Here is a 54,595-nt window from a genome sequence, read left to right as displayed (position 1 = left end):
GTGAGGCTCGCCCATGCCCGCCGGCCGGAATCCGCGGTGATGTAGCGGCTGACCAGCCATTACGGCGGTTGCGAGGGCGCCGACCGGTTTGCCAGAGTGACGAGAATGCGGCAAACGCCAGAACCAGGGGGGAGGCCACCGTCCTCTGCCAGGTTCATCACGATCACCGACGTGCTGCGGTTGCCGGTCCTCGTCGCGGGGCTTCCCGAGGTCGTGTCCGGGGAAGGGCACCTGTCGAGCCCGGTGCGCTGGGTCCACGTCACCGAGCTCCTGGACCCGGCGTCGTTTCTCGAGGGCGGAGAGCTCATCCTCACCACCGGGATGCCGCATCCGGAGGATCCGACGCTGCTGCGCGCCTACGTCGACCAGCTCGCCGACATCGGCGCCGCCGGGCTCGTCATCGAACTCGGCCGCCGCTACCAGCAGGTACCGGCCGACCTCGTGCACGCCTGCCGGAGCCGGGACCTCCCGCTCATCGTCCTGCACCGCGAGGTCCGGTTCATCGACGTCACCCAGACCGTGCACGCCCTGCTCCTCGACGCCCAGGGCGAACTGCTCCGCCGGGCCCAGCGCGTCCAGGACACCTTCCGGGCGCTGACGCTGCGCCGCGCCGAGCCCGGAGAGATCGTCGAAGCGGCGGCCGAGCTCACCGGCTGCCCCGTCATCCTGGAGAACCTCGTCCATCACGCCGTGCACTGCGCACCTGCCGGCCGGCCGATCGGGCAGGTGCTCTCCGCGTGGCCACGGCGCTCGTACGGGACGCCGACGCCCGACCACACCGCGCCGAGCGGGCCGGAGGAATGGCTCGTCGCGCCGCTGGAGCACGGCGGCAGCCGTTGGGGCCGGCTCGTGATGCTGCCCGACGAGAACGATCCGGTGATCGGCCCTGAGCACGTCATGGTGCTGGAGCACGCCGCGACGGCGCTCACCCTCACGCGGCTGTCCGGGCGCACACGGTGGGACCGCGCCGCTCACGAGACGGCGCTCCGGGACCTGATCGAGCGGCGGCACCGGACGGCGACCGAGGCGCGCACGCGGGCCGAGTCCCTCGGCCTGCCGGTCACCGGGCACCGGCTCATCGCGCTGCTGATCCGGGCCGGTTCCTCCGCGCCCCGGGAAGGCTTCGGCGATGCCCTGGCGGCCCGGCTCGCCGGCGCCGGCATCCGCGCCCTGGTCGGCGGGCTGCGTCCCGGAGTGGTCGGCGTGCTGATCGCGCTGGCCCGGGCGAGCGCATGGCAGCCGACCGCCGAACGTGTCGGCCGGTTCGCCCGGGAGGAACTCGGCGAGGACGCGGTCGTCGCGGTCGGGCCCGGTGTGACCGACCTCGACCAGGTCGCGCGTTCATTCGCGGACGCGGAGCAGGTCCTGGAGGCGGTCCGGCCCGGCCGCTCCGACCGGCCGTTCCACGTGACGTCCGACATCGGGCTTCCGGAGCTGCTGTACGCGATCCGCGCCGACGTTCGTGTCCAGCGGTACGTCGACCGTCGGCTCGGCCGCCTGATCGAGCACGACGAACGGCACGACGGCGATCTCGTCGCCACCCTCCGCCACTACCTCGCCGAAGCCGGCAACAAGTCGGCGGCCGCCAAGCGCAGCGGCCTGTCGCGCCAGGCGTTCTACCACCGGCTCCGGACGATCGAGCGCCTGCTGGGCCACGACCTGGAATCCGGTCCGCAGCGTACGGAGCTGCACGTGGCCATCATGGCGCTGGAGGCCGTGACCGAGCGGAGCACGGCTGACGGTGATGGACGGGCGGCTCCCGCCTCATGATCCGAGCCCGGATGGGGCGGTACCTTTTCAGCATGCGGCGCGCGGACGTCGGGCGCCTCTCATTCGGGTGATGGTGGGGAGCGATGGCCGTGGGCGTCGAGGTGGTGACCTCCTCGGCATCGGCGGCGGTCGCGCTGCGCGGGGCGCCGCCGGCCCGGACACCGCACGAGCTGGCGAGTCTCCTGCGGGCGGCGGGGATGCCGGAGGCGGGGCTGCGGGCGACCGCCCTGTGGCTGGTGTCCGGCAGACGCGAGTCACCGCATACACGCGCCGCCTATGTCCGCGACGTGAGCTGGTGGGTGTCGTGGTGCACCGCGCACCGCTGTGTGCCGGCGGCGGCGACCACCGCGGCGGCGGACCTGTACATCGCGACGTTGAAGGAATCGGGGCTGGCCCGGGCCACGATCGGCCGGCGGATCGCGGCCGTCTCCTCGTGGTACACCTACCTGCTCCGGGAGCAGTGCGCGGCGATCAACCCGTTCGAGGGCGCCGAGCGGCCACGGCTGGACGCCGATGCCTCCCGTACGCGGGGGCTCTCGCGCGAGCAGGTCGCCGCGATCCTCGGCCATGCCGCCGACCATGAGTCGGCCCGGACGTACGCGCTGTTGTGGCTGATGTTCGCCACGGCGGGGCGGATCAGTTCGATCCTGGACGCCCGGATCGAGCAGCTGGGCCAGGACCGCGGCCATCAGGTCCTGGACCTGACCGTCAAGGGCGACCGGGTCAAACGGTTCGCGATCCCGCCCGCGGCGCTGGCCGCGGTGCAGCGCCACCTGGAGGAGCGGGGGGATCCCCGGGAGGGGTTGCTCTTCGTGTCGCGCACCGGCCGTCGGCTGACGCAGTCGTACGCGTGGAAGCTGGTCAACCGGGTCGCCGGTGCGGCCGGAGTCCCGCACGCGATCTCGCCGCACTCGTTCCGGCATTCGGCGATCACCATCGCGCTGGGGGACGGGCGGCCGCTGCACGTGGTCCAGGACTTCGCCGGGCACGCCGACCCGCGTACGACCCGGCGCTATGACCGGGCCCGCGATTCCCTGGACCGCTCACCCGCCTACGAGCTGGCCGCGTCGGTGACCCCGGAGCGGAACGAAGACTAGCCCGCCGGTCAGGAGCGGTGAGATCCGGAGTTCGCTCAATGATCCGCCATACGGGGCTTTGCATGACCATGCATCATCGTGCATACTTGTACTCGTGTCCAAGGTGCTCACTTCTCTGCCCGTCGGTGAACGTGTCGGGATCGCCTTCTCCGGCGGCCTCGACACCTCGGTAGCGGTCGCGTGGATGCGCGAGAAGGGTGCCGTGCCGTGCACCTACACCGCTGAAATCGGCCAATATGACGAACCCGACATCGCGTCGGTGCCCGGACGCGCCACGGCGTACGGCGCGGAGGTCGCCCGGCTGGTCGACTGCCGGGCGGCTCTGGTGGAGGAAGGGCTCGCGGCATTGGCCTGCGGCGCCTTCCACATCCGCTCCGGTGGCCGTACCTACTTCAACACCACGCCGCTCGGCCGGGCCGTCACCGGCACCCTGCTCGTGCGCGCGATGCTCGACGACGGCGTGCAGATCTGGGGCGACGGCTCCACCTTCAAGGGCAACGACATCGAGCGGTTCTACCGCTACGGCCTGCTCGCCAACCCCTCTCTGCGGATCTACAAGCCGTGGCTGGACGCCGACTTCGTCAGCGAGCTGGGCGGCCGCAAGGAGATGTCGGAGTGGCTGCTCGCCCGTGACCTGCCGTACCGGGACAGCACCGAGAAGGCCTACTCCACCGACGCGAACATCTGGGGCGCCACCCACGAGGCCAAGGCGCTCGAGCACCTCGACGCGGGCATCGAGATCGTCGAGCCGATCATGGGCGTGCGGTTCTGGGACCCGAGCGTCGAGATAGCCGCCGAGGACGTCACGATCGGCTTCGAGCAGGGACGGCCGGTCACCATCAACGGCAAGGAGTTCCCCTCGGCCGTCGACCTGGTGCTGGAGGCCAACGCCATCGGCGGCCGGCACGGCCTGGGCATGTCCGACCAGATCGAGAACCGTGTCATCGAGGCCAAGAGCCGGGGCATCTACGAGGCGCCGGGAATGGCGCTGCTGCACGCGGCGTACGAGCGGCTGGTCAACGCGATCCACAACGAGGACACCCTCGCCACCTACCACGCCGAGGGACGGCGGCTGGGCCGGCTGCTGTACGAGGGCCGCTGGCTGGACCCGCAGGCGCTGATGCTGCGCGAGTCGCTGCAGCGCTGGGTCGGCACGGCGGTCACCGGCGAGGTGACCCTGCGGCTGCGGCGCGGCGAGGACTACTCCGTCCTGAACACCTCGGGACCGGCGTTCAGCTACCACCCGGACAAGCTCTCCATGGAGCGCACCGAGGACTCCGCGTTCGGGCCGGTCGACCGCATCGGTCAGCTGACCATGCGCAACCTCGACATCGCCGACTCTCGCGCCAAGCTCGAGCAGTACGCCGGGCTCGGCATGGTCGGCAGCGGGCACCCGACGTTGATCGGCGCCGCGCAGGCGGCCTCGACCGGACTGATCGGCGCGATGCCCCGGGGCGGCGCCGAGGCGATCGCCTCCCGTGGTGAGGTTCCGGCCGACGAGGAGCTGCTCGATCACGCGGCGATGGAGTCCGGCACCGACTGACCGGCGGGGATCCGGGCAGCGGATCCGTGCGAGGATCGGACCGCTATGGATCTTGAGACGACGATCGGTGAGGGTCTGGTCGACATCCCCGGCGGGACGGTCGTGCTGCGGGACGAAGGCACGGACCGGAGCTGGGAGGTCGCGGTGCCGGCCTTCCGGCTGGCCGCCTGCACCGTGACCCGGGAGCTGTACCGGCAGGTCGCCGGCGGGACACCCGTGGAGGGAGCCCGCCGGCGCATGCCGGTCACCGACGTCTCCTGGCGGGACGCCGTCCGGTTCTGCGATCGGCTGTCGCGGGCGGCCGGGCTCCGGCCGTGCTACTCCGGAGGCGACGACGCCGACGCGCAGGACGTGGTCTGCGACTGGGACGCCGACGGTTACCGCCTGCCGTCCGAGGCGGAGTGGGAGTACGCGTGCCGGGCCGGGAGCTCGGGCGTCCGATACGGCGAGCTGGAGGAGATCGCCTGGTACCGGGCGAACTCCGGCGGCACGGTGCACGAGGTCGGGACCAGGAGACCGAACGCCTGGGGCCTGTACGACACGATCGGCAACGTGTGGGAATGGTGCTGGGACGTGTACGACCCCGCCGTCTACGGCCCTTACCGCGTCTTCCGCGGCGGAGGCGCGCACGACCGCTCCTGGGGATGCCGGGCCTCCTCCCGGCGGAAGAGTCACCCCGCCTTTCACATCGACGATCTCGGGTTCCGGCTCGCCCGCTCACGGTGACGATGACGCGGCGGTGTTCCGCTTCAGGCCCGCGCGCCGCCGTCGACTCGGAGGACCGTTCCGGTCACGTACGAGGAGCGGTCGCTGAGGAGCCAGGCGGCGGCTTGGGCGATCTCGTCGGGGTCGGCCGCGCGGCGCAGCGGAGTGCGTGCCGTGAGCCGCTCGACGAGACCGGGCGAGTCCGCCTCCCACGTGCGGATCATCTCGGTCAGCGTGTTGCCGGGGGCGATGGCGAGCCGACAAGCTCGGTCGTTCACGGCCGAGAAGCTGACCTGGGTCTCCGTCCGGGCCGCGATGTGCCCTGGGTGGCACGGCGACGCGTGATCACGGCGAGCGGATATCGCGTGGCGGCGTGTCTCAGGGCCGGTTCCGCCCGAGTTCGGCGAGGCGGGTGAGGGCGGGCAGCGCGCCGGCGAGCGCCTTTCGCTGCTCGGCGGTCAGCTGGGCGATGAGCGGGGACAGGTGGCGTGTCCGATCGTCGCGGCGGGACCGGCAGATCCGCCGGCCGGCTTCGGTGATGTGGACGAGGACGGCGCGGCCGTCGCTCGGGTCGGGGCGGCGCTGGACCAGTCCGTCGCGCTCGAGCCGGGTGACCAGTTGGGTGATGGCGGGTTGGGTGATCTGCTCGGTCCGGGTGAGGTCGGTCAGCCGCATCGGCCGGTCGCTGAACGCCAGGGTGTCGAGGACCGACAGCGTCGTGAACGACAGCTTCTCCAGCGTGGGCAGCCGGATGTAGAAGCGGTTGAAGCTCTCGACCGCCGCGGTGAAGGCGTCCAGGTCCAGGTCGTCGTTCACGGTGTCGTCCACGGTGTCGTCCACACCACGAACCTATCGGGAACACCTCCGGGCCACGGCCGCCCGGTCACGAGGCACGGGACGCGGCGGTGCTGCGCAGTCCGTAGGCGACGGCTCCGGCGGCCAGGACGCCCGCCCCGGTGATCACCGAGGAGACGGGCAGCGCGAAGGCGAGGACGAGACAGCCGGCCAGGCCGACGGCGGGGATGAGACGGGGCGGCCGGCCCTCGGCCCGGGTCAGGGTCGCTGCGGAAGCGTTCGCGATGGCGTAGTACACCAGCACGCCGAAGGAGGAGAACCCGATCGCGCCCCGTACGTCGGCCGTGCCCGCCACCACGGCCACGACCGCGCCGACCACGAGTTCGGCGCGGTGCGGGACGCCGAACCGGGGATGGACGGCGGCCAGAGCGTGGGGCAGGTGGTGGTCGCGGGCCATGGCCAAGGTGGTGCGCGAGACCCCGAGGATCAACGCCAGCAGGGAGCCGGTCGCCGCGAGCGCGGCGCCCACGCGTACGAGCGGCGCGAGGCCGGGCAGCCCGGCGGCGCGGACGGCGTCGGCCAGCGGGGCGGCCGCCGCGGCCAGCCCGCGGTTGCCGAGTACGCTCAGCGCCGAGACCGCGACCGCCGCGTAGACCACGAGCGTCAGGCCCAGCGCCAGCGGGACGGCGCGCGGGATCGTCCGCGCGGGGTCGCGCACCTCCTCGCCCAGGGTGGCGATCCGCGCGTAGCCGGCGAAGGCGAAGAACAGCAGGCCCGCCGCTTGGAGCACCCCGCCGAACGTGGCGTCCGAGCCGACGTCCAGCCGTGCGGCGTCCGCGGCGGCGGAGGTCAGCGTGGCGACCACCACGACGGCGAGCACCAAAAGGACGACGGCGACGATGGCGCGGGTGAGCCAGGCGGACTTGCGCACCCCGACGTAGTTCACGGCGGTCAGGGCCACCACGGCGGCCACCGCCACCAGGTGCGCCCGGCCGGGCCACACATAGGTGCCGACGGTCAGCGCCATCGCCGCGCAGGAGGCGGTCTTGCCGATCACGAATCCCCAGCCCGCGAGGTAGCCCCAGAAGTCGCCGAGCCGCTCACGGCCGTAGACGTAGGTGCCGCCGGAGGCCGGGTAGCGGGCCGCGAGCCGGGCCGAGGAGGTGGCGTTGCAGTAGGCGACCACCGCGGCCAGGGCCAGGCCGGGGAGCAGCCCGGATCCGGCCGCGCGCGCCGCCGGGGCGAGCGCCGCGAAGATCCCCGCGCCGATCATCGATCCCAGGCCGATCACGACGGCGTCGAAGACGCCCAGCCGGCGCCGCAGCTCGTCCGGGACCCCGGTGGTGGTCGTCACGGTGTCTCAGGCTACGCGGCGCAGAACTCGTTGCCCTCCGGGTCCCGCATGATCCACCAGTGCCCGGCCGGTCCCTTGTCCACCTCCTGTACGGGCGTGGCGCCCAGGGTCTCCAGCCGGGCCACCAGCGCCTCGAGCCCTCCGGGCCCGGCGTGGACGTCGATGTGCAGGCGGTTCTTGCCGTCCTTTCGCTCGGGCACGTCCTGGAACAGCAGGCGGCGCCCCTGGCCGATCCCGCTGGTCGCGTCGAAGGGGTCCTCCGGATGGCGGATCGCGGCGAACCCGCGGAACATCCGCCGGCCACGGTGCTCGATCACCGCGTCCTCGCCGAGGTGGCCGGCCGCCAGCAGGTGGTCGATGAGCGCCCCGGGGTCCTCCACCTCGTATCCGAGCGCGGCGGCCCAGAAGTCCGCCAGCGCGGGAGCGTCGTTGCTGTCGATGACCAGCTTCCAGTGCAAAGCCATGTAACCACTTATATTGGTTACATGGATTCGTCGGCAACCCCCGGACTCGTCCTGCGCTCCCATTCCGGGGTCGTCTTCCGGTTCGACCCCGGAGCGCTGTGCCTGGAGCTGCTGACCACCGGTGGACCTGGTGAGTTCCGCAGATACGAGGTGCTGCACGAGCCCGCCGACCTGGCCGCCTGGGCGGCCCGGTCACGGCTGACTCCGACGCCCGCCCTGGAGATCACCCCGGAGGAGGTCACGGACGCGCGGCTGCTGCGCGACGCGCTGTTCCGGATCGCCATCGCCCGCACGCGCGGCGAACCGCCCGCGCCGGAGGATCTGGACACCGTCAACGAGGCCGCCGCCCGCCCGCCGCTGGCGCCCGCCGTCGGACCGGACGGTGAGCGCCGCTGGGCAGGGCCCGCCGACGGCGCGCGGCTGATCGCCACGGTCGCCCGCGACGCCGTGGAGCTGCTGACCGGCCCGTTCGCCGAGCGCATCCGGACGTGCGCCTCGGACAACTGCTCGCTGATCTACGTCGACACCTCACGCCCGGGCCGCCGCCGATGGTGTTCCATGGAGCACTGCGGCAACCGCCAGAAGGTGCGGGCGCTGCGGGCACGGCGCTCCACCGAGCACCGGCCCGACGTCTCGAGAGAGAGTGAATGATCGCATTGGCCGACCGGACCATCCGCCCGTACCGCATCGACATCCCGCAGGCCGACCTGGACGACCTGCACGCGCGCCTGGACCGCACCCGGTGGCCGGACGAGCTGCCCGGAGTGGGCTGGGCGTACGGCGTCCCGCGTGACTACCTGCGGGAGCTCGTACGGTACTGGCGGCACGAGTACGACTGGCGGGCCGCTGAGGCCCGGCTGAACACCTGGCCGCAGTTCACCACCACGATCGACGGAGCCGACCTCCACTTCGCCCACATCCGCTCCCCGGAGCCGGACGCGGTCCCGCTGATCATCACCCATGGCTGGCCGGGCTCGATCGTGGAGTTCACCGAGGTCGCCGGCCCGTTGTCGGACCCGCGAGCCCACGGCGGCGATCCGGCCGACGCGTTCCACCTGGTGATCCCCAGCATCCCCGGCTTCGGCCTGTCCGGGCCGACACGCCGGACCGGCTGGGAGTACCAGCGGATCGCGGCCGCCTTCGCCGAACTGATGGAACGCCTCGGCTACCAGCGCTACGGCGCGCAGGGCGGCGACTGGGGCGCGGCCATCTCCCGCGAACTCGGCCGGATCCGCCCCGACCACATCATCGGCGTCCACCTGAACCTGATCCCGGACTCGGGCGCGACCAGCGAACCGGACGCGGCCGAGCTGGCGGCGCTGAGCCCGGCCGAACGCGAACGCACGCTCGCCTCCTGGCAGCGGTACCGCGACTGGGCGCGCGACGGAGCCGGCTACGCCGCGATCCAGTCCACGCGCCCCCAGACCCTCGCCTACGCGCTGACCGACTCCCCGGTCGGGCAGCTGGCCTGGATCGTGGAGAAGTTCAAGGAGTGGACCGACTCCCGGGACCGCCCGGAGGACGCCGTGGACCGGGACCTGCTGCTCACCAACGTGATGCTGTACTGGCTGACCGGGACCGCCGGCTCCTCGGCCCGCGTCTACTACGAGCGGGCGCACGCCGACTACTGGGGCGACCCGCCCGAGCCGTCGGGCGCGCCGACCGCCCTGGCGGTGTTCCCCGAGGAGAACTTCATCTTCCTGCGGCACATCGCGGAGCGGACGAACGCCATCGTGCGCTGGACGGAGTACGACCGCGGCGGGCACTTCCCCGCCATGGAGGAGCCCGACCTGCTGGTCGCCGACGTCCGGGCGTTCTTCCGGGCGCTTCGCCAGGACTCCGGCGCCGCCGGATGAGGCCGGGTCAGCCGACGCGCTTGTAGAAGAAGCTGCAGTCGCGGAGCGCGCCGGCCGGGTCGGCGGCGTAGTCGGGGACGATCCCGTACCGGATCCAGCCGGTGGCGTGGTAGAGATCCTCGGCGGCGCTGCCGGTCTCGGTGTCCAGGAGCAGGAGGGTCGCACCGGCCTGCGCGGCCGCCCGTTCGGCGGTGGTGAGCAGTGCCCGGCCCAGGCCCCGGCCGCGCGCGTCCCGGCGGACCATCAGTTTGACGACCTCGGCGCGGTGCCGGCCGTTGGGTTTCGGTTCCAGGGCGAGGCCGACCGTCCCGTCGACGCCGCGCGGGCCGCGCGAGACCCAGACGAGGAGGCTGCCGTCGGCCACGGCGGGGCCTCGCGCCTCCCACCAGGCGACCGCCTCGCTCCGGTCGAACGGGGTGAGGAAGCCGAGGGAGTGGCCGTCGGAGACGACGTCGGCGAGCAGTTCCGCCAGATCCGTCACGGCGGCGGCGAACGCGGCGGGGGACAGTCGGGTGATCACGGCAGCACCACCACCAGGGCGTAGCGGACCGGGCCGGGGCCGGCGCAGCGGAACCGCGAGCGGCCCCACAGCCGGAACCGCAGGCAGTCGCCCGCGCGGACCTCGTGGCTGTGGCCGTTCGCGTCCACCCGCAGGGCTCCGTCGAGCACCCAGATGTGCTGCTCCAGCCCGGGCACGGACGGCCCGTCATAGGAGATGTCCGCGCCCGGGCGCAGGACGCCCTCGACGACCTCCCCGCGCAGGCCCGCGTGCGGGGGCGACACCGAGCGCCGCAGGAAGCCCGACGCCTCGTCGCGCCACAGGGCCTGGTCGCCGGCGCGGACGAGCTGCGGGGGCTCGGACTCGACCTCGGCCAGCAGGCGCGACATGGTGCGCTCGTAGGCGGCGCACAGCTTGTTCAGGAGGGCGGCGGTCGGGCTGATCTCGCCGTGTTCCAGGCGCGACAGCGTGGAGCGGCTCACCCCGGTGCGCCGCGCCAGTTCGTCCAGTGACCAGCCGCGCTCGGCCCGCAGCTCCGCGAGACGGGCCGCCAGCCGAGCGTCCACTTCTTCGGGTGTGACTGTCGACGAGGGAATTCCCATATCCGGGAGAATATCCCACATTCAGGAACTGGTCGCCCGCCTCAGCCGTCCAGCACCGTGACGTCGAGCCGGGCCAGGCGCTCGGGGTCGGCGAGGATGTCGATCGCGGCGATCACGCCATTGGCGATCGTGAAGCTCAGGACCGACGTCGGCCGCCCGTCGGCGAGGGCGACGACACCCGCGGCGCCGTTGATCAGGGCCGGCCGCGTGGCGTACGAACTGGCGGCCCGGTGGAAGGTGGCCATCTGCCCGGAGACGTCCCGTACACCGCGCAGCTCCGCCCGTCCGCCCGGGACGGCGCCGCGGTCGGTGCGCAGCACCACGTCGGGGTGCAGCACGGCGACCAGCGCGTCGAAGTCGCCGTCGCGCGCGGCGGCGAGGAAGGCGTCGACGACCTCGCGCTGGCGCGTCAGGTCGGGATCGGGGACGGGGGCCGCGCCCTGGACCCGGCGGCGGGCACGGCTGGCCAGCTGCCGGGCCGCGGCGGGGGAGCGGCCCACGATCGGGGCGATCTCCTCGAACGGCACCCCGAACATGTCGTGCAACACGAACGCCAGGCGCTCGGCGGGCCCGAGCGACTGCAGCACCACCAGCAGCGCGAGCCCGACCGAGTCGGCCACCAGCGCCTCCTGCTCGGGGTCGACCCCGGCGGCGGGGCTGACCACCGGGTCGGGCAGGCGCGCCTCGAGAGGCTCCTCACGCCGGGCACCGCGCGTCCGGAGCATGTCGAGACAGACCCGCCCGACGACCGTGGTCAGCCAGCCGCCCAGGTTCTCCACGTCGCCGACGTCGGCGCGGCTCAGCTTCAGCCACGCCTCCTGAACGGCGTCGTCGGCCTCGGCCAGGGAGCCGAGCATCCGGTAGGCGACCGCCCTCAAATGGGTACGGTGCGCCTCGAACCGGCCGGCCAGGAACTCGCGTTCGTCCATCCGCTCACGTCCTCATGTCGCGTCTCGTCGTAGCGATGACGGATCGGATCGCGCCCATGTGACAGGACGGCCGCGACACGCCCGTATGACAGGGCGGTCGTGGGAACGCCGCTCGAAACGCGGCCGCACGACCGGCCGTCGGAGGGCCGGGCCGTCCTCGCGCGTCGTGCCGGGCGAGGTCGGCAGGAAGTCCGGCCGTGCCGTGCGCGCTGATCTCGGCGACCATCGCATCACCCCCGGCCGCGGAGCAGGCCGCGCAGGGTGTCGCCGAGAACCGCCACGCCCTCGGCGATGTCGGCCGGCCTGCTCGCGGCATAGCCCAGCACGAGACCCGGCCGGCCCGGGCGCATGCGGTGCCAGGACAGCGGCTGGACCTTCACCCCGCGCGCGAGCGCCTCGGCGGCGAGCTCGGTGTCGGCGAACCCGGCCGCGAAGGTGATCAACAGGTGCAGGCCCGCGGCGGCGCCGTGCACGGTCGCGCCCGGCAGGTGCGTCCCGATCGCCTCGATCATCGTGTCGCGGCGGTGCCGGTGGTGCCTGCGGGCCAGGCGCAGGTGGCGGTCCATCGCGCCCGATTCCATGAGGCGGGCCAGCACCAGCTGGGGCAGCAGGGCGTTGCCGAGATCGGCGTACCGCTTGGCCTCCACCAGCGCGTCCCGGTACGCCCGCGGGGCGAGGATCCAGCCGACGCGCAGCGCCGGGGCCAGAAGCTTGGAGACGCTCCCGGCGTAGCAGACGCGGTCGGGGAGCATCGACCGCAGTGCCGGCACCGGGGGCCGGTCGTAGCGGTGCTCGGCGTCGTAGTCGTCCTCGAGGACGAGCCCGCCGGCCTGCGCCCAGTCCGTGAGCCGGCGGCGTCGTTCCCCGCCGAGCACCACTCCGGTCGGGAACTGGTGGGCCGGGGTGACCAGGACGGCCGGGGCGGTCTGGGCGCGCAGGTCGTCGACGCGGATTCCGGCCGAGTCGACCGGGACCGGCGGCGTGTCGAGCCCCCAGTGACGCAGGTGCTGGCGCGCGCCCAGGGACCCGGGGTCCTCCACCGCCACCGCGCCGATCCCGTCGTCCCGCAGCACCTGCGCGAACAGGCCGAGCGCCTGGGCGGTGCCCGACACGATGGTCACCTCGTCCGGGTCCGTCCTGATCCCGCGCGTACGGGCGAGCCGGTCGGCGACGGCGCGGCGGAGCGCGGGCGTTCCTCGCGGGTCGCCGTATCCCAGGTCGGCCGTCGGCAGGTCGGCGAGTGCGGCGCGCTCGGCACGCAGCCAGGCGGTGCGCGGGAACGCGGCCAGGTCCGGGACACCGGGCGACAGGTCGATCCGGGCGGGCGCGGCGCGTACGGCGTCGAAGACGTCCCCGCGCGGCGGGGTCGCGAACACCGCGCCCGCCGGCTCCGGGCGGGCGGGCACCGGGATCCGCGCCGGTGCCGGGGGCGGAGCGGCGACGACGACGGTGCCGGCGCGGCCCCGTCCGGCGAGGCGGCCCTCCTCGATCAGACGCTGGTAGGCCTCGGTGACCACCCCGCGCGAGACGCCGAGGTCGGCGGCCAGCGACCGCGTGGCCGGGAGCCTGCCGCCCACCGGCAACCGGCCGTCCGCGATCGCGTGCCGTAGCCGTTCGGCGAGCCAGTCGGAGCGGCCGCCCGCGGGGGCCTCCTCGATGCGCAGCTGGAGGAAGTCCGACCCGGGTGTCTTGGACCCGTCCGCCTTGCCCGTACTGGAGTCGGCCATCAGGCCATTGTGGGGTGGCCGCTCAGCGCTCGCGCGCGGCGGTGGCCGCCTCGTCGGCCTCCGCGAAGACCACCGGCACCTTGTTCGCGAACACGACGCGGCCGAGCAGCTCCGCGAGCGTCTCGCGGTCGGACTCCGGCAGTCCCGCCGGCAGCGCGTCCACCCGGCGGCAGGTCTCGGCGTAGAACTTCTCCACGACCTCACCGCCCTCGTCGGTCAGCGCGACGCGGACCGCGCGCCCGTCCTCCGGATCGGGCTCGCGCCGTACCAGGCCGCGCTGCATGGTCCGGTCCACCAGGCCGGTCAGGCTCGACTTGGCCAGCCCCAGCGTCCGGCCCAGCTCGGTCATGCCGTACGGCCCGGGCATCAGCACGCACAGCAGCTGCCCCTGCTGCGCGGTCAGCCCGTAATCCCGGGCCGCCTCGGCGTACACGGCATTCACGAGAAAAGAGGAACGCACCAATGCGGCGACGACACCCATGCGTTCACCATCGGGCTTTGCCACCCCGCCAGAATACGGCAGCCGCCACGGTCATGAACCCCGGGACGAGGCGGGCACGGTACCTCAGGTCACCCGGGTGGCCCGCCCGCGCCACCGCGGCGATGGGCTGAAATTCGCACAGCGAACCGACCCGCGAACAAAAGCCGCCCCTCATCGCGGAAAAACCATCACGCCGCCGGCGTGGAAGCACTAACAGCCGCTATTCGCCCGGGAAAAGGGACGCGCGTCACCAGTGGGCGGGGCGGGTGAGCGCGGCCGGCAGCCTGGTCGCGGCGTCGCCGCGGGCGGCATTGACCTGCGCCTGGGTGAGGAAGATGGCGCCGGTCAGGTCCGCTCCGCGCAGGTCGGCGTCGCGCAGGTCCGCGCCGATCAGGTCGGCCGCGCGCAGGTCGGCGTTCCTGAGGTCGGCCGCGATGAGGTAGGCCCCGCGCAGATCGGCTCCGCGCAGGTCCGCGCCCTTGAGCCGGGCGCCGATGAGGTCGGCGCCCCGGCGGTTCTTCGGGCGGCCCGGCACGCCGGCCCGTACGAGCTCGCCGACGCGCAGCAGGAGCGGGTTGACCCGGGCGCGGTGCGCGGCCACGTCCAGCTCGGCGAGTTCCCGGGCGCCGGCGCGGGTGAGGCGCCCGGTGTCCTCCAGAACCTCGCGCAGCTCGTCGTGGATCGGGCGGGCCTGGGGGAGGGTCAGCGCCTCGGTGAGGTACCACAGGATCTCGTGCAGCTGCCGCATGACGGCGAAGACCGCGAACATCTCCCGGGCGACGCCCGGCGTCTCCCGCCAGTCCCGGCCCGCGAAGGTGACCTGGGAGACCTGCTGCCCGGCGCCGAAGCAGTCGAAGACGGTGCAGCCGGAGAAGCCCTTCGCCCTCAGGTCGGTGTGGATGCCGCAGCGGAAGTCGCCGCGCAGGTTCGGGCAGGGCCGCCCGGCCTCCTTGTCGATCGCGAAGCCGGCCGACGCCGAGAAGGGCAGCGCCACGCAGCACAGCCCCTGGCACCGGCCGCAGTCGGCCCGCAGGTCCGCGCGGTCGACGCCATGCGTCTGGTGATCCTGCGGCAACGGCGTGGTCTCCTGCTCGAAGCGGCGCCGGCATCCCCGCGGCACCGGGTACGGACCCTTCATTGTCCAGGATCGGGGACACCGCCCGCGCACGCGGGGACGGTGTCCCTCCCGGAACGGGGTCCGTTCAGAGACGTTCGACGATGGTCGCGTTGGCGAGGCCGCCGGCCTCGCACATCGTCTGCAGGCCGTACCTGCCGCCGCGCTGTTCGAGGACCGACAGCAGGGTGGTCATCAGGCGGGCGCCGCTGGCGCCGAGGGGGTGCCCGATGGCGGTGGCGCCGCCGTTGACGTTGACCTTGGCCGGGTCGGCGCCGGTCTCGGCCAGCCAGGCGAGCACGACGCTGGTGAAGGCCTCGTTGACCTCGAACGCGTCGATGTCGCCCAGCGTCAGGCCCGCGCGGTCGAGGACCTTGCGCGTCGCCGGGATGATGCCGGTGAGCATGAGCAGGGGGTCGTCGCCGACCACGGCGAAGGTGTGCAGCCGCGCGCGGGGCCGCAGCCCGAGCCGTCGGGCGGTCTCGCCGCTGGTGATGAGCACGGCGGCGGCGCCGTCGTTGACCGGTGAGGAGTTGCCCGCGGTGATCCGCCAGTCGATCTGCGGGAAGCGATCCTCCCAGACGTCGGCGCGGAACGCCGGCCGCAGCCCGGCCAGGACCTGCGGCGACGTGCTCGGGCGCACCGATTCGTCCTGGGTGACGGTCACGAGGGCGCCGTCGGCCGACGGCGCCTTGACGGGGGAGACCTCGGCGGCGAACCGGCCGTCCGCCCAGGTCCGGGCGGCGCGGTGGTGGCTCTCGGCGGCGAAGTCGTCGAGCCGTTCGCGGGACAGCGCCCAGCGCTGGGCGATCAGCTCCGCGCTGATCCCCTGCGGCACGAGGCCGTCCGGGTAGCGCTCGGCGACGCCCGGGCCGAGGAAGTCGCGGCCGGCCGTCTGGCTGCCGATCGGAACCCGGCTCATCGACTCCACTCCGGAGGCGATGACGACGTCGTAGGCGCCGCTGATCACGCCCTGGGCGGCGAAGTGGATCGCCTGCTGGCTGCTGCCGCACTGGCGGTCCACCGTCACGGCGGGCACCGACTCCGGGAGGCCGGCCGCCAGCGCGGCCCACCGCGCGGTGTTGCCGCTCTGCTCGCCGATCTGGCCGACCGCCCCGCTGATCACGTCGTCCACGGCGGCCGGGTCGATGCCGGCCCGCTCGATGAGGGACCGGATCGCGTGGGCGTGCAGGTCGACGGGGTGCATCCCCGACAGGGCGCCGCCCGGCTTGCCCTTGCCGATCGGCGTCCGGACCGCATCGACGATCACAGCGTCGTTCATGGAGGTGTCCCCTCAGTCGCTTCAGAACCCTACTCACGGGTATATCGTGCAAAGTTGGATTTCACAACCCACTCGCGACGCGGCACGGTACGTTGGGACCCGCGAGATCGCGAGAGGTCCGCGACGGATCGAGGAGGGGAGCCCGGTGGCCGCACGCGGCCGTGTGTGTTCCATCGCCAACGCGCTGGCGGTGATCGGCGAGCGGTGGAGCCTGCTCGTCCTGCGCGAGATCCTGCTCGGCGAGCGGCGGTTCGACCAGATCGCCCGCAACACCGGGGCCAGCCGCGACATCCTCGCCGCGCGGCTCCGCACGCTGGTCGAGGCCGGCGTGCTGGAGAAACGGCGGTACGAGGAGCACCCGCCGCGCTATGAGTACGTGCCCACCGAGGCGGGCCGCGCACTCCAGCCCATCCTGCTCAACCTGATGGAGTGGGGCGACCGGTACGTCACCGATGGCCCGCCGCCCACCGTCTGGCGGCACTCCTGCGGCGCCGAGTTCCATCCCGCGACGGTCTGCGCGCACTGCGGGGGAGCCGCGACCGAGGAGGAGATGCGGGCGGTCCGCATCGGCCCCGTCCTCTGAGCGCCCAGCGCCGGGGAATCGACGACCGGGCCCGTACGTTGGCCGCTATAGTTGAACTTTCAATCACGAAGGGTGTGCCATGCAGTTCGGGATCTTCACCGTCGGTGACGTCACGCCCGATCCGACCACCGGCAGGACGCCGAGTGAGCATGAGCGGATCGAGGCGATGGTGGCGATCGCGCTGAAGGCCGAGGAGGTGGGCCTGGACGTGTTCGCCACCGGTGAGCACCACAACCCGCCGTTCGTCCCCTCCTCGCCCACGACGATGCTCGGGTACATCGCGGCGCGGACCGAGCGGCTGATCCTGTCGACCGCCACGACGCTGATCACCACGAACGACCCGGTGAAGATCGCCGAGGACTTCGCGATGCTGCAGCACCTGGCCGGCGGCCGCGTCGACCTGATGCTGGGCCGCGGCAACACCGGGCCGGTCTACCCGTGGTTCGGCCAGGACATCCGCAAGGGCATCCCCCTGGCCATCGAGAACTACGCGCTGCTGCACCGGCTCTGGCGTGAGGACGTGGTCGACTGGAAGGGCCGCTTCCGCACCCCGCTGCAGGGCTTCACCTCCGCGCCTCGGCCGCTGGACGGCGTCCCGCCGTTCGTGTGGCACGGCTCGATCCGCAGCCCGGAGATCGCCGAGCAGGCCGCCTACTACGGCGACGGGTTCTTCGCCAACAACATCTTCTGGCCCAAGGAGCACTTCCAGCGGCTGATCGGCGTGTACCGGGAGCGGTACGCCCACTACGGCCACGGCACGCCGGAGCAGGCGATCGTCGGCCTGGGCGGGCAGGTGTTCATGCGCAAGAACTCCCAGGACGCCGTACGGGAGTTCCGCCCGTACTTCGACAACGCCCCCGTCTACGGGCACGGCCCGTCGCTGGAGGAGTTCATGGACGAGACGCCGCTGACGGTCGGCAGCCCGCAGCAGGTCATCGACAAGACCCTGACCTTCCGCGAGCACTTCGGCGACTACCAGCGCCAGCTGTTCCTCATCGACCACGCCGGGCTCCCGCTCAAGACCGTGCTGGAGCAACTGGACCTGCTGGGCGAGGAGGTCATCCCGGTCCTTCGTCGCGAGTTCGCCGCGAACCGGCCCGCCGAGGTCCCCGACGCCCCCACCCACGCCTCGCTGCTCGCCGCGCGCGGCGCCGAGACCCTGGCGGCCAAGTGAGCCCGCTGAGCCTCGTGGCCGTCTCGGCCGGCCTGAGCACGCCCTCCTCCACCCGCCTGCTGGCCGACCGCCTGGCCGAGGCGGCCCGCGAGCACCTGGCCGAGGACACGCGCCCGGTGCAGGTCACCGTGCTCGAGCTGCGCGACCTGGCCACCGACATCGCCTCGAACCTGGTCACCGGGTTCCCCGGCGCCCGGCTGCGCGCCGCGATCGAGGCGGTCACCGCCGCGGACGGCCTGATCGCGGTCAGCCCGATCTTCTCGGCGTCCTACAGCGGCCTGTTCAAGTCCTTCTTCGACGTGCTCGACCCCGATGCCCTCGCGGGCACACCGGTCCTGATCGCCGCGACCGGCGGCACCGCCCGCCACTCGCTGGCCCTCGAGCACGCGCTGCGGCCGCTGTTCGCCTACCTGCGCGCGATCGTGGTCCCCACCGCGGTGTACGCGGCGTCGGAGGACTGGGGCTCGGCCGGCGACACCCGCACCGGCGACCTGGCGGCCCGGGTCACCCGCGCGGCGGGCGAGCTGGCCGCGCTGATGCGTGACCGCCCGGCCGCCGCACCCGCGGCCGAGTCCGTCGTGCCGTTCGAGGAGCAGCTGGCCGCCCTGCGCCCCGAAGGGAACTAGGATCCCGCCACGGGAGGCGAGGAGAACAGTGGAGACGTTCCGGCAGCACATCGAGCGGGCCGCCGCGCGCGCCCTGGCGGAGTTCCCGCCGGAGGCGGTGCCCGACATCTACACCGTCACGTTCCGGATCGACAGCGTCGATCAGGATCCCCGGTTCCCCTACCTGGCGATCGGCTACAACACCGACGGCGAGGTGCGGCGCCTGTCGGCGACAGCGAGCCCATCGGAGGCATGGGAGGTCCGCTGGAGCTACGCCTACTTCCCGCCGTCCGGGCTGGAGGGCGTCCGCGTCGTCGGTCACGACCCCGACCACGACCCGGCCGGCGCGCAGGCGCATCGGCGTGAGGCAGCGGCCCAGGGCCTGTGGTACGAAGACGACGAGCTGACCGACGAGGAGATCAACGAACGCGATGAGCTGCTCGGCCGGCGATTCCACGAGCTGTGCGTCGACGTGGCGCGGCACCTCCACACCGGCGGGCACATCGTCACGGCCCTCGGGCGACCGCTGCCGGTGATCCTCTACGACATGTTCGACCCCGACGCGATGTTCGCGCTCACCGCGGCGGCCAACCCGGCGGACCTGATCACGGAGTTCATGACCGAGGACCCGGCGTCCCAGACCTGAACGCCGGGCCCGCGGGCCGTCAGTGCGGCACGACCTGGTTCTTGCCCAGGACCCGGACGCCGCTCTCGGTGACGGTGAAGTGCGCCCGGTCGTAGTCCTCATCGACGCCGATCCGCGCGCCGTCGGGGATGACGACGTTCTTGTCGATGATGGCGTTCCGGACGACGGCGCCGCGCCCGACCCGTACGAAGTCCATCAGCACCGAGTCGTGGACGGCCGCGCCGGCGTCCAGTTGGACGCCGGGCGACAGGATGGAACGCTCGGCCATCCCGCCCGCGAGGATGGCGCCGGGGGAGACGATCGAGTCGGTCGCGTAGCCGCGCCGGCCCTCCTCGTTGAAGACGAACTTGGCCGGCGGCAGCGGGTCGTGGCCGGTGTAGATCGGCCAGTCGCGGTTGTAGAGGTTGAAGACCGGGTGGACCGAGATCAGGTCCATGTGGGCCTCGTAGAAGGCGTCCAGGGTCCCCACGTCGCGCCAGTAGCCGCGGTCGCGGTCGGTGGAGCCGGGCACCTCGTTGTCGGCGAAGTCGTACACCTGCGCGCGGCCGGCCTTGACGAGCCGGGGGATGATGTTGCCGCCGACGTCGTGCTTGCTGGACACGTCGGCCGCGTCCTCCTTCACCACGTCGATCAGCACCTGGGTGTCGAAGACGTAGTTGCCCATGGAGGCGTAGACCTGGTCGGGCGCGTCGGGCAGGCCGACCGCGTCCTTGGGCTTCTCCCGGAACGCCGAGATGGTGGCGCCGTCGGGCCCGGTCTCGATCACCCCGAACTGGTCGGCGAGCGCCAGCGGCTGGCGGATCGCGGCGACGGTGACCCCGGCGCCGGACGCGATGTGCTGGTCCACCATCTGCCGCGGGTCCATCCGGTAGATGTGGTCGGCGCCGAAGACGATGACGTGGTCGGGCCGCTCGTCCTCGATGAGGTTGAAGTTCTGCAGGATCGCGTCGGCCGAGCCGGCGAACCACCGCGGCCCCAGGCGCTGCTGGGCCGGGACGGGCGTCACGTAGTTGCCCAGGAGGGTCGACATCCGCCACGTGCGCGAGACGTGCCGGTCAAGGCTGTGGCTCTTGTACTGGGTGAGCACGACGATCTTGAGGTACCCGGCGTTCGCCAGGTTGGACAGGACGAAGTCGACCAGCCGGTACATTCCGCCGAAGGGGACGGCAGGCTTGGCCCGGTCCGCCGTCAGCGGCATCAGCCGCTTCCCCTCGCCGCCCGCCAGAACCATCGCCAGGACATGAGGTCTCGCCATGTCGAGGACCCTAGCCTCCTCACCAGCATTAAAACAGGACGAGCGGGCAGATTTCGCATACGCTGCCGGGCATGCGCGTCGATCTGCTCACCCGTGAATACCCGCCGGACGTCTACGGGGGAGCCGGCGTGCACGTCGAGCATCTGGCCCGCGAACTCCGCCGCCTGTGCGACCTGCGCGTCCACTGCTTCGGCGGCGAGCGGGCCGAGCCCGGCGTGACCGGCTACCGGATCCCCGGGGCACTCGAGCAGGCCAACGCGGCACTGCAGACCCTCGGCGTCGACCTGGAGATCGCCGCCGGAGCCGGGGGAGCGGACCTGGTGCACAGCCACACCTGGTACGCCAACCTCGCCGGTCACATCGCCAAGCTGCTGCACGGCATCCCGCACGTGGTCACCACCCACAGCCTCGAGCCGCTCCGGCCCTGGAAGGCCGAGCAGCTCGGCGGCGGCTACGCCATCTCCTCCTGGGCCGAGCGCACCGCCCTGCTGGCCGCCGACGCGATCGTCGCGGTGTCGGAGGGCATGCGCCGCGACGTGCTCACCTGCTATCCCGACATCGACCCCGGCCGGGTCACCGTCCTGCACAACGGCATCGACACCGACGAGTACGCCCCCGACCACGGCACCGACGTCCTCACCCGGCACGGCATCGACCCCGATCGCCCCTCCGTGGTGTTCGTCGGCCGCATCACCCGCCAGAAGGGGCTGCCCTACCTGCTGCGGGCCGCCCGGTCCTTCGACCCGGCCGCCCAGCTCGTGCTGTGCGCCGGCGCCCCCGACACCCCGGAGATCTCCGCGGAGGTCGAAGGGCTCGTCGACGCGCTGCGCGCCGAACGCGACGGGATCGTGTGGATCACCCGGATGCTGCCCCGCCCGGAGGTCGTGCAGATCCTCAGCCACGCGAGCGTGTTCGTCTGCCCGTCGGTGTACGAGCCGATGGGCATCGTCAACCTGGAGGCCATGGCCTGCGAGGCCGCGGTCGTCGCGACCGCCACCGGCGGCATCCCCGAGGTCGTCGCCGACGGCGAGACGGGGCTGCTCGTGCCGATCGAGCAGGCCGCCGACGGCACCGGCACCCCCGTCGAACCCGACCGCTTCGTCGCCGACCTCGCCGAACGCGTCGGCGCCCTCGTCGCCGACCCCGAACGCGCCGCGGCGATGGGCAAGGCGGGCCGCCGGCGGGCGATCGAGCACTTCTCCTGGTCCCACATCGCCCGCCGGACCCACGACCTGTACACGGCCCTCGTCTGACGGGCACCGCCGATCGGCCGGGTTCGGACGCCGTCGAGTACGGCGCCCGAACCCGGCCGAAGGGTCAGCCGAACGACGGCAGCTCGGCCGAGGGGGTGGGCTTGGCGTCGGTCCAGCCCGTCGAGCGATAGGCCTGGTACTCGATGACGAAGCCCGGCTTCATCTCCGAGTACGGGCCGCCGGGCTGGGTCAGCTCGTCCTGCCGGGACAGCACCGCGCCGGTGTGCTCATCGAAGACGATCACTACGCGCCAGCGGTAGGTCCCCTGCTCGGCCTTTGGCGCGCCGTACTCGCCGGTGGCCGTCGCGCCGCTGTCGTCCGAGGCCAGTGCGATGCCCCGGCGGCCCAGCGGATCGGTGTCGTGGCCGATGGCGTGGATGCCCGGCTGGGCGGCCAGCGCCCGCATCAGGCCGGCCCGTGCCTTGGGCTGGACCGGGCCGCTCAAGATCCCCGCCACCTTCTGGATCTTTAGTTTGGGCGCGGCCTGCCGGAGGCGTTGTTCCATTTCGGGCGACAGCTTCCTCCCCGGTCGGCGGCCCAGCGCCTTATCCATCTCCGTCTCGCTCAGGAACATCGCGGCGAGTTTGGCCGGGTCGGTCGGCAGGTTCTGCAGGTCCTTCACCGACTTGCCCATGTAATCCCCGCCGCCATGAGGGTCGATGCCGACGTTCGGACCGCTCGCGCTCCACTTCGTCGCCTTGGCGGGGTAGGTGTAGTAGTGGTCGTTGGACCAGACGCGGAAGCTCGACGGTGACCCGGCCTTGCGCCACAGCGCCGCATCCTGCTTGGTCAGCGGGTGGGCCGGCAGGTCGCGGCCGTAGTAGGCCTCTCCCATACCGGGTTTCGCGCCGGACCAGTTGAACGTCTCGTCCGCCGCAGCGGTGATCGCGTACGTCCCGGTGCTGGGGCGCATGATGTAGGACTGGCCCTGGACCACGTCGATGTGCCAGTAGTTGCCGGTCGGCTGCTGTTCGGCCTTCTCCGCCGCTGCCAGGACCGCCCTGGCGTCCAGGTTCACCCGGCCGGGCGGCGCGGGCGTGGTCCCCCCGCCGGTCGTGTTCCCTCCGGCGAGCGCGATCGCCACGGCCGTCGCCGCTCCGACCGCGACCAGGCCGCCGCCCAGCCCCCACCGCAGCCGGAGCAGCGTACGGCGCGGCGGCTCGCTCAGCAGTGCCTTCGCCCGGGCGATCTCCCGGGCGGTGGGCGGACCGGGCTCGGGGTAGAAGTCCCGGACCATCCGCACCTCATCCATGCTGTTCCTCCAAAGTGAGCATCGGATTGGTCCCGCCCAACGCCTTACGCAGCTTGGTTCGGGCACGGTTCAGCCGGGAGCCGACCGTGCCATAGGAGATCCCCAGCGCCGCCGCGACCTCCTCGTGGCTGAGGTCGGCCAGGGCGACGAGCAGCAGCACGTCGCGCTGCCCGCGCGGCAGCGCCGCGATCGCCCCGGCGAGCTCGCCGCGAAGTCCCTGGGCGCTGACCCGCGAATCGACCCGGTCGGTGTGCTCGTCGGCGCCCCGGCCCGGGCCTACCCGGGCGTGTGCCCGCAGCGCACGCGTCTCGGCCCGCTGGTGCTTGCCGGCCACCCTGGTCGCGATGCCGTACAGCCAGGTGCGCACGCTCGCCCGAATCGGGTCATAGCGCCGACGCTGCCGGAACGCCTCCAAGAACGTCTGCGCCGCGACGTCGGCGGCGGCGTCCGGGCCGAGCCGTTTGGCCGCGTATCGATGGATCTCGGCGAAATAGGCGTCGAAGACCTCATCGAACCGCTCGACCGGGTCGGGCGGGGGATCCCCTGTCATGTGGTGCCTTTCCATGGCGCGGATGGCGGTCACATCGGTATCACCCGCGAGCGGCATTCGCTTTCCCGTCCCTCGGAGCAGGACCGAATCCGGTTCGCGCCCGAGGTTCCCTCCCTGGGTACGGGCGCGCCGTGTGTCGGTGGCCCATGGCAGGATGCCGCGCGGTCGAGTATGAGGACGGGGGGCCGGTGGCGGAGGCATTGCCGCGCGCGGTGAAGGCGCTGGTCGGCGTCCGGATCCTCAACCAGCTGGGGGCCTATGCGCTGGCGTTCCTGGCCGTGCTGGCCGGCCCGCGGCTCGCGCCGGCGGCGCTGGCCGTCTTCGGGGCCGCCGCCCTGATCTCGCGGTGGAGCGGAGGGCTGCTGCTCGATCGGCTGAGTCCGCGCGCGACCGTGGCGCTGGGACTGTCGGCGACCGGGGCCGCGCTGCTGGTGCTGGCGGCCGCCCGCACGCCGGCGCAGACGCTGGCCGCGACCGCGCTGGTCGGGCTGGCGTTCGAGATCCACGAGCCCGCGAGCCAGGAGCTGCTGGCCCGGGTGACCGCGGACGGGCAGCGCCACAACGCCTACGCGCTGCTGGGCACCTCGCTCGCGGCGGCAGGGGCGGTGGGCGGCCTGCTGGCCGCGGTCCTGCTCCCCCTGGGCGTGCGGTGGCTCATGGTCGCCGACGCGGCGACCTGCCTGGCGGCCGCGGCGTCGACCGTCGCGCTCCCCGGCGGCGGGCCACCGCGCCCGGCCGCCACCGTACGGCACCGGAGGCCGCGTCGGCCGCCGCTGCTGCTGCTGCGCTCGACCGTCGCGGGCACGGCCTTCGCCTACGGCCACCTGGCGGTCGTGATGTTCCTGCCGCTGATCCTCCTGCAGCGCGGCGCGCCACACTGGCTTCCCGGCCTGGCCATGACGGGCGCGGCCCTGCCGGCCCCGCTCATCGCGCACCTGGCGCGTGGACGGCTGGAACGTCGCGCGCACACGGTGGTCCTGGGGGCGGGCTCGGCGCTGCTGGGCCTGCTCGCCCTGCTCATGGCGGTCGGCCACGGCCTCGCGGTGACCGTGGCGGCCTACCTCGCCTGGACGGCGACCGGCAGCCTGCTGCTGGGACGCTGGCCGGCGATGATCGCCGATGTCGCGCCGGAGGAGGACCGGCCCCGGTGGTTCGCGTTCTTCGGCTCCTCGTGGGGCATCGCCCGGCCCGTCGTGCCCGTGGTCGTCGCGGGAACGGCCGGGCGCACGACCGCGGCGGCGGCGCTCACCCCCGGACGCGGCGTTCTGGACGGTGCCCGTCGTGATGGCCGGACGACGCACCCGCCGCAGGCAGGGGCGTCGTTCGGCCGCGGCCGTAACCCGTCGCCCCGGCGGCCGTGAGCGCCCGGCCGCTCCGGCGACGCCGGTCACCCGGCCGCGACCGGACGACGCACCCGGGCGGCCGTAGGCGCCTGCCTGCCGTGGGCCGTCCCGCGCGCTCGGCAGCGCGGGCAGGGGCTCGGACGAGATGTCGGCTGCGGTGACCGCGAACGTCCACCCGCCGGTGGTGCGGGGAATACGCCGCTCCCGTGACGCCGCTCCCGTGACGCCGGTCAGCCGGCGGCGGGGCGGCTCCCCGCGGGGCAGGGGGCGGCGGCCGTCACCGGTGCCGCCGACCGGGCGGTCCGGGCGCGCGCGGCCCCGGACAGCGCGGCCGTCAGGGCCAGCGCGATGACGATCGCCCCGTACACGGTCGCGGTCGCGCGCAGGCCGAGGGAGGGGACGGCGAGGCCCGCCAGGACGGCGGGCACGCTGAAGGCGAGGTAGCTGACCACGTACACCGCGGCGAACAGTTCCGCCCGCTGGGCCGGGCCCGCCAGGGCGGCCAGGGAACGGAACGCCCCGAGGAAGGCGGCGCCGAACCCGCAGCCGGCGACGGCCGTGCCGAGGAAGAACAGCGGGGTGGAGGTGAGGGCCAGCGCCAGGAGGGTCAGGCCGGTCCCGGCGGCGAGCGCGGCCGATCCTGCGATCATGACCCGCTGCGGCGTCCGGTCGCGGAGCAGCGTCGAGGCCACGGCGCCCGCGCCGGTGAGGGCGCTGACGACCAGACCCCCGATCAGGTGGCTGCGCACGTGCAGGACCCCGGCGCTCAGGGAGCCGCCCAGGGACAGGTAGAGCCCGCCCATCGCCCAGGTCGCGATCAGGCAGGGCAGGGCTGCCAGGAACGGTGCGCGAGCCCCGGCCGGGATCGCCACCCGCGGGCGCAGCGAGGCCAGCGCGCCCGGGCGCGGCGAGACGAGTTCCGGCAGGAACGCCACCGCGGCGGCCAGCAGCAGGAACGCCGCCGTGAGCAGGGCGAACACCAGGGTGGTCGGCGCGGGGGCGTACTGGACCAGCGCCCCGCTGCCCAGGGCGCCGGCGGCCAGGCCCAGGGTGGGCGCCACGCTGTTGACCAGCGGCCCCAGCCGGGTGCCCGGCTGAAGGTCGACCAGCCCGGCGCTGATGGCGCCGGTCGCCGCGCCGGTCGCCAGACCCTGCAGGGTGCGGGCCGCCAGGAGCGTCCCGACGCCGCCGGCCGTCAGGAACAGGGTCATCGCCGCCGTCTCGGCCAGGAGCGCGAGGACCAGGACGGGCCGGCGGCCGACGAAGTCGGACAGGCCCCCGACGGTCAGCAACGCGATCAGCAGGGCGAGGGCGTACACGGCGAACACGGCCGTGAGCGTGGTCGCCGAGAACCGCCACTCATACTGGTACACGACGTAGAGGGGGGAGGGGGCGCTGGCGGCGGCCATGAAGGTGAGCAGGACGCCGCCGAGCAGCCAGAACCCGGCGGTGCGCGGCAGGCGGCGGCCGGTGGTGCGGCCCGTCGCCGGGGCGCGGTCGTGCACGGTGGCCATTCGGGTGCTCCTCAGAACCGTTCCATTAAGATCGAACTGTTGGAGGCTACCCCGGCCCGGCGAACTGTTCAACTATTATCGAACCATGAGTGGATCCTCGCGGGAGATGCCCCATCCCGACGCAGCGGACCTGGTCCTGACCGACGTCCTGTTCGCCCTCAGCGACCCGGCGCGCCTGGAGCTCGCCTGCCGCCTCACCGAGGGTCCCCTCGAGGTCGCGGCCTGCCATCCCGTCGGCGGCGAGATCCCCAAATCGACGCTGTCGCACCACCTGAAGACCCTGCGCGAGGCCGGAGTGGTCCGCAACGAGCCCTACGGCAGGCAGCGCCGGGTCAGCCTGCGCCGCGACGACCTGGAGTCACGCTTCCCCGGACTGCTGGCCGCCGTCCTGTCCCCGGCCCTCGTCGAGGCGTCTCCGCCTCGGTGAGCAGCACTCAGCCTTCGCCGGCGAGCAGGTCGAAGGCGTGCCGGCGGTGCTCGGCGAACAGCCGCAGCGCCGTCTCGGCGTCCCGCGCCCGCAGCGCCGCGGCCAGCCGCGCGTGCTCGTCGGGGATGTGCCCGGTGTAATCCCGCTCGCTCACGCCGATCCGCGTCAACAGGAACAGGTGCACCTGAGAACGGATCGCCTCCCACGCCGCCCGCAGGCGCAGGTGCCCCGCCGCGGCGTACACGGCGTCGTGGAACTCCATGTCCAGCCGCACCATCGCGTGCGCGTCACCGGCCCGCGCCATCCGCTCGGCGACCTCCGCCACGGCCTCAAGGTCCTCGTCGGCGGCCCGCTCGACCGCGCACCGTACGGCCAGGTCCTCCAGGACGGCGCGCAGGCTGTGCAGCTCGGCGGCGTCGCGGGCCGACAGGGTCGGCACCGTGGCGCCGCGATGCCACTCGTTGCGGACCAGGCCCTCACGCTCCAGGCGCAGCAGCGCCTCCCGCACCGGCCCGCGGCTGACCCCCAGCGCCGCGGCCAGCTCCACCTCCCGCAGCCGCGCGCCCGGGGGATAGACCCCGCTGAAGATCGCATCCTGCAGGCGGTCGGCGACCTCGTCGGCCAGGCCACGCCGCCGTGCCGGGCGCAGCACCCCGGCCTCATCCGGACTCATGAGCGAATGTTAACATTCCGACAATTCACGCCGGATTCGCCCGGAAGGACGCACCGCCCATGAGCACCCTGGACTCCCCGATCCCGCGCTTCCACCTTGCCGTGCCCGTCGACGACCTCGCCGCCGCACGCGCCTTCTACGGCGAGCTCATCGGCTGCGCGCAGGGCCGCAGCGCCGACACCTGGATCGACTGGAACCTGCACGGCCACCAGTTCGTCACCCACCTGGTGCCCGGCCGCCGCGAGCGGGCGCACAACCCGGTCGACGGGCACGACGTCCCGGTGCCCCACTTCGGCCTCATCCTGACCGTCCCGGAGTTCCACCGGCTGGCCGAGCGGTTCCGGGCGGCGGGAACCGCGTTCGTCATCGAGCCCTACGTGCGCTTCGAAGGGCAGCCGGGGGAGCAGTGGACGATGTTCCTGCTCGACCCGGCGGGCAACGCCCTGGAGTTCAAGGCGTTCGCCGACGACGCGCAGGTCTTCGCGGCCTGACGCCACCCGCGGGACTGACGGCGACCGTCCCGGAACACCGGCCGGATGACGGTTTCCGGCGATGTCGCCCCGCCCGCTGTCGCGGCGCCGGGGCCTCGCGGTGAGATCGGGGACATGACAGACACCAACATCCTCGTCTTCGCCGCCACGGGGAACGTCGGCCGCCATATCGTCACCCTGCTGCGCGAGGCCGGCCACGCCGTACGGGCGGTCACCCGCGACCCGGGGGCCGCCCGCCTCCCGGCAGGCGTCGAGGTCGTGCCCGGCGATCTGGCCGACCCCGCCACCCTCCACGCGTGCCTCGCCGGGATCGACGCGGTCTTCCTGCTGTGGCCGCTGCACAGCGGCGAGCACCTGCCCGCCGTGCTGGACCTGATCGCCGCGCGGGCCCGCCGCGTGGTCTTCCTGGGCACCGGCGGCGTCCCCGACCTGCCATTCGAGGAACAGGACAAGCTCGTCCACGGCTGCGGCATCGAGTCCACCGTGCTGCGGCCGAGCACCTTCGCCGTCAACACACTGTGGTGGGCGGACCAGATCCGGGCCGGCGACGTCGTCCGCGGCGCGTACGGCGCGCTCCCCATGTCCCTGATCCACGAGGCCGACATGGCCGCGGTCGCGGCCCGGGCCCTGACCGGACCCGGGCACGACGGCGCGACCCACACCCTCACCGGCCCCGAGGTGCTCACCCAGGCCGAGCAGGTCCGGGTCATCGGCGAGGTCCTGGGCCGGCCGCTGCGCTGGGAGGAACTGACCCGCGAGCAGGCCCGCCGGCGCCTGCTGAACGATGAGACGTTCCCGGACTCGTTCGTCGACGTGCTGCTCGACGGTTACGCCGCGATGCTCGCGGGCCCGCCGCCGGTCCTGACCTCCACGGTCCAGGACGTCACCGGCGCCCCGCCGCGGTCACTGCGCCGGTGGGCCGCCGACCACGCCGACGACTTCCGCTGACGGCACCGCGTACGAGTCCCCGGGCGCCGGCTCAGGCGTGGCCGGCCCGGTGTGGAACCGGCGCCGCGCTCCCGTACGAGGGGCAGATCGGCCGCCACCCACTGGGCCGGCGCGAACTCCGGTCGCCGGTCCGTCCCACCGGAGGCGGCCTCTACGCTGGACGGCATGCCGCAAACCCCATCGGACCTGACGATCGGGCAGGTCGCCGAACGGACGGGCCTGAGTGTGCACGCGCTGCGCTTCTATGAGCGTGAGGGCCTCTTCATCTCTCCGGTCCGGCGCGGGCCGGGCGGACGCCGGGTCTACACCGAGGACGACGTGGACTGGCTGACCGTCTGCGTCATCCTGCGCGCCTCCGGGATGCCGTTGCCGGCGATCCGCCGCTACACCGAGCTGGTCCGCGAAGGCGACGGCAACGAGAAGGAGCGGCTCGCGCTGATGCGCCGGCATCAGGAGCGGGTGACCGCCCAGATCGCCGACCTCACGCGCTGCCTCGACCTGGTCAACCACAAGGTCGGGGTGTACGAGGACATCCTCGCCGACCAGGCCGCCACCTGCCGCCCGGCCGGCCGGGGAGCGGTCGACTCATGAGCATGGTCCTGTCGTTCACGCGGGTGACCCCGGAGGAGCTGGACCGGGCGATCGCGGACCCGGAGTGGGCGGAGGGGTACCTGTGCGATCCGGACCTGCCGTTCTGCGACCTCGACAAGGCCTGGGCCGGTATCCAGTTCCTGCTGGACGCGGCCGAGGTGAACGTCGATCTGTACGACGACGGCCTGCCCATCGATGCGGACTGCACGCTCCTCGGCTGGGACGGCGGCATGGTCGCCGACGCCGCCCGGGCCCTGAGCGCGACGCCGTTCGAGGAGCTGGCCGGCCACTACGACCCGCGGAAGATGACCGAGGCGCAGATCTACCCCTGGGTCTGGCGCGAGGACGTCCCCGACTACCTGCGGCACTTCCACCGGGAGCTGGTGGCGTTCTTCCAGGCGGCGGCCGCCTCGGGCGACGCGGCGATCCGGAGCTTCAGTTTCTGATGGGAAACGCCCGCCGTCCGGCGGGCTAGGGGGTGTCCGGTGGGTCTTGTTCGTAGCGAGCGGTGTCCAGAGTGTGCCTCGCAAGGCGGAGGAGGGAGGCAGCCTGGTGTTGGCTGCCGACCGACGACAACGCGGCGAGGCGCGCTCTGGACGCCGCGCAGCCGGACGAAGATCCACCGGCCACCCCCTAGGGTCGCGTCGCGATCGCCCAGCCGGCCGCGGGCAGGCTCACGCGCGGCCCGTCGACCCGCCCGGGTCCGGCCGCGTGCCGCCAGTCACCGGGGGGCAGATCGGCCTCGGCGGGATCGTCGGCGGCGTTCAGCGCGACGGTCACGCCGCGGTCCCCGTCGGAGGCCGTGTAGACCATCGTGGTGTTGGTCAGCGTCGTCACCGTCGTGCGGGCGCGGACCAGCCAGGGATGGCGGCGCCGGAAGCCGATGAGGTCCTGGTGGAGCCGGTAGTACGGGCGGCCGTGCCCGGCCAGGCCCGCCGGGTCGTCGGGGAACTCCGGCCGGATCGCGTCGTCGCCGCCCTCCCGCTCCTCCTTGACCCCGCGGAACGCCTGCTCGTCCCCTGAGTAGATCGCGGGGATCCCGGCGACCGTGCACAGGACGACCAGGGCGTGTTCGAGGTGGCGTTCGTCGTGCAGGCGGCTGGCGATGCGGGTCACGTCGTGGTTGCCAACGAAGGTGTACGGGACGAACGTCTCCAGCAGCGCGTCGTGCCGGTCCAGGGCCCAGGCCAGTTCGAACAGGTTGCGGTCGTTGAGGGAGCTCCAGATCGCCTTCCACAGCTCGTACTGGGTGACCGAGTCCAGGCCGCCGTCGGTGACGTAGGCGGCGTAGTCGCCGTGGATGACCTCGCCCATCAGCCACGCTTCGGGGAAACGGGCGCGGACCCGCGCGGTCACCGTGCGCCAGAACGGCAGCGGCACGGCGTACGCGGCGTCGAGCCGCCAGCCGGCGACGCCCCGCTCCAGCCAGTGCGTCATCACCTGGGTGACGTAGTCGGCGACCCGGGGTTCGTCGTGGTTCAGCGCGACGAGCCGGTGGTGGCCCTCGAAGGTCACGTGGCCGCCGCCAGGGGCGGGCCGGAACCAGGAGGCGTACGGTGAGGCCGGACCGTGCGCGGTGACGTCGGCGAAGGCGGGGAAGCCGCGGCCGACGTGGTTGAACACCCCGTCCAGCAGCACCCGCACCCCGCGCCGCGACGCCTGCTCGACGAGCCGCAGCAGGTCCTCCTCCTCGCCGAGGCGGGGGTCGACGCGGAAGTGGTCGACCGTGTCGTAGCCGTGGGTCTCGGAGGCGAACACCGGGCCGAGGGCGAGCCCGTTGCAGCCCAGCGCGACGAGGTAGTCCAGCCAGTCCGCCAGGCGGGACAGCCGGGGCACCGGCGGCGCGGACGGCGGGAGCGCCCGGTGTTCGGCGCCGGTGAAGCCCAGCGGGTAGACGTGCCACCAGACGGCGTGTTCGGACCAGTGCATCGAAGGATCCCGGGGATGAGTGGTCGGTCAGCCGGCACCGGGGCGGTGCCGCGCGGGGTGGTGCGGGTCGTCGGCGAGCCGGTCCATCAGCGCGCCGGCAAGCCGCAGGACCTGGCGTTCGGTCGGTGACAGCCCGGCCATCGCCGAGGCCAGCCACGCGTCGCGTTCGGCCATGTCGCCGGCCAGGGCGGCGGTCCCCTCAGAGGTGATGGCCAGCACCGACTGGCGGCGGTCGCGCTCGTCCCGGATCCGGGTGACCAGTCCCGTCTGCTCCAGTTCGGCGAAGACGCGGGTGAGGGACTGCGGACGCTGGTGCTGGGCGGCGGCCAGCTCACCGGCGGTGGCCGGGCCGTGCTGGTGCAGGTGGCTGAGGACGCCGAGCTTGTTGACGCTCAGCGCCTCGGGGGAGCGCTCGGCGCGCAGCCGCCGCCCGAGGCGGGTGATGCCCTGACGGACCTGCGCGGCGCTGTCGAGAAGGTCCGCCTCCTCCTGCCTATCGCCCATATTGCTACGCTATCACTTACTATCTCGCGAAGCTTCACCGGGTGAATCAGGGAGAACGGCATCGATGTCGTACGCACTGCGTATCGTTTCCCACGGCCTCACAGGGATACGGCGGCTGGACCCGGGCCTGGCCGGGCTGCGGGCGACCGCCGTCACGATGACCGCGACGCTCGCCGCGTACGCGGCGGCGCTGCTGCTCGAGCACGCCGAGCACCTGCACACCGTCATCCTCGTCCAGGCGGTCGCGCTGGCGCTGACCCTGTCCCGCACCCGCCCCGGCACCACGCCATCCGACCGGATCACGGCCCTGGCCGTCCTGCCGCCGGTGGCCGTCGCGGCCGCCGAGACCTCCGCGCTGATGTCCCGTCACCCCGCCGCCGGCGACACGGTGTTCACCGCCTTGATCTGCGCCACGATCGCCGTCCGCCGGTTCGGCCCGCGGGCGGCCAGGGCAGGGACCCTCGCCGTGCTCCCGCTGATCGCGGTGCTCGTCACACCGCCCGGCGGCCGGCCCCCCGGTCACGACCAGGACCTGTGGGCCGGACTGGTGGCGCTGATCGCCGTGCTGTGCGGCCTCACCGCCCAGGGCATCGCGGACCGCCTGGGATTCACGCGCCCGGCCGCCGCCATCCCACCCGCTCCCGCCCCGGCGGCCGGGGGGAGACGGCTTTCGGCGAGCACCCGCATGAGCCTGCAGATGGGCGGGGCCGTGGGGGCCGGATTCGCCGCCGGCCACCTGCTGTTCCCGCAGCACTGCGCGTGGTCGGTGCTCACCGCGTTCGTGGTCTGCAGCGGGGCGCGGGGACGCGCGGACGTCGTCCACAAAGGCGTTCTGCGCACCGCCGGCGCCGCGGCCGGGACCGCCGCCGCCACGGTGACCTCCGGCGCGTTCGGCCCGCACGACGCCCGCTCCATCGCCGTGATCTTCGCGGTCCTCGCCGTCGCGACCTGGCTGCGCCCCGCCGGCTACGGCTACTGGGCCGGCTGCGTCACCGCGGCCCTGTCCCTGCTGTACGGCTACTTCGGCCAGTCGGCCCCCGACCTGCTCACGACCCGGCTCGAGGCGATCGCCGTCGGAGCCGTACTCGGCGTCGCGGCGTCCTGGCTGATCCTGCCGATCAGGTCCATCGACGTGCTGCGCCACCGCACCGCCGACGCCCTGGCCGCCCTGGGGGAGTTCCTCGCGGCCGCGCGCCAGGACCCGGGCCACCTGGCCGATCACCAGGCCGGCTTCGACGGCACCCTGCACCGGCTCGAGCAGATCGCCGGCCCGCTGCGCGCCCACCGCCTGCTCCGCCGCACCGCGCCCCACCCCGCCGACGCGATCGACGCCGTACGCCGGTGCGCCGCGCCCGTCCACGCCATCACGCGATGCGCCGCCGAAGCGGGCGAGGTGCTCACGTCACCCGACATCGTCCGCCTGAACACCGCCGTCACCGCCGACCTGACCCGGGCCCGCCTGGCCGTCGGCCGCCGCCCCCTCACCGAGCCCCGCCCACCCGCACCGACGCCCGCCGCGCCGGGCCCTTCGGCGGACGAGCGGGTCCGCGCGGCGCTGCTCGAGCTCGACGCCGCCGTACGGACCCTCCCGCCGATCTTCGCCCAGGCCACCGGCTGAGCAGACGGCGCCGCGCCGGGGAACCGCATCCGAACGGCCGTACGGGACCGCCCGCCGTCGACGCCCCGGATCAGCGGGCCGCCAGTTCGGAGAACCAGGTCCGGCGCGCGTCGGAACGCCCGGCCGTCAGGCGGGGATGCTGAGCGCGACCAGGGCGACGTCGTCGTCGGCCGGCTGGTCGAACGTCGCGACCAGGGCCCGCAGGCGGTCCATCAGGGCGGGCGCGGCCAGCCCCGTTCAGTCGGCCAGGAACGCCTCCAGCCACTCGTCCCCGAACCGGGTCCCGTCGCGGTGCGCGTTGTCGTAGACCGCGCCCTCCAGGCAGCCACTGATCGGGCCGCGCAGCTCGCAGGTCTCCAGCCGGCCGTCGGCGCGCAGCACGATCAGCGGCGGATGCCCGCCGGCGGCGGGAGAACGCGAACGGTACGGGACGACACCGGCCGCCACCGAACGTGACCACATCGCGGTCCGCACGGCCGGCGTCCCCACCGGCCCCTTACGGTGGGAGGCGCTATGCGCACCATCAAGCACTCCGGCGTCCATGAACTGCAGATCCGCCGATCCCGGTTCATCTGCGCACTGGCCCGCGTGGTGACCGAGGAGGAGGCGCAGGCGTTCATCGCCGAACGCCGCCGCGCCCACCGCGACGCCACCCACAACTGCACCGCCTACGTCCTGGGCGAGCACGCAGAGATCACCCGCAACAGCGACGACGGGGAACCGGCCGGCACCGCCGGACTGCCGATGCTAGAGGTCCTGGGCCGCCGCGACCTGACCGGTGTCGTCGCCGTCGTGACCCGGTACTTCGGCGGGATCAAGCTCGGCGCCGGCGGCCTGGTCCGCGCCTACGGCCAGGCGGTGGCCGAGGCGATCGACGCCGTGGGAGTGGTCGAGCGCCGGCCCGTCGTCACCGTCACCGTCGCCGTCGGACACGAACGGGCGGGCCGGCTCCAGCGGGACCTGCACGCCTCGCCGTACCCGCCGTCGGGCGCCCGCTACGGGCCCAGCGCCGAGATCGACGTGCCGGTGCCGGAGGCGGAGCTGGCCGCGTTCGAAGCGTGGGTCGCGGCCGCCACCGGCGGGCAGGCCGCCGTCCGGCGGGGCGCCCGCACCCTCATCGACGTGGACGTGTGACAGTCCCGAACAAGACTGCCAGAAGATGTCAGGTATCGCCGGAATCATGGGAGCCGTTCATCGACGAATGAAAGGCGGCCATCCATGACCGCGATCGCCTCACTGGCCATGGTCAACCTCGACTGCGCCGATCCCCGCGCGCTCGCCGAGTTCTACCACCAGGTCCTCGACCTGCCGATCACCTACAGCGACGACGCATGCGCCATGATCGGCGACGGCGTGACCAACGTCGGTTTCGGGCGGGTGGAGGGCTACCGGCCACCGAACTGGCCCGACACGGACTCTTCCAAGCGGTACCACCTCGACCTGTACGCCGACGACCTGGACGAGGCCGAGACGCGCTGCGTCAAGCTCGGGGCCGTACGGCCGGAGTTCCAGCCGGGCGGCGACCGCTGGCGGGTCCTGCTCGACCCGGCCGGTCACCCGTTCTGCGTCTGTCTCCGCCCCGGGGACGCCTCCTAGAACACGCTCGTGCGGTGCCCGGCCCCCGCCGGACACCGCACGAGCGATGCTCGCCCCGCCCCAACCCGAACACCTCACCCCCTCAGCGGGACCAGGCACCACGAGCAGAACGCCACGCCGAGCACCCGACCCCTCAGGCGTCCTGCCGCGAATCCCCCTCACACACGATGACCTCACACGGCGACGCGGTCAGCACGGTCGGGACCGTACAACCGCCGAGCGGATCGCCGTTATGGGAGTTCAGCCGCGCGCCGACCACAATGACCTCGGCCCGCTCGGCGAGCCGGGTCAGCTCCGCACCGGCATCACCGCGCGCGACCCGCAGCCGCGTCGTGACGTGCTGCGAGCGCGGCAGGAGCCGGGCCACCTCATCGCGCAGCCGCAGCCACGCCCGCCCCCACCGCCACAACCCCTCCGACGCCGGAACGACCTGGACGACGTCCAGGCGAGCATGACGGCGCCGGGCCTCCTCCGCCGCCCGGCGCAAAGCCGCGACGGAGTTGGGGGATCCGTCGAACCCCGTGATCACGTACCGGGGTCCCGGAACAACGTGCATGACGACCTCCTCGTGTCGATATCCACGATCGCCGCTGCGACCCGGCCGGCGAGAGAGCCGAGCGGCCCCGTCCGGCGGGACCTTCGGCCCTTCTGGGCCCGCGCCGCTCCCACCGACGCTGGAAACGGCGACGGTGATCCGCCGACACGCACCAGGAACGCCACCGACCACCGCACATCGGCGAGGAGTTGAACGGCCATGACGACGTTGCCGGGAACGGCCCTGACGGCCCACGAGTTCTTCCGGGGCATGCCCGAACGCCACATCGACCGGCTCGCCCGGACCGCCCACTACGTCGACGTGCCGGCCGGGCACCGCTTCTTCGAAGAGGGCGGACGCGCCGACCGGTTCTGGCTCATCCAGGCCGGCCGCATCACCCTGGACCTGCGCGTGCCCGGGCGCGGCCCGGTCGTCATCGAAACGCTCGGCCGCGGCACCGTGCTGGGATGGTCCTGGCTGTTCCCGCCGTACGAATGGCGCTTCGGCGCCGTCGCCGCCGAACCCGTCCGCGCGATCGTCCTGGACGGCCGCGCCGTACGCGCCCTGTGCGTGACCGACCCGGCCCTCGGCTTCGAACTGACCCGCCGGTTCACCGCCATCATGCTCGAGCGCCTGCAGAACACCCGGATGCGGCTGATCGACCACTGCGCCCCGGCCTGACCGCCGCACCGGCGCCGTGACGGGCGCGCCGCGGCCTCAGCCGGCACCGGCCCCGCCTGCCCGGGGGCCGGGCTCAGGCCGGTGAACCGCCCGCGGACGCTGAGATCCGGCGCCCCGACACCAGTTCAGGAGTGATCGCCAGAAAGTGGTCGCGGGCGCCCGGCGCCCACACCCGCAGCGCCAGGGCACGCACCCGGGCGAGCTCACCCGCCTCCGCCACCACGCGGGCCTGCCCGGTCACCACCACCGACCAGCCGCTGCCGGAGACCGGGTCGAGGTCATCGGCCTCGAAGGCCACCACCGCGTCACGGGCCGCGGCCGCCAGCTTCGACCCCGGCGCGGTCCGGATGATGATGTCGCCGCCGCTCACCGCGAAGTTCACCGGCTGCACCGCCGGCAGCGCCCGATCGGTGAACACGATCCGGCCGACCGGCACGGTCTCCAGCAGCCGCAGACACTCCTGCGCGCCCAGCACCTCCAGCCCACCGGAGTCCCGGACGACGTCACTCGTCACGGGACTCGCGGCCCTCGGCCGCCTTCAACTGGGCCACGAACGCGGCCGCCTGCGTACGACGGCGCATGTCGAGCTTGGCGAACAGGTTCGACACGTAGTTCTTCACCGTCTTCTCGGCCAGGAACAGGCGCTCGCCGATCTGCCGGTTCGTCAGCCCCTCACCGATCAGCTCGAGGATCTGACGTTCCTGACTCGACAGGGCGGCCAGGGGATCCTTGCGTGTCTGGCGCTCCCGCAGCCGCTGCAGCATCTGCGCCGTACTGCGCGGATCCAGCAGCGACTGCCCGGACGCCACGGTCCGTACCGCGCTGACCAGGTCGGACCCATGGATCTGCTTGAGCACATACCCCGCCGCACCGGCCATGACCGCGTCGAACAGCGCCTCCTCATCGGAGAAGGAGGTCAACATCAGGCACGCCACCTCCGGCATCCGCGAGCGGACCTCCCGGCACACGGTGACGCCGTCCCCGTCGGGCAGCCGCACGTCCAGCACGGCCACGTCCGGGCGCGCCGCCGGGATACGCGCCAGCGCCTGCTCCGCACTGCCGGCCTCGCCCACGATCTCGATATCCGATTCCGACGACAGCAAGGCCGCCACCCCGCGCCGGACGACCTCATGGTCATCCAGCAAGAACACACGGATGGTCATGAACGCCTCGCTTCCCTTCGCCGTGCGACGCCCAACCCTAAACACCGCGGCCCCGCGGGGGCAGGACGCCACGGCCCTGAAATCAAGGACCAACGGCCCTGTCAGCCCTGGCATCGATCCCGTCATTCCCCCACAGAACACACCTACGCGGACACCCGGCGGTCAGGAGGGGGAGGAGCGGTGCCCGCCGGCCAGCCGATCACCCAGATCGCTGCGCCGATACAGGACCTGACGCCCGTGCCGGGCCCGGGTGACCAGCCCCGCCGCGAACAGCACCCGCAGATGCTGGGACACCGCGCTGGGCGTCACCCCCACACGGCGGGCGAGCTCAACGGTGGCCAGCGGCTCCTCCAGCAACCCCAGCAGCCTGGCCCGCGGCGCGCCGAGCAGCGAGACCAGAGCGGACGCGCCGGCAGCCGGCGCCGGAGCCCACAACGTCGCCACGCCACGGCTCGGATACACCAGCATCGGCGCCTCGTCCGGACTGACCGGGGGAGCGGGCTTGTGCGCGAACACCGACGGCACCAGCAGCAGCCCCCGCCCCGACGCCTCGACGCGGTGCGCGCCGATCATCTTGTCGATGTGCAGCACCCCGTCGTGCCATCGCAGGTTCGGGTGCATGTCAGCGAACAGCAGGCGGGCACCGCCCAGGGCCAGCTGCCGGGCACGATAGGTCATGTCGGCCTCCAGCAGCAGGCGCATCCGCGGCCACGCCGGCTCGACGGCCAGACCCCAGTACCGCCGCAACAGCTCACAGATCGCATCCCGCAGCCGGACGACGGCCGCGTCGTCCGCGGTCGCGTCCCGCAGGACGCGGGGGAGCGGGCCGGGCGCGTGCGCCGCCAGCAGATCACGCCGCACCAGCCCCGGGGAGGCCCGGCGGACAACGGCCAGTTCCTCCTCGAAGGCCCGGGCGAAACCCGCGGGCCGCGGGGTCAGGAAGTCGGGAAGGGTGAGCCGGTCCCCGACCAGGGACATCAGCAGACCCGCGTCCAGCGTGCCGAGCCCGCCGATGACGGACCGGCGCCACGGCAGATGCAACGCCGACAGACCCGGATCCCGCAGCACCCGCAGGCTCAACACCGTCTCGGTCACGGGGGAGAGGGCGAAACGCGTGTCGGCGAGGTCCTCGACGCCGAGCACAAAACCGATCATTAAGCCACAGGCTACATTCATCGACGGCCGAGCATCGCTGCCGTGAACTCAGGCCCATGACATCCGCAACCCACAGGCGGCCCGCACGCGCCGGGACACCGGCCCCGGAACCGGCACCGACGGGCCGGGGGAGCGAGATCGGCCGCCGGATGGTCCTGACCCTGGCCCTCACCTGCGCCGTCGCCGTCGGCACCGTCTACTTCCCGCAGTCGATCAGCCCGCTGATCGCCGCCGGACTGCACGTGCCACCCGACGCGGCGGCCCTGGCGGTGACCGCCGTGCAGGCCGGCTACACCGCCGGGATCTTCCTGCTCGTCCCGCTCGGCGACCGGCTGCCGCCCCGGCCCTTCCTCGCCACCCTGCTCGCCCTCACCGGCCTGAGCCTGCTCGCCGCCGGCTGCGCGCCCGCCCTGCCGGCCCTGATCGTCGCCGGCGCCCTCACCGGCGTCACCACGGTCGCCGCACCGATCATCGCCCCGCTCGCCGCCGGGCTCGTACCCGCCGACCGCCGCGGAGCGGTGACCGGCACCCTCCTCAGCGGGTCGATCGGCGGCATGCTGCTGGCCCGCACCTTCAGCGGAACACTCGGCGAACGACTGGGCTGGCGCGCCCCCTACCTGGTGGCCGCGGCCGTGACCCTGATCCTCGCGGCCGTCCTGGCCCTCACCCTGCCCGCCACCGCCCCGGCCGCACGCCGCCCGTACCCCGCGCTCATCGCCGAGTCGCTGCGCCTCCTGCGCACCGAACCGGACCTGCGCCGCTCCTGCCTCTACCAGGCGTGCGTCTTCGCCGGATTCTCCGCCGTCTGGACCTGCCTGGCGCTCCTGCTCACCGGCCCGGCCTACGGCCTGGACGCCCAGGCGGCCGGCATGCTCGCCCTGGTCGGGGGAGCGACCATGCTCTGCACCCCGATCGCCGGCCGCCTGGTGGACCGCCGGGGCCCCGGCCCGGTGAACCTCATCTGCCTGCTCGGCGCCCTCACCGCCGCCGGCGTCCTCCTCCCGGGCGCCTCTGGCGGCGCGCCCGGACTGGCCGCGCTGACCGCCGGCACGCTGCTGCTCGACGTCGCCATGCAGTCCGGCATGGTCGCCAACCAGGCCCGCATCTTCGCGCTGCGCCCCGACGCCCGCAGCAGGCTCAACACCGCCTACATGACGTGCGCCTACCTCGGCGGCAGCGCAGGTTCCTGGCTCGGAACACGCGCCTACGAGCACGCCGGATGGCCGGGAGTGTGCGCGCTCGCCGCGGCGCTCACCGCACTCGCCCTGGCCCGCCACGTCCTGACACCGCCCGGCCGCAGGCCACCGCGCGGCACGGACACCGGCGACCGCCTCACCGAAGAGCAGAGCGCAAACCGGCCGCGGAAGGACCGGCACGTCGCTCCGGCCATGGCACTTCCGCAGCCGCCACGACAGAAGGAGCGTGACGCGACCAGACCCGCGGCGGACTCCACCGGCGCAGGACTCGTCCCGGCGCAGACCGCCGGCCGACGGGGCCCGGCAGGGCGAGCGAGGGGATGCGCCGGACGCGCCACCAAACCCTCTACTTGACATAATGTCCCTTATCGAGCATCGATGAGAGGCCCGAGGAGCGGGGTCAGGAACGGCTCGAGCCCCGTCGCCACGACATCACGGCGACGCTCGCGATCGACGGCGGCACTGATGGCGAGAACGGCCCGTCCGGCAGGCGGCGCGCCGCAAAGCCGGTCACGACGGAACCTGACCGGCGCGGCCTTGGGATCGGCCTGACGTCTGAACGGTTCCGAGCCGGCCGGCGCATCACCAGGCACCCGGGCCGCCGGACGCCTGAGTCGCGGCCGCGCCGCCGTCGCCGCGAGTATGAGCCGCCGCAGGCTCGCATCGCCCGCGCCGGCTCCGCGCGACCGGCGCATTTTCGCGGCCTTCCCCACGTCGGCCCGGGCCCGCCCGAAGACGATGTAAACCAGACAGAATCCAGCTTCTGTCTGGTTTATCCCATTTATTCGCTATTGACGGGTTCAATGCTGGAGCCGAGCAGTTCTGCGCCATCCGCTCCTACCTGGCCACCACCGCGCACGACATCGGCCTGCTCGACGCGCTCACCCGCCTCACCGACCGGCGTCCCTGGCTGCCCCCGGCCGTCTGAAATTGCGCTCGCCCAGCTCGCTCCGCGCAGGCCACGGATCCGGGACGGGGGGTCGCGGCGGCTGCCTGACCGGAAGACCGCTTCCCCCCGGGAAAGCGATTCTTCTCGGGTCGGCCGATATCGTGATCCGGTGAAATTGACGAATTTCGGGCACGCCTGTGTGCGCGTCCAGGACGGCGATCGGGTGCTGGTGATCGATCCGGGTACCTTCTCCGACGCGGAGGCGGCGCTGTCCGAAGCTACAGCCGTGCTCGTCTCCCACGAGCACCCCGACCACATCGACGTCGAGACGCTCAAGGCCGCCTGGGCGGGCAACCCGACACTGACCGTCCACACCCATGCGGCGCTGGCTGCCGAGCTCGGCCCGGGAGCGGTCACGGTTGCCGCCGGCGAGACCTTCACCGCCGCCGGCTTCACCGTGAAGGCCGTGGGTGGCGTTCACGCCGAGGTCATCGACGGACTGCCCGGCTGCCCGAACCTCGGGTTCATCGTGGACGGCCTCTACCACCCAGGAGACTCCTTCTTCGTCCCCACCGACGAGGTCGACACCCTACTGGTCCCGGCATCCGGCCCCTGGGTGAAGATCGGCGATGCCATCACCTTCGTCCGCGACGTCCGGCCGGCCCGGGCGTTCCCGATCCACGACATCCAGCTCAGCACGATCGGTCTCGAGTACTTCGACGAGTGGCTCGAGGAGGAAACCGACTACGCCCGCATACCGGTGGGCGATTCAGCCGATCTCTAGTACGGCAGCTCATGAGCGAGATCATCTTGATGTCGGATGCGAGGGTCGCCGCCGTGCCGGTGCGCGAGTGCGGCGAGCGTCTCGTGGACGTCCGCCGTGAACCCTCGCTGCTGACCGGCGTGCGCCCGGAGGACGAGCCGGCGGCCTATTTCGTACGGGAGGGGGTCCTCGACCGGCTGGTGAAGGCCCAGGCGTCGCTGCCCGAGGGCGTTCGGCTGCTGCTCGTCGAGGGGTACCGGCCGTTATCGCTGCAACGGCGCTATTTCGAGGGGTACGCCGCCGATCAGCTGCGGGCCGAGAATCCCGGCTGGCCCGATGAACGGATCATCATGGCGGCGAGCCGTTTCGTCTCTCCGCCGGAGATCGCGCCGCACAGCGCCGGGGCGGCCGTCGATCTAACGCTCGCCGACGCGGACGGCCGTGAGCTCGACCTGGGCACGGCGATCGACGCGAGCCCTGAGGAGAGCGCGGGCGCCTGCTTTACCGCCGCGGGCAGCATCGGTGATGAGGCACGTGCCAACCGGGAGATCCTGGCTGCGGCGCTGACGGCCGCGGGCCTGGTGAACTACCCGACGGAATGGTGGCACTGGTCCTACGGCGACCATTACTGGGCGCTGGCCACCGGAGCCGCCGCCCCCTACGGGCCCTGTGCATCCCCGCCGGCGGCCACGTGACATGAGGCCTGAACCGCCGCCGGGACGACCGGACGCCCCCGGGCGAACACAATGGCCGGCCCGGGCATCGCTGCGGCGCGCGGATTCGCGGTCCCCTGGCGGGCCCGGGTTCTGTCGGAGGGCGGCGGTAGGGTCCGGCGGGTGCGTCCTGCCGAGGTTCAACGGATCACCGTGGAAGAAGCCGCGGATCGCTACGCGGAGATGGTGCGGGCCAAGACGGTCACCGGAGCGCTCGCGCCCAGCACCGCGGAGATCTACACGCGTGACGTCCACACGTTCGCCGATCTGACCGGCGGGGGCCGGGTGCTGGACGATCTGACCGGTGAGGACGTCGACGAGGTGCTGCTGCGGTTCGCCCGAAAACCGGACGGGCGCCGCAGGGCGCAGGTGGCCGGCGATGGGGCCGCTCCCCTGCAGAGCGCTTACTCTCAGGCCCGGTTCCGCAGGTCGGTGTCGGCGTTCTTCCGGCACGCGGCGGTGGCCGGGTGGGTCCAGCTGAACCCGATGCGGGCGGTGACGGTCACGACGCGGCAGCGGGGAGGCCTGCGCCCGGAGCGCCGCGCGCTGACCCGCGAGCAGGCCGAAGGCCTGTTGGGAACGGCGCGTGTGCTTGCGTCGGCCGCGCCGGACGAGCGTAAACGCGCCGATCAGCGCACCGAGCTGCGCGACGCGCTGATCGTGTTGCTGCTGGCGACGGTGGGCCCGCGGGTGTCGGAGCTGACCCGCGCGGACGTGGACCATTTCTTCACCAACGACGGGGTGCGTTACTGGCGGATCTTCGGCAAGGGAGGCCGTACGCGTGACGTGCCTCTCCCCCGCGGTGTCGCGCAGGTGCTCGACGCGTATCTGGCGCATCGGCGCGCCCGCGGGGTGGAGACCCCGGCGCTGCTGTTGTCGTGGCGGGGGCGGCGGCTGGCGCGCGGCGACGTCCAGGGGGTGATCGACCGGGTGCTGGCGCGGGTCGATCCGGATCGGCGGCGTTCGGTGACCCCGCACGGGCTGCGGCACACGACCGCGACGCATCTGCTGGCCGCGGCGACCGACATGGACGCGGTGCGGCGGGTGCTGGGGCATTCGGACCTGTCGACGCTGGGCCGGTACCGCGACGAGCTGCCCGGGGAGCTGGAGGCGGCGATGCGGGTGCATCCACTGCTGGGGCCGGAGGAGCCCGGGGACCGCCTCCGGTAGTCGCGCGAGGTCGCCCCGGGCCGCGGGAGGCACTCCCCCGCCGGCACCGAGACGCCGCGGGGGGCGCCGGCGTTCTGAGGACCTCGGGGCCACCCGCGCTACGGCTTTCTCGCCGCGGTCACCGGCTCTGCGCCGACCGGCGTGCCCGCCGGGGCTGTCCGGTCAGCGACGATCCTCCGCCGCAGTGAGCAGAGCCCGCCTTCGGCGGCCCGGCGCGGCGGTCATGCGGTGCGGTGGGTCCGGCGCAGGGTGCCCAGGGCCGCCAGGGCGCCGGCGAGGACCGTGATCGCGGTGATGGCGAGGACGGCGCGGGTGTAGGCGCCGGCGGGATGGCCGCCGAGGGCGGCCTGGAAGCCGCGGACCGCCCAGTAGGCGGGCAGGGCGGGTGCCAGGTCGCCGATCCAGCGGGGCAGGCCGGTGAGCGGGACGAGCGCGCCGCTGAGCCCGGTCGTGATCATCGCGGTGATGTCGGCGATCGCGCCGAGCCGTCCGCGGCTGTTCAGCCAGGCGCCGAGGGCCAGGCCGAGGGCGGTGGCGCAGGACGCCCAGGCCAGCCACAGCAGGGGCAGCCGCCAGGTGCCGGCGGTCAGGTCGAGTCCGTACCACCAGCCGGCCTCGGCGAACAGCAGGGCCTGGAGGGCGAGGAAGACGGTGACGAGCGGCAGGGCCTTGCCGGTCAGGACGGCCACGGGGCGGGCGGGGGTGGCGCGGAGCCGGTCCCAGGTGTGCCAGTCGCGTTCGGCGAGGATCTGTTCGCCGGCGACGTCGAGGGCCAGGAGGGTGAACATGACCGCGGTGCCGGCGGCGGCGCTGGTGGCCCCGGAGACGCCGGGGCCGGCCATCCGCTGGTAGACGGGGTGCAGGACGGCCATGAGGGTGGAGGACATGACCGCGTAGGCGATGAGGGTGCCCGGGTCGCGCGCCAGCAGGACGCAGGTGTGGCGGGCGATGACGGCGATGTCACGCGGCATGGGTGGACTCCGGGGCGGCGAGGTGGCGGTACAGGTCGTCGAGGGTGGGCGGGGTGATGTCGATGCCCCGCAGCCGTGCGGCGTCGGAGCCGAGTTCGGTGAGGGCGTGTGCGGCGGCCTCGGCGGGCCGGGGTGAGGTGATGACGAGGGTGTCCTGGCCGCGGTGGCCGGGCGCGGGGCCGTCGAAGCGCAGGCGGGCGGTGCCGGGCAGGCCGTCGAGGAGGGACTCGCGGGGGCCGCGCGCGATGACGCGGCCGCGGGCGGCGACGGCGAGGGTGGCGTCCAGGTCGACGAGCTCGGGCAGGTAGTGGGTGGTGTAGCAGATGGCGGCGCCGTCGTCGGCGCGGGCGCGGACGGCGGCCAGGAGCGCCTGGCGGGTGGCGGGGTCGGCGCCGACGGTGGGTTCGTCCAGGAGCAGGACCTTGGGGCGGTGCAGGAGCGCGGTCGCGGTCTGGACGCGGCGCTGCTGACCGCCGGAGAGCCGGCCGACGGGCTGGTCGAGCAGGTCGTGCAGGGCCATGGCGGTGGTGACCTGGTCGATCTCGGTGCGCAGGCGGCGGCGGTGGAGTCCGGCCAGGCCGCCGTAGAGGCGGAGGTTGTCGCGGACGGTGGCGGTCGGGTACAGGGCGGGTTCCTGGGGCGCCCAGCCGGTGAGGCGGCGGGCGGCGCGGCGGGCCGGGTCGGCGCCGTCGATGAGGACGTGGCCGGAGTCGGGCCGGTCCAGGCCGCACGCGATGCGGGCGAAGGTGGTCTTGCCGGCGCCGTTGTGGCCGATGAGGCCACAGATCTCCCCCGCCGTGACGGTGAGGTCGAAGCCGTCGAGGGCGGTGGCCGGGCCGAATCGTCTGCGCAGCCGTGAGGCGTGAAGCATGGGCACTCCAAGAAAGTATACAGCGTATATATACACTGTATACCGAGGAGGTGGTGCGGTCCATGGCCCGGAGAGGACTGACGCGCGGCGAGATCGTCGACGCGACGTGGGACCTGGCGGCGCAGCGGGGGCTCGCGGCGGTGACGATGCGCGCGGTCGCCGAGCAACTGGGGGTGACGCCGATGGCGCTGTACCGGCATGTCGGGGACAAGCAGGGCCTGCTCGACGGCCTGGTCGAACGCCTACTCGGGGAGATCCCCGTGCCGGACCCGGAGCTGCCGTGGCGGGAGCGGCTGCGCGAGCTGGCCGCCGGGATCCGGGCGGTGGCCCGGGCGCACCCGGACCTGTTCCCGCTGCTGTTCCACCGCCCGGCGGTCACCGCGGCGGCACGCCGCCCACGGGACTCGGTCTACGCCGCCTTGCGCGAGGCGGGTCTGGCCGGGGACGACGTCGTACGGGCGGAGCGGCTGCTGTCGACGTTCATCCTGGGGTTCGCGGCCTCGGAGGCGGGCGGCCGGTTCGCCCACCTGGACGCCGAGGCGGAGTTCGGTTACGCCACCGACGCCATCGCGCGCCTGCTCGAGAAGGACTGACGGGCCCCGGCGCGGAGGCTTGCGCGCCTCCGCCGGGCTCTCCTCTGCCCCACGGCCAAGACGATGCGCCCGACCGGCGCGATCGCGGACCGGCCCTTCGTACGCGCCCGGCGGATCCCGCGGGCCCGCGAGCAGTCCGGCGAGCGGGCCGCCGGCCCGCTCGCTGAGACGGTCAGGCCCGCTCGGTGGCGCGCCCGTCGCCGAACGCGCGGTCCAGGTGCCGCAGGCCGTCGCCGATCCGCTCGGCCGGGATGAGGCCGTAGCCGAGCACCAGGCCCGCCTGCGGCGGCCCGGCGCAGTAGCCGTCCAGGGTCTCGACGGCGACGCCGAACCGGCGGGCCCGGTCGCGTACTCCCCCGAGGTCGGCCCGGACGCCCGGGCGCATCCGCGCGCACAGGTGCAGGCCGGCCGTGGAGGGCACGATCGCGAGCCGGTCGGCGAAGTCCTCCGCCAGTGCCGTGACGAGGCGCTCGCGGCGCGCCGCGTAGATCCGGGTGGCCTTGCGGACGTGCCGGGCCAGTTCCCCGGAGTCGATGAGGCGGGCCAGGGCGGCCTGGGCGGCGGGCTCGCCGTGCGAGTCGGCGAGCTGCCTGGCCGCGCGCAGCCCCGGCCGCAGCGCGGCCGGGGCGATCAGGAACCCGGCGCGCAGCATCGGTGACAGGGTCTTGGAGAAGGTGCCGACGTAGACGACTCGCCCGGTGCGGTCGAGGCTCTGCAGGGGCTGCAGCGGGCGGGCGGAGAACCGGAACTCGCTGTCGTAGTCGTCTTCGACGATCACGGCGCCGTGGCGGTCCGCCCAGGAGAGCAGCGCGGTGCGCCGGGCGGCCGACATCGGCGTGCCGAGTGGGAACTGGTGGGAGGGCGTGACGTACACCAGGCGGGCGCCGGGCGGGAGCGCCGTGACGTCGATGCCTTCCTCGTCGACGGGCACGCCGGTGACCCGGGCGCCGAGGGCGGCGAACAGCCGTCGCACCGGGGGGTAGCCGGGTTCTTCGACGGCGACGCGGTCGCCGGGGGCGAGCAGGACCCGGGCGATGAGGTCGAGGGCCTGCTGGGCTCCCTGGGTGACCAGGACGTCGTCGGCGTCGGCGCCGACAGAGCGGGACACCCCGATGTAGCGGGCGATGGCCGCGCGCAGGCCGGCGTGCCCGGCGGGGTCGCCGTAGCCGGAGGCGCGGACGGCCGAGGCGCGCAGTTCGCCGGTGAGGAGACGGCGCCAGGCGGCGAGGGGGAACAGGTCGCCGTCGGGCAGGCCGACGCCGAAGTCGTAGGCGGCCGGGGGTCCGGTGGTGTGCGGCGCGGGGGTGGGGGAGTCCCAGGGCGGCCGGGGCCGTACCGCGTCGCCGGAGGGGGCGGACCGGGGGCACGTGCCGGGGGCCTGCCCGGCGGCGACGAAGGTACCGGCGCCGACGCGGGCGGTCACGAAGCCCTCGGCGGTCAGGCGTTCGTAGGCGACGCACACGGTGTTGCGGGAGACCTGGAGGCGGCGGGCGAGGTCGCGGGTGGGCGGCAGGCGTTCCCCCGGGCGCAGCCGGCCGTCCAGGATCGCCTCCAGCAGCCCGTGGTAGATGCGGGACGCCAGGTCGCCGGGACCGTCCAGGCTGATGTGCGGGTCCACGCACCGACCATACATTGGCCCATTCGAATCAGTGGATATCAGGCTCTTTCACGTACCAATGGGTGCGGTTGGCTGGACCTGGCGAAGAGGGGTCGGTGGATCGCCCGGGGCGCGGAGTGGTCCGCGCCCCGGGTGCGGCCAGATGCTGGAACTGCCACGATCAATCGCCGTAGTCATAGTCCTCGACGTTGCCGCTGTCGGATACGCGGCTGTTCCGAATGCCTCCGACGTTCCTCGAGCCGCCGGTGACGTTGCCGACGCCACCGATACTCGTGGTGTCGTCACCGTCGTCTCTCGGGATGAATTCGCGCCCGGCCAGGAGGGCACTGGGGTTTCCGCTGCCCCTGATATCGCTGCCGGAGACACCGCGCGCCGCGGCGGCGCTCTGGGCGAACGCGGGCGAAGTGATCATCAGCGCGCTCGCCACTGCCGCGGCCGCCAGGCCGGAAGCGGCACAAGCCTTCCTCATCATGTTGGGTCCCCCCTTTACGAAAATTGCATTGGCTAACTTAATGTGGCGCTCTCTCTTGGATGTTCCGAGAGCCATCACAATCGCCATTATTGCTGAATTATCTGGAAACAACACAATGGGTAGGCAAGGCGCGAACAAATTGGTGATGTTATAGGGATTCCCTATCATGCTTCCGCGGTCTGCGGGGCGCCGAGGGCTCGGCTCACCGCCGCCGGCCGGCAGGGGGTGAGGTCCTCACGGCGGCGGGGGGTGGCCGCCGGTTCGTTGAGCCGGGCGGTCAGGTGGGCAGGCATTCGCCGGTGACGGCGGAGAACAGCCGTTCCTTGCCCTGCGCGATCCGCAGCCGGACCCGGTCGCCCTTGGCCGGTGGCGCGTTCGGGTCGACCCGGGCGATGACGGTGTGCTCGGCCAGCGCCGGGTCGGTCGCCTCGGCGTACCGGCCGTACAGGAAGGCGTCCGAGCCGAGTTCCTCGACGACGGAGACGTTGACGGGGAACGTCATGGAGTCCGCGTCGCCTTCGCCGACCACGTCGACGGCCTCGGGCCGGAAGCCGACGACGACCCGGTCGCCGCCCTCGTCGGTGAGGGCCTTGAGGGTCGCGTGGGACAGCCGGACGTGCACTCCGGCCAGGACCGCCTCCTCCCCCTCGACGTGGTACTCCGCCAGATTCATCGACGGGGAGCCGATGAACCCGGCGACGAAGACGTTCGCCGGATGCTGGTACAGGGTCAGGGGCGTGGCGACCTGCTGCAGGAGCCCGTCCTTGAGGACGGCGACCCGGTCGCCCATCGTCATCGCCTCGACCTGGTCGTGGGTCACGTACACGGTCGTGACGCCGAGGCGGCGCTGCAGGCCGGCGATCTGGGCGCGGGTCTGCACGCGCAGCTTGGCGTCCAGGTTCGACAAGGGCTCGTCCAGCAGGTACACCTTCGGCTCGCGGACGATCGCCCGGCCCATGGCCACGCGCTGCCGCTGCCCGCCGGACAGCGCCTTGGGCTTGCGGTCCAGGAACTCCTCCAGGTCCAGCAGGTGCGCCGCCTCGCGGACCCGGCGGTCGCGTTCGTCCTTGGGGACCTTCATGACGCGCAGCGCGAATCCCATGTTGTCGGCCACGGACATGTGCGGGTACAGCGCGTAGTTCTGGAAGACCATCGCGATGTCCCGGTCGCGTGGCGGCAGGTGGGTGACGTCGCGGTCCCCGATCGAGATCCGCCCGTGGTCGACCCGTTCCAGGCCTGCGAGCATCCGCAGGGAGGTGGACTTGCCGCAGCCGGAGGGCCCGACCAGGACGAGGAACTCCCCGTCGGAGATGTCGAGGTCGAGGGCGTCCACCGCGGGACGGTCGGATCCGGGGTAGACGCGGGTCGCCTCTTGGTAAACGACCTGGGCCATTGTTTCCTCCTTGCGACGGGTGGCGGCCGGTCACTCCTGCGGCCGTACGACCGCTTTGACCAGGGTGGGGTCGCGGGCGCCGGCGGTGAGCGCCTGCTCGACGTCGGCCAGGCCGTAGTGGCCGCTGACCAGGGCGTCCAACTGGACGCGTCCCGAGGCGGCGAGCGCGATGGCCGCCGGCCAGGTATTGGCGTAGCGGAAGGTGCCGGTCACCTGGATCTCGTGGGTCTGCACGTGGGACAGCGGCAGCGGGATCTGCTCCCCGCCCATGCCGACGAGGACGACCCGTCCGGCGCGTCCCACGGCGCGGACGGCCTCGGCGATGGCGGGGGGATGACCGGAGCATTCCAGGAGCACGTCGGGTTCGAACGCGGCGTCGGCCAGGGGGGTGTGGCGGACGTCGAGGGCGGTGGTCGCGCCGAGGTCGCGGGCGAGCGCGAGCCGGGCCGGGTTGACGTCGGTGATCATGACGTCGGTGGCGCCGAAGGCCCGCGCGGCCTGCAGGCACAGCAGCCCGACGGGGCCCGCGCCGGTGACCAGGACGCGTGCGCCCGGTGCGACGCGCGCCTTGCGGCAGGCCCACACGCCCACCGACAGCGGCTCGATCAGGGCGGCGGCGTCGTCGGACAGGGCGTCGGGGACGGGGTGGGCGAACTCCTCGTGCAGGGTGACGTACTCGCAGAAGGCGCCGTCGACGGGGGGCGTGCCGAAGAACCGCATCCGCGGGCAGAGGTTGTAGCGGCCGGCGCGGCACTGCGGGCAGGTGAGGTCGGGCACGCCCGGTTCGAGGGAGACCCGCTGCCCGGGGCGGTGCCGGCGGGCGTCCGCGCCGGCGGCGGTCACGGTCCCGGCCGGTTCGTGGCCGAGGACGAGCGGGGCTTCGACGACGAAGTCGCCGATCCTGCCGTGTTCGTAGTAGTGCACGTCGGAGCCGCAGGTGCCGACCGCGGTGACCTGGACGAGGACGTCGCGGGGGCCCGGTTCGGGGCGGGGCCGCTCCTCGAGGGTGATCTTCCCGACGTCGTGGAGGACGGCGGCGCGCATGGTGTGCCCGGCCATGGACTGCCTCCTACTCTCCGGTGACGGCGCCGAGGGTGAGGCCGGTGACCAGCCAGCGGCGCACGGCCAGGCCGGCGAGCATCATCGGCACGACGACGATCGTCCCGATGGCGGTGAGCTGCCCCCAGTCGATGCCGGTCTGGGTGACCAGCTGGGAGGCGGCGATCGGCAGTGTCTGGGAGTTCGGCCCGGAGAAGACCACGGCGAAGGCGTAGTCGTTCCAGGCGAAGACCAGGCACAGCACGAACGTGGTGACCAGCCCGGACTTGGTCAGCGGCAGGACGACCGTGCGGAAGGCCTGCCAGCGGGTGCAGCCGGACACCAGCGCGGACTCCTCCAGGGACGGGGGCACGTCGGCGAAGAACGCGCTCATCAGCCAGATCGCGAACGGCAGGTTGAACGTCAGGTAGGCCAGCACCAGACCGGGGATCGAGTCGATCAGCCCGAGCCCGCGGAAGATCAGGAACAGTGGGACGACGACCGCCGCGATCGGCGCCATCCGGGTCGAGATGATCCAGAAGGCCAGGTGCCGTTTGCCGTGCATCTGGGTGCGGGCCAGGCCGTACCCGGCGAGCGCGCCCAGGCCGACGGCGAGGAGCGCGGAGATCCCGGCGGCGAGCACGCTGTGCCAGATGTAGGGGGTGAGGTTGTTCGAGCCGGTGAACAGGTTGCGGTAGTTCTGCAGGGTCGGGGCGAACGCGACCTGCGGGGTGGCCGCGGTGACGTCCTTGCGGTTCTTGAACGACGACAGCAGCATCCACACCAGCGGCACCAGCGTCCACAGCATCGCCACGGCGATGATGAGCGCCACGCCCCACCGGGAGCGCCGGCTCGCGGCCTCCAGCGGGGACTGCGGCACCCCGGGAGGGGCGGCCGGAACCTCACGCCGCTCCTTCAGCGCGGCCTGCCCGGCACCGCCCGGCCGGGGCGGCGGCGGGGTCATGGGAGTGCTCATCGCGTCAGCCCCCTGGTGTCCAGTAGCCGCACGAACGTACGGGCGATGAAGATCGAGAAGGCCAGCATCGCCAGGCCGATGGCGGCGGCGTAGCCCAGGTCGAAGAACCGGAACGCGGTCTCGTACAACCGGATCGGGACGATCTTGGTGGCGTCCGCCGGACCGCCGTTGGTGGTGACCCAGATGATGTCGAAGTAGCGGATCGCGTCCATCGAGCGGATCAGCAGGGCCACCAGCAGCACGTTGGAGATCGACGGGAGGATGATGAACCGCAGCGTCATCCAGAACGAGGCGCCGTCGACGGCGGCGGCCTCCCGCACCGTCTGCGGGACGCTCGCCAGCCCGGCGAGGGTGATCAAGGCGATCAGCGGCGTCCACTCCCACACGTCCATCAGCACGACGGCGGCGAAGGCGCTGGTGGGGTCGCCGAGGATGTCGCCGCTGAACCCGAGGGAGCGCAGCACCCACGCGTACAGCCCGAACGTGGAGTCGGTGAGGTAGCGGCCCAGCAGCCCGACGATCGAAGGCGCGGCGAACATCGGCAGCAGCACCAGGCTGAGCAGCAGGTTACGGCCGCGCAGCACCCGGTGCAGGCACAGGGCGAGCGCCACCCCGAACAGCATCTCCAGCCCGACGGTGAGCACGAAGAACACGACGGTCCGCAGCCACGACATCCACATGTCGGCGTCGGTGAAGAACCGCGCCCAGTTGCGGACCCCGACCGGCTGCAGGCGCACCCCGCCGAGCAGCCGGACCCGGGAGAAGCTCATCGCGATCAGGGCGAGGAACGGGACGATCGACAGGGCGGCCAGCAGGATCAGGCCGGGCGCCATCATGGTGCCCTCGAAGCCGATCCGCCGGTGCCGGGGCGCGGCCTGCGGCCGGGTGGGCCGGTGCAGGACCGGTGAGGAGTCCGCGACGTGCGCCATCTACGCCACCCACCCTCGCGCGACGATCCGGTCGATCCGTTTCTTCGTCGAACGCATGGCCTCCTCCGGTGACGCCTCGCCGGTGAGCATCCGCGACAGCTGCGTGAAGATCGCGGTGTCGCACTCGTTCCACATCGGGATCTTGGGCCGCAGGCCGATCCGGTCGGGCCGCCAGGCCTGCGTCACCGCCGGCGCCGTGAGCATGTTCGGCATCGACGACGGCCGCTTCTCCGCCGCGCGGACCTCCGGCATCTGGTACACGGACGTACGGGTGGGGGTGCCGCCGCCGGCCTTGCTCTTCAGGTCGGCGAGCTGGGTCGCGGGCGCGGTCGCCCACACGATGAACAGCCAGGCCGCGCCGCGCTCGTGCGGGCGGGTGTTGGCGTTGATGCCCACGCCCGTACCGCCGTACATGTTGGCGGTGCCCGCCGGGCCCTTCGGCAGCGGCGCGTAGTCGACCTTGCCGGGGATGACCTGCTCGTTGGTGGCCGCGTACTCGTGCCAGTTCGGGCACATCGCCAGGCGGCCGGCGCGCATCGCGGCGCCCAGCCCGTCCCAGTCCCACGTACGGGAGGCCGGGTCGGCGATGGCGAGCAGGCGGTCGTAGAACCGCGCGGCGGCGATCGCGGCGGCCGAGTCGAGCCGGCACGGGCCGGGGTCCTGCGCGCCGAGACGCCCGACCTGTTTGCCGTTGTCGAAGTAGTCCCCTCCGTAGGACCACAGCACGTTACTGAAGTCGTTCATCAGGGAGTCGTGCTGGCGCGCCTGGTGCCCGGTGCCGTAAGCGACGTCGGATCTGGCGTTCTTGTTGAACCACTGGGCGATCTTGAAGTACTCCTCCCACGTGCGGTCGCCGCCCGGCGTGGGGTCGAAGCCGAGGTCGTGCGCCATGCGGGCGTGGTACTGGTCGAACAGGTCACGCCGGTAGTGCCAGATCATCGTCGGCGCGTCGTAGGGCAGCGTGTAGATCGCGTGGGGGTCGACGAACCGGCCGGCGGCGTCCAGCTGGGTGGGGATGAAGTCCCCCACTCCCCCGGGCACCTTCGGCAGGCTCGGGTCGGCCTGCAGCGTGCGCAGGTCCACCAGGCCTTTCCGGTACGGCGCGAGGATCTGGTACGGGTCGGCGTAGATCACCTGGTACTCCGCGCCGCCCGAGGCCAGGTCCAGGGCGACCCGCTGGGTCACCGCGTTCAGCTCCAGCGTCACGATCTTGACGTTGATGCCGGTCAGGTCGGTGAACGGGCGGACGTTCGCGGCGATCGCCGCGGTCGGCGCGGTGTTCTCGGAGATGAAGTTCAACGTGGCGCCCTGGAACTGGCGCCACTGGTCTCCACCCCTGACGCGGCGGACGTCGCCGTGCGCGCCGCAGGAGCCCAGGGCGCCGGCCAGGCTCAGGGAGGCTCCGGCGGCGAGGGTGCCGCGAAGGACCTCACGCCTACTCGGCCGGGATGAATCACTCAGCCGGGATGAATCACGATCCACTGCTCCTCCCGACGGTGCAGAAAAAAGCAGACGGAATATCATCCATTAAACGTTGCCATAAACGTGACAGCAGTATGTTCTAGTGAAATCTACGCAGTTTTGGTTTTGGTATTGCCTGGTTGTTCCCGCACGTCAGGAGGGGTTAGCGTGGAAATCTCGGTTTGGAGGTAGCCCCTCATGCGTGCGGCCGTCATTTCCACACCGGGTTCGCTGTCCGTCCAGACCGTGGCGGATCCGGCGCCGGGGCCCGGCCAGGTCCTGATCGCCCCGCGGGCCGTCGGGGTCTGCGGCACCGACCTGCACATCCTGGACGGGGAGTTCCCGCCCACCCCGTACCCGATCATCCCGGGCCACGAGTTCGCCGGTGAGGTCGTGGCTCTCGGCGCCGGCGTGACCGACGTCGCGGCCGGCGACCGGGTGGCCGTCGACCCGTCGCTGTTCTGCGGGCACTGCGTCTACTGCAAGCGGCAGCGCGGCAACCTGTGCCTGAACTGGAACGCGATCGGCGACACCGTGGACGGCGCGTTCGCCGAGTACGTCGCGGTGCCGGCCGCCAACGTCTACCCGCTCCCGGAGGGCATGTCGCACGCGGCGGGCGCGCTGGTCGAGCCGCTGGCCTGCGTGGTCCACGGGCTGCGCCGGCTCGCGATCCCGCCGGGCGGCGAGGTGCTCATCATCGGCGCCGGCACCATCGGCCTGCTGCTCGCCCAGGCGGCCGGCCGCAGCGGCGCCGTGCGGGTGAGCATGGTCGACACCGACCCGGCCCGGCTGTCCAGAGCCGCCAAACTCGGCGCGGACGTCGTGGCCACCAGCGTCG

At 73.0% G+C, this 54,595-nt stretch carries 59 protein-coding genes (1 of these 59 running past the window's edge); 27 read left to right on the top strand and 32 right to left on the bottom strand.

Translation table 11 applies throughout. The features are described from left to right. The first annotated feature begins 171 nt into the window (after positions 1–171). The 4 genes from ABEA24_RS06525 to ABEA24_RS06510 all read left to right on the top strand — a co-directional run bounded on the left by ABEA24_RS06525 (position 172) and on the right by ABEA24_RS06510 (position 5,136). Entirely contained in the window at positions 172–1,770 is a 1,599-nt protein-coding gene (locus ABEA24_RS06525; RefSeq protein WP_345429741.1) for a PucR family transcriptional regulator, read from the top strand. Positions 1,771–1,853: 83 nt separating this feature from the next. Then, on the top strand, positions 1,854–2,867 hold the full coding sequence (locus ABEA24_RS06520; protein WP_345429740.1) for a tyrosine-type recombinase/integrase: 1,014 nt from the start codon (positions 1,854–1,856) through the stop codon (positions 2,865–2,867). A gap of 94 nt (positions 2,868–2,961) precedes the next feature. Continuing rightward, a complete protein-coding gene (gene argG / locus ABEA24_RS06515; RefSeq protein ID WP_345429739.1) occupies positions 2,962–4,410 on the top strand; it encodes an argininosuccinate synthase in 1,449 nt (482 codons plus the stop codon). Between the two features lie 45 nt (positions 4,411–4,455). Further along, positions 4,456–5,136: a formylglycine-generating enzyme family protein gene (locus ABEA24_RS06510; RefSeq protein WP_345429738.1), complete on the top strand. Its 681-nt coding sequence runs from the start codon at positions 4,456–4,458 to the stop codon at positions 5,134–5,136. Between the two features lie 23 nt (positions 5,137–5,159). On the opposite strand, the gene ABEA24_RS06505 is transcribed toward ABEA24_RS06510, so the two are convergent. The 4 genes from ABEA24_RS06505 to ABEA24_RS06490 all read right to left on the bottom strand — a co-directional run bounded on the left by ABEA24_RS06505 (position 5,160) and on the right by ABEA24_RS06490 (position 7,728). Then, positions 5,160–5,393 (bottom strand): SDR family oxidoreductase, encoded by a 234-nt coding sequence (locus ABEA24_RS06505; protein WP_345429737.1) that lies wholly within the window; start codon positions 5,391–5,393, stop codon positions 5,160–5,162. 100 nt (positions 5,394–5,493) lie between these two features. Further along, a complete protein-coding gene (locus ABEA24_RS06500; RefSeq protein ID WP_345429736.1) occupies positions 5,494–5,955 on the bottom strand; it encodes a MarR family winged helix-turn-helix transcriptional regulator in 462 nt (153 codons plus the stop codon). A 43-nt stretch (positions 5,956–5,998) separates the two neighbouring features. After that, positions 5,999–7,264 (bottom strand): APC family permease, encoded by a 1,266-nt coding sequence (locus ABEA24_RS06495; protein ID WP_345429735.1) that lies wholly within the window; start codon positions 7,262–7,264, stop codon positions 5,999–6,001. An 11-nt stretch (positions 7,265–7,275) separates the two neighbouring features. Further along, a complete protein-coding gene (locus ABEA24_RS06490) occupies positions 7,276–7,728 on the bottom strand; it encodes a VOC family protein (RefSeq protein ID WP_345429734.1) in 453 nt (150 codons plus the stop codon). A gap of 21 nt (positions 7,729–7,749) precedes the next feature. Here ABEA24_RS06490 and ABEA24_RS06485 point away from each other — a divergent pair, with 21 nt between their 5' ends. Next, on the top strand, positions 7,750–8,379 hold the full coding sequence (locus ABEA24_RS06485) for a CGNR zinc finger domain-containing protein (RefSeq protein ID WP_345429733.1): 630 nt from the start codon (positions 7,750–7,752) through the stop codon (positions 8,377–8,379). Then, entirely contained in the window at positions 8,376–9,584 is a 1,209-nt protein-coding gene (locus tag ABEA24_RS06480) for an epoxide hydrolase family protein (RefSeq protein WP_345429732.1), read from the top strand. Before ABEA24_RS06485 ends, ABEA24_RS06480 begins: the two co-directional genes overlap by 4 nt. Before the next feature lie 7 nt (positions 9,585–9,591). On the opposite strand, the gene ABEA24_RS06475 is transcribed toward ABEA24_RS06480, so the two are convergent. From ABEA24_RS06475 to ABEA24_RS06445, 7 genes are all read right to left on the bottom strand, one after another. Continuing rightward, positions 9,592–10,104: a GNAT family N-acetyltransferase gene (locus ABEA24_RS06475; protein ID WP_345429731.1), complete on the bottom strand. Its 513-nt coding sequence runs from the start codon at positions 10,102–10,104 to the stop codon at positions 9,592–9,594. Continuing rightward, positions 10,101–10,685 (bottom strand): helix-turn-helix domain-containing protein, encoded by a 585-nt coding sequence (locus ABEA24_RS06470; RefSeq protein ID WP_345429730.1) that lies wholly within the window; start codon positions 10,683–10,685, stop codon positions 10,101–10,103. Before ABEA24_RS06470 ends, ABEA24_RS06475 begins: the two co-directional genes overlap by 4 nt. Before the next feature lie 41 nt (positions 10,686–10,726). Beyond that, positions 10,727–11,614 (bottom strand): sigma-70 family RNA polymerase sigma factor, encoded by an 888-nt coding sequence (locus tag ABEA24_RS06465; protein ID WP_345429729.1) that lies wholly within the window; start codon positions 11,612–11,614, stop codon positions 10,727–10,729. Positions 11,615–11,844: 230 nt separating this feature from the next. Then, a complete protein-coding gene (gene pdxR, locus ABEA24_RS06460) occupies positions 11,845–13,341 on the bottom strand; it encodes a MocR-like pyridoxine biosynthesis transcription factor PdxR (protein ID WP_345429728.1) in 1,497 nt (498 codons plus the stop codon). Positions 13,342–13,363: 22 nt separating this feature from the next. Next, positions 13,364–13,846 (bottom strand): MarR family winged helix-turn-helix transcriptional regulator, encoded by a 483-nt coding sequence (locus ABEA24_RS06455; protein ID WP_345429727.1) that lies wholly within the window; start codon positions 13,844–13,846, stop codon positions 13,364–13,366. A 223-nt stretch (positions 13,847–14,069) separates the two neighbouring features. Beyond that, positions 14,070–14,960, bottom strand: coding sequence for a pentapeptide repeat-containing protein (locus tag ABEA24_RS06450; protein WP_345429726.1), 891 nt, complete (start codon positions 14,958–14,960; stop codon positions 14,070–14,072). Between the two features lie 64 nt (positions 14,961–15,024). Further along, a complete protein-coding gene (locus tag ABEA24_RS06445; RefSeq protein ID WP_345429725.1) occupies positions 15,025–16,218 on the bottom strand; it encodes a thiolase family protein in 1,194 nt (397 codons plus the stop codon). 145 nt (positions 16,219–16,363) lie between these two features. Between ABEA24_RS06445 and ABEA24_RS06440 the strand changes: the two genes are divergently transcribed. From ABEA24_RS06440 to ABEA24_RS06425, 4 genes are all read left to right on the top strand, one after another. Then, positions 16,364–16,801 carry a winged helix-turn-helix transcriptional regulator gene (locus tag ABEA24_RS06440; protein ID WP_345429724.1) on the top strand — a complete coding sequence of 146 codons (438 nt, stop codon included), beginning with the start codon at positions 16,364–16,366 and terminating at the stop codon, positions 16,799–16,801. 79 nt (positions 16,802–16,880) lie between these two features. Continuing rightward, entirely contained in the window at positions 16,881–17,975 is a 1,095-nt protein-coding gene (locus ABEA24_RS06435) for an LLM class flavin-dependent oxidoreductase (RefSeq protein ID WP_345429723.1), read from the top strand. Beyond that, the gene (locus ABEA24_RS06430; protein WP_345429722.1) at positions 17,972–18,601 is read left to right on the top strand and encodes an FMN reductase; all 630 of its coding nucleotides are present in this window, start codon (positions 17,972–17,974) and stop codon (positions 18,599–18,601) included. The genes ABEA24_RS06435 and ABEA24_RS06430 overlap by 4 nt, the downstream gene beginning before the upstream one ends. 28 nt (positions 18,602–18,629) lie before the next feature. Next, positions 18,630–19,226, top strand: a complete 597-nt coding sequence (locus ABEA24_RS06425) for a hypothetical protein (protein WP_345429721.1) — start codon at positions 18,630–18,632, stop codon at positions 19,224–19,226. Positions 19,227–19,245: 19 nt separating this feature from the next. Here the strand turns inward: ABEA24_RS06425 and glgC are convergent, their stop codons facing one another. Continuing rightward, the gene (gene glgC / locus ABEA24_RS06420; RefSeq protein ID WP_345429720.1) at positions 19,246–20,481 is read right to left on the bottom strand and encodes a glucose-1-phosphate adenylyltransferase; all 1,236 of its coding nucleotides are present in this window, start codon (positions 20,479–20,481) and stop codon (positions 19,246–19,248) included. Positions 20,482–20,552: 71 nt separating this feature from the next. Between glgC and glgA the strand changes: the two genes are divergently transcribed. Further along, positions 20,553–21,734, top strand: coding sequence for a glycogen synthase (gene glgA, locus ABEA24_RS06415; protein ID WP_345429719.1), 1,182 nt, complete (start codon positions 20,553–20,555; stop codon positions 21,732–21,734). A 64-nt stretch (positions 21,735–21,798) separates the two neighbouring features. On the opposite strand, the gene ABEA24_RS06410 is transcribed toward glgA, so the two are convergent. Both ABEA24_RS06410 and ABEA24_RS06405 read right to left on the bottom strand, forming a co-directional pair. Beyond that, the gene (locus tag ABEA24_RS06410) at positions 21,799–22,986 is read right to left on the bottom strand and encodes a hypothetical protein (RefSeq protein WP_345429718.1); all 1,188 of its coding nucleotides are present in this window, start codon (positions 22,984–22,986) and stop codon (positions 21,799–21,801) included. Then, a complete protein-coding gene (locus ABEA24_RS06405; RefSeq protein ID WP_345429717.1) occupies positions 22,979–23,536 on the bottom strand; it encodes an RNA polymerase sigma factor in 558 nt (185 codons plus the stop codon). The genes ABEA24_RS06410 and ABEA24_RS06405 overlap by 8 nt, the downstream gene beginning before the upstream one ends. A gap of 188 nt (positions 23,537–23,724) precedes the next feature. On the opposite strand from ABEA24_RS06405, the gene ABEA24_RS06400 reads away from it, so the two are divergent. After that, on the top strand, positions 23,725–24,897 hold the full coding sequence (locus ABEA24_RS06400) for an MFS transporter (RefSeq protein WP_345429716.1): 1,173 nt from the start codon (positions 23,725–23,727) through the stop codon (positions 24,895–24,897). Positions 24,898–25,109: 212 nt separating this feature from the next. Here the strand turns inward: ABEA24_RS06400 and ABEA24_RS06395 are convergent, their stop codons facing one another. Further along, positions 25,110–26,393 carry an MFS transporter gene (locus ABEA24_RS06395; protein ID WP_345429715.1) on the bottom strand — a complete coding sequence of 428 codons (1,284 nt, stop codon included), beginning with the start codon at positions 26,391–26,393 and terminating at the stop codon, positions 25,110–25,112. Positions 26,394–26,478: 85 nt separating this feature from the next. Here ABEA24_RS06395 and ABEA24_RS06390 point away from each other — a divergent pair, with 85 nt between their 5' ends. Continuing rightward, positions 26,479–26,820, top strand: coding sequence for an ArsR/SmtB family transcription factor (locus ABEA24_RS06390; RefSeq protein WP_345429714.1), 342 nt, complete (start codon positions 26,479–26,481; stop codon positions 26,818–26,820). A gap of 7 nt (positions 26,821–26,827) precedes the next feature. Here the strand turns inward: ABEA24_RS06390 and ABEA24_RS06385 are convergent, their stop codons facing one another. Beyond that, positions 26,828–27,493 carry a GntR family transcriptional regulator gene (locus tag ABEA24_RS06385; protein WP_345429713.1) on the bottom strand — a complete coding sequence of 222 codons (666 nt, stop codon included), beginning with the start codon at positions 27,491–27,493 and terminating at the stop codon, positions 26,828–26,830. Positions 27,494–27,552: 59 nt separating this feature from the next. Between ABEA24_RS06385 and ABEA24_RS06380 the strand changes: the two genes are divergently transcribed. The 4 genes from ABEA24_RS06380 (at position 27,553) to ABEA24_RS06365 (ending at position 29,969) form a co-directional block, all read left to right on the top strand. Beyond that, positions 27,553–27,984 carry a VOC family protein gene (locus ABEA24_RS06380; protein ID WP_345429712.1) on the top strand — a complete coding sequence of 144 codons (432 nt, stop codon included), beginning with the start codon at positions 27,553–27,555 and terminating at the stop codon, positions 27,982–27,984. Positions 27,985–28,098: 114 nt separating this feature from the next. Continuing rightward, a complete protein-coding gene (locus ABEA24_RS06375) occupies positions 28,099–28,932 on the top strand; it encodes an NmrA family NAD(P)-binding protein (protein WP_345429711.1) in 834 nt (277 codons plus the stop codon). Between the two features lie 165 nt (positions 28,933–29,097). Further along, positions 29,098–29,523 carry a MerR family transcriptional regulator gene (locus ABEA24_RS06370; RefSeq protein ID WP_345429710.1) on the top strand — a complete coding sequence of 142 codons (426 nt, stop codon included), beginning with the start codon at positions 29,098–29,100 and terminating at the stop codon, positions 29,521–29,523. Next, on the top strand, positions 29,520–29,969 hold the full coding sequence (locus ABEA24_RS06365; RefSeq protein WP_345429709.1) for a YfbM family protein: 450 nt from the start codon (positions 29,520–29,522) through the stop codon (positions 29,967–29,969). The genes ABEA24_RS06370 and ABEA24_RS06365 overlap by 4 nt, the downstream gene beginning before the upstream one ends. Before the next feature lie 187 nt (positions 29,970–30,156). Here ABEA24_RS06365 and ABEA24_RS06360 read toward each other — a convergent pair whose 3' ends face one another. Together ABEA24_RS06360 and ABEA24_RS06355 are read right to left on the bottom strand one after the other, a co-directional pair. Continuing rightward, positions 30,157–31,452 (bottom strand): alpha-amylase family protein, encoded by a 1,296-nt coding sequence (locus tag ABEA24_RS06360; RefSeq protein ID WP_345429708.1) that lies wholly within the window; start codon positions 31,450–31,452, stop codon positions 30,157–30,159. Positions 31,453–31,479: 27 nt separating this feature from the next. Then, positions 31,480–31,956 carry a MarR family winged helix-turn-helix transcriptional regulator gene (locus ABEA24_RS06355; RefSeq protein ID WP_345429707.1) on the bottom strand — a complete coding sequence of 159 codons (477 nt, stop codon included), beginning with the start codon at positions 31,954–31,956 and terminating at the stop codon, positions 31,480–31,482. Positions 31,957–32,020: 64 nt separating this feature from the next. Between ABEA24_RS06355 and ABEA24_RS06350 the strand changes: the two genes are divergently transcribed. Then, positions 32,021–33,574, top strand: coding sequence for an FUSC family protein (locus ABEA24_RS06350; protein ID WP_345429706.1), 1,554 nt, complete (start codon positions 32,021–32,023; stop codon positions 33,572–33,574). Positions 33,575–33,811: 237 nt separating this feature from the next. Here the strand turns inward: ABEA24_RS06350 and ABEA24_RS06345 are convergent, their stop codons facing one another. Next, the gene (locus ABEA24_RS06345) at positions 33,812–34,048 is read right to left on the bottom strand and encodes a hypothetical protein (protein ID WP_345429705.1); all 237 of its coding nucleotides are present in this window, start codon (positions 34,046–34,048) and stop codon (positions 33,812–33,814) included. Positions 34,049–34,087: 39 nt separating this feature from the next. On the opposite strand from ABEA24_RS06345, the gene ABEA24_RS06340 reads away from it, so the two are divergent. Both ABEA24_RS06340 and ABEA24_RS06335 read left to right on the top strand, forming a co-directional pair. Continuing rightward, the gene (locus ABEA24_RS06340; RefSeq protein ID WP_345429704.1) at positions 34,088–34,708 is read left to right on the top strand and encodes a YigZ family protein; all 621 of its coding nucleotides are present in this window, start codon (positions 34,088–34,090) and stop codon (positions 34,706–34,708) included. 84 nt (positions 34,709–34,792) lie between these two features. Then, entirely contained in the window at positions 34,793–35,170 is a 378-nt protein-coding gene (locus ABEA24_RS06335; RefSeq protein ID WP_345429703.1) for a VOC family protein, read from the top strand. A 133-nt stretch (positions 35,171–35,303) separates the two neighbouring features. Here the strand turns inward: ABEA24_RS06335 and ABEA24_RS06330 are convergent, their stop codons facing one another. Beyond that, complete coding sequence (locus ABEA24_RS06330) at positions 35,304–35,726, bottom strand: universal stress protein (protein WP_345429702.1); 423 nt, start codon at positions 35,724–35,726, stop codon at positions 35,304–35,306. 198 nt (positions 35,727–35,924) lie between these two features. On the opposite strand from ABEA24_RS06330, the gene ABEA24_RS06325 reads away from it, so the two are divergent. Further along, a complete protein-coding gene (locus tag ABEA24_RS06325) occupies positions 35,925–36,386 on the top strand; it encodes a cyclic nucleotide-binding domain-containing protein (RefSeq protein ID WP_345429701.1) in 462 nt (153 codons plus the stop codon). Between the two features lie 73 nt (positions 36,387–36,459). Here the strand turns inward: ABEA24_RS06325 and ABEA24_RS06320 are convergent, their stop codons facing one another. From ABEA24_RS06320 to ABEA24_RS06310, 3 genes are all read right to left on the bottom strand, one after another. Further along, on the bottom strand, positions 36,460–36,900 hold the full coding sequence (locus ABEA24_RS06320; RefSeq protein WP_345429700.1) for a pyridoxamine 5'-phosphate oxidase family protein: 441 nt from the start codon (positions 36,898–36,900) through the stop codon (positions 36,460–36,462). Next, positions 36,890–37,549 carry a response regulator gene (locus ABEA24_RS06315; RefSeq protein WP_345429699.1) on the bottom strand — a complete coding sequence of 220 codons (660 nt, stop codon included), beginning with the start codon at positions 37,547–37,549 and terminating at the stop codon, positions 36,890–36,892. The genes ABEA24_RS06320 and ABEA24_RS06315 overlap by 11 nt, the downstream gene beginning before the upstream one ends. Before the next feature lie 162 nt (positions 37,550–37,711). Continuing rightward, positions 37,712–38,704, bottom strand: a complete 993-nt coding sequence (locus ABEA24_RS06310) for an ArsR/SmtB family transcription factor (protein ID WP_345429698.1) — start codon at positions 38,702–38,704, stop codon at positions 37,712–37,714. Positions 38,705–38,760: 56 nt separating this feature from the next. Here ABEA24_RS06310 and ABEA24_RS06305 point away from each other — a divergent pair, with 56 nt between their 5' ends. The 4 genes from ABEA24_RS06305 (at position 38,761) to ABEA24_RS06290 (ending at position 43,435) form a co-directional block, all read left to right on the top strand. Further along, entirely contained in the window at positions 38,761–40,254 is a 1,494-nt protein-coding gene (locus ABEA24_RS06305) for an MFS transporter (RefSeq protein ID WP_345429697.1), read from the top strand. Between the two features lie 704 nt (positions 40,255–40,958). Next, the gene (locus tag ABEA24_RS06300; protein ID WP_345429696.1) at positions 40,959–41,573 is read left to right on the top strand and encodes an MBL fold metallo-hydrolase; all 615 of its coding nucleotides are present in this window, start codon (positions 40,959–40,961) and stop codon (positions 41,571–41,573) included. Between the two features lie 11 nt (positions 41,574–41,584). Further along, positions 41,585–42,247 carry a M15 family metallopeptidase gene (locus tag ABEA24_RS06295; protein WP_345429695.1) on the top strand — a complete coding sequence of 221 codons (663 nt, stop codon included), beginning with the start codon at positions 41,585–41,587 and terminating at the stop codon, positions 42,245–42,247. Positions 42,248–42,388: 141 nt separating this feature from the next. Further along, positions 42,389–43,435 (top strand): tyrosine-type recombinase/integrase, encoded by a 1,047-nt coding sequence (locus ABEA24_RS06290; protein ID WP_345429694.1) that lies wholly within the window; start codon positions 42,389–42,391, stop codon positions 43,433–43,435. 221 nt (positions 43,436–43,656) lie between these two features. On the opposite strand, the gene ABEA24_RS06285 is transcribed toward ABEA24_RS06290, so the two are convergent. Together ABEA24_RS06285 and ABEA24_RS06280 are read right to left on the bottom strand one after the other, a co-directional pair. Further along, positions 43,657–44,406, bottom strand: a complete 750-nt coding sequence (locus ABEA24_RS06285; RefSeq protein ID WP_345429693.1) for an ABC transporter permease — start codon at positions 44,404–44,406, stop codon at positions 43,657–43,659. Continuing rightward, on the bottom strand, positions 44,396–45,277 hold the full coding sequence (locus ABEA24_RS06280; protein ID WP_345430624.1) for an ABC transporter ATP-binding protein: 882 nt from the start codon (positions 45,275–45,277) through the stop codon (positions 44,396–44,398). Before ABEA24_RS06280 ends, ABEA24_RS06285 begins: the two co-directional genes overlap by 11 nt. A 62-nt stretch (positions 45,278–45,339) precedes the next feature. On the opposite strand from ABEA24_RS06280, the gene ABEA24_RS06275 reads away from it, so the two are divergent. Further along, entirely contained in the window at positions 45,340–45,870 is a 531-nt protein-coding gene (locus ABEA24_RS06275; RefSeq protein WP_345429692.1) for a TetR/AcrR family transcriptional regulator, read from the top strand. A gap of 172 nt (positions 45,871–46,042) precedes the next feature. Here the strand turns inward: ABEA24_RS06275 and pdxR (ABEA24_RS06270) are convergent, their stop codons facing one another. The 7 genes from pdxR (ABEA24_RS06270) to ABEA24_RS06240 all read right to left on the bottom strand — a co-directional run bounded on the left by pdxR (ABEA24_RS06270) (position 46,043) and on the right by ABEA24_RS06240 (position 53,778). Further along, complete coding sequence (gene pdxR, locus ABEA24_RS06270) at positions 46,043–47,488, bottom strand: MocR-like pyridoxine biosynthesis transcription factor PdxR (protein WP_345429691.1); 1,446 nt, start codon at positions 47,486–47,488, stop codon at positions 46,043–46,045. A gap of 160 nt (positions 47,489–47,648) precedes the next feature. Then, positions 47,649–48,047: a hypothetical protein gene (locus ABEA24_RS06265; RefSeq protein ID WP_345429690.1), complete on the bottom strand. Its 399-nt coding sequence runs from the start codon at positions 48,045–48,047 to the stop codon at positions 47,649–47,651. Positions 48,048–48,237: 190 nt separating this feature from the next. Further along, positions 48,238–49,353, bottom strand: coding sequence for an ABC transporter ATP-binding protein (locus tag ABEA24_RS06260; RefSeq protein ID WP_345429689.1), 1,116 nt, complete (start codon positions 49,351–49,353; stop codon positions 48,238–48,240). Between the two features lie 30 nt (positions 49,354–49,383). Next, complete coding sequence (locus ABEA24_RS06255) at positions 49,384–50,412, bottom strand: NAD(P)-dependent alcohol dehydrogenase (RefSeq protein WP_345429688.1); 1,029 nt, start codon at positions 50,410–50,412, stop codon at positions 49,384–49,386. A gap of 10 nt (positions 50,413–50,422) precedes the next feature. After that, the gene (locus tag ABEA24_RS06250; protein WP_345429687.1) at positions 50,423–51,367 is read right to left on the bottom strand and encodes a carbohydrate ABC transporter permease; all 945 of its coding nucleotides are present in this window, start codon (positions 51,365–51,367) and stop codon (positions 50,423–50,425) included. Then, positions 51,364–52,296: a carbohydrate ABC transporter permease gene (locus tag ABEA24_RS06245; protein ID WP_345429686.1), complete on the bottom strand. Its 933-nt coding sequence runs from the start codon at positions 52,294–52,296 to the stop codon at positions 51,364–51,366. Before ABEA24_RS06245 ends, ABEA24_RS06250 begins: the two co-directional genes overlap by 4 nt. Further along, a complete protein-coding gene (locus tag ABEA24_RS06240; RefSeq protein ID WP_345429685.1) occupies positions 52,297–53,778 on the bottom strand; it encodes an extracellular solute-binding protein in 1,482 nt (493 codons plus the stop codon). It abuts the gene before it with no gap. A gap of 177 nt (positions 53,779–53,955) precedes the next feature. Between ABEA24_RS06240 and ABEA24_RS06235 the strand changes: the two genes are divergently transcribed. Continuing rightward, on the top strand, positions 53,956–54,595 hold the 5' portion of the coding sequence (locus ABEA24_RS06235; protein WP_345429684.1) for a zinc-dependent alcohol dehydrogenase family protein. It continues 362 nt past the right edge of the window; 640 of the gene's 1,002 nt are visible here — the first part of the coding sequence; the start codon lies at positions 53,956–53,958; the stop codon falls past the right edge of the window.

The organism is Actinoallomurus vinaceus (genome assembly GCF_039542055.1).
GTDB lineage: Bacteria > Actinomycetota > Actinomycetes > Streptosporangiales > Streptosporangiaceae > Actinoallomurus > Actinoallomurus vinaceus.
Note: the sequence above shows the minus strand (reverse complement) of the source record. Positions and strands in the feature narration are given on the sequence as shown.

Bases quoted from the DNA above. Each gene is read 5' to 3' on its own strand.
- ABEA24_RS06520 (WP_345429740.1), top strand. From the start codon at position 1,854: ATGGCCGTGGGCGTCGAGGTGGTGACCTCCTCGGCATCGGCGGCGGTC.
- ABEA24_RS06510 (WP_345429738.1), top strand. From the start codon at position 4,456: ATGGATCTTGAGACGACGATCGGTGAGGGTCTGGTCGACATCCCCGGC.
- ABEA24_RS06490 (WP_345429734.1), bottom strand. From the start codon at position 7,728: ATGGCTTTGCACTGGAAGCTGGTCATCGACAGCAACGACGCTCCCGCG.
- ABEA24_RS06485 (WP_345429733.1), top strand. From the start codon at position 7,750: ATGGATTCGTCGGCAACCCCCGGACTCGTCCTGCGCTCCCATTCCGGG.
- ABEA24_RS06480 (WP_345429732.1), top strand. From the start codon at position 8,376: ATGATCGCATTGGCCGACCGGACCATCCGCCCGTACCGCATCGACATC.
- ABEA24_RS06470 (WP_345429730.1), bottom strand. From the start codon at position 10,685: ATGGGAATTCCCTCGTCGACAGTCACACCCGAAGAAGTGGACGCTCGG.
- ABEA24_RS06465 (WP_345429729.1), bottom strand. From the start codon at position 11,614: ATGGACGAACGCGAGTTCCTGGCCGGCCGGTTCGAGGCGCACCGTACC.
- pdxR (WP_345429728.1), bottom strand. From the start codon at position 13,341: ATGGCCGACTCCAGTACGGGCAAGGCGGACGGGTCCAAGACACCCGGG.
- ABEA24_RS06450 (WP_345429726.1), bottom strand. From the start codon at position 14,960: ATGAAGGGTCCGTACCCGGTGCCGCGGGGATGCCGGCGCCGCTTCGAG.
- ABEA24_RS06445 (WP_345429725.1), bottom strand. From the start codon at position 16,218: ATGAACGACGCTGTGATCGTCGATGCGGTCCGGACGCCGATCGGCAAG.
- ABEA24_RS06435 (WP_345429723.1), top strand. From the start codon at position 16,881: ATGCAGTTCGGGATCTTCACCGTCGGTGACGTCACGCCCGATCCGACC.
- glgC (WP_345429720.1), bottom strand. From the start codon at position 20,481: ATGGCGAGACCTCATGTCCTGGCGATGGTTCTGGCGGGCGGCGAGGGG.
- glgA (WP_345429719.1), top strand. From the start codon at position 20,553: ATGCGCGTCGATCTGCTCACCCGTGAATACCCGCCGGACGTCTACGGG.
- ABEA24_RS06410 (WP_345429718.1), bottom strand. From the start codon at position 22,986: ATGGATGAGGTGCGGATGGTCCGGGACTTCTACCCCGAGCCCGGTCCG.
- ABEA24_RS06405 (WP_345429717.1), bottom strand. From the start codon at position 23,536: ATGACAGGGGATCCCCCGCCCGACCCGGTCGAGCGGTTCGATGAGGTC.
- ABEA24_RS06395 (WP_345429715.1), bottom strand. From the start codon at position 26,393: ATGGCCACCGTGCACGACCGCGCCCCGGCGACGGGCCGCACCACCGGC.
- ABEA24_RS06390 (WP_345429714.1), top strand. From the start codon at position 26,479: ATGAGTGGATCCTCGCGGGAGATGCCCCATCCCGACGCAGCGGACCTG.
- ABEA24_RS06385 (WP_345429713.1), bottom strand. From the start codon at position 27,493: ATGAGTCCGGATGAGGCCGGGGTGCTGCGCCCGGCACGGCGGCGTGGC.
- ABEA24_RS06380 (WP_345429712.1), top strand. From the start codon at position 27,553: ATGAGCACCCTGGACTCCCCGATCCCGCGCTTCCACCTTGCCGTGCCC.
- ABEA24_RS06375 (WP_345429711.1), top strand. From the start codon at position 28,099: ATGACAGACACCAACATCCTCGTCTTCGCCGCCACGGGGAACGTCGGC.
- ABEA24_RS06370 (WP_345429710.1), top strand. From the start codon at position 29,098: ATGCCGCAAACCCCATCGGACCTGACGATCGGGCAGGTCGCCGAACGG.
- ABEA24_RS06365 (WP_345429709.1), top strand. From the start codon at position 29,520: ATGAGCATGGTCCTGTCGTTCACGCGGGTGACCCCGGAGGAGCTGGAC.
- ABEA24_RS06360 (WP_345429708.1), bottom strand. From the start codon at position 31,452: ATGCACTGGTCCGAACACGCCGTCTGGTGGCACGTCTACCCGCTGGGC.
- ABEA24_RS06355 (WP_345429707.1), bottom strand. From the start codon at position 31,956: ATGGGCGATAGGCAGGAGGAGGCGGACCTTCTCGACAGCGCCGCGCAG.
- ABEA24_RS06350 (WP_345429706.1), top strand. From the start codon at position 32,021: ATGTCGTACGCACTGCGTATCGTTTCCCACGGCCTCACAGGGATACGG.
- ABEA24_RS06340 (WP_345429704.1), top strand. From the start codon at position 34,088: ATGCGCACCATCAAGCACTCCGGCGTCCATGAACTGCAGATCCGCCGA.
- ABEA24_RS06335 (WP_345429703.1), top strand. From the start codon at position 34,793: ATGACCGCGATCGCCTCACTGGCCATGGTCAACCTCGACTGCGCCGAT.
- ABEA24_RS06330 (WP_345429702.1), bottom strand. From the start codon at position 35,726: ATGCACGTTGTTCCGGGACCCCGGTACGTGATCACGGGGTTCGACGGA.
- ABEA24_RS06325 (WP_345429701.1), top strand. From the start codon at position 35,925: ATGACGACGTTGCCGGGAACGGCCCTGACGGCCCACGAGTTCTTCCGG.
- ABEA24_RS06315 (WP_345429699.1), bottom strand. From the start codon at position 37,549: ATGACCATCCGTGTGTTCTTGCTGGATGACCATGAGGTCGTCCGGCGC.
- ABEA24_RS06310 (WP_345429698.1), bottom strand. From the start codon at position 38,704: ATGATCGGTTTTGTGCTCGGCGTCGAGGACCTCGCCGACACGCGTTTC.
- ABEA24_RS06305 (WP_345429697.1), top strand. From the start codon at position 38,761: ATGACATCCGCAACCCACAGGCGGCCCGCACGCGCCGGGACACCGGCC.
- ABEA24_RS06295 (WP_345429695.1), top strand. From the start codon at position 41,585: ATGAGCGAGATCATCTTGATGTCGGATGCGAGGGTCGCCGCCGTGCCG.
- ABEA24_RS06285 (WP_345429693.1), bottom strand. From the start codon at position 44,406: ATGCCGCGTGACATCGCCGTCATCGCCCGCCACACCTGCGTCCTGCTG.
- ABEA24_RS06280 (WP_345430624.1), bottom strand. From the start codon at position 45,277: ATGCTTCACGCCTCACGGCTGCGCAGACGATTCGGCCCGGCCACCGCC.
- ABEA24_RS06275 (WP_345429692.1), top strand. From the start codon at position 45,340: ATGGCCCGGAGAGGACTGACGCGCGGCGAGATCGTCGACGCGACGTGG.
- ABEA24_RS06265 (WP_345429690.1), bottom strand. From the start codon at position 48,047: ATGGCGATTGTGATGGCTCTCGGAACATCCAAGAGAGAGCGCCACATT.
- ABEA24_RS06260 (WP_345429689.1), bottom strand. From the start codon at position 49,353: ATGGCCCAGGTCGTTTACCAAGAGGCGACCCGCGTCTACCCCGGATCC.
- ABEA24_RS06255 (WP_345429688.1), bottom strand. From the start codon at position 50,412: ATGGCCGGGCACACCATGCGCGCCGCCGTCCTCCACGACGTCGGGAAG.
- ABEA24_RS06250 (WP_345429687.1), bottom strand. From the start codon at position 51,367: ATGAGCACTCCCATGACCCCGCCGCCGCCCCGGCCGGGCGGTGCCGGG.
- ABEA24_RS06245 (WP_345429686.1), bottom strand. From the start codon at position 52,296: ATGGCGCACGTCGCGGACTCCTCACCGGTCCTGCACCGGCCCACCCGG.